This window comes from Ktedonobacteraceae bacterium (assembly GCA_035653615.1).
Lineage (GTDB): Bacteria > Chloroflexota > Ktedonobacteria > Ktedonobacterales > Ktedonobacteraceae > DASRBN01.
Map to the genome: position 1 here is coordinate 1 of DASRBN010000024.1, position 55,225 is coordinate 55,225.

47 protein-coding genes and 1 CRISPR repeat array are annotated in these 55,225 nt (G+C 54.9%); of the genes, 17 read left to right on the forward strand and 30 right to left on the reverse strand.

All coding sequences use genetic code 11. The features are described from left to right. Nucleotides 1-48 precede the first annotated feature (48 nt). Nucleotides 49-1,644: direct repeats of the CRISPR family, unit length 37 nt; unit sequence GTTTCAATCCCTAACGGGCGTCCCAGGCCATTTAGCC. A 362-nt stretch (nucleotides 1,645-2,006) separates the two neighbouring features. The 17 genes from VFA09_12430 to VFA09_12510 all read right to left on the reverse strand — a co-directional run bounded on the left by VFA09_12430 (nucleotide 2,007) and on the right by VFA09_12510 (nucleotide 23,232). Beyond that, nucleotides 2,007-4,430, reverse strand: coding sequence for a DUF262 and DUF1524 domain-containing protein (locus VFA09_12430; protein HZU68075.1), 2,424 nt, complete (start codon nucleotides 4,428-4,430; stop codon nucleotides 2,007-2,009). A 167-nt stretch (nucleotides 4,431-4,597) separates the two neighbouring features. Continuing rightward, nucleotides 4,598-5,551, reverse strand: coding sequence for a CRISPR system precrRNA processing endoribonuclease RAMP protein Cas6 (gene cas6 / locus VFA09_12435; protein ID HZU68076.1), 954 nt, complete (start codon nucleotides 5,549-5,551; stop codon nucleotides 4,598-4,600). 56 nt (nucleotides 5,552-5,607) lie between these two features. After that, complete coding sequence (gene cas5d / locus VFA09_12440; GenBank protein ID HZU68077.1) at nucleotides 5,608-6,300, reverse strand: type I-D CRISPR-associated protein Cas5/Csc1; 693 nt, start codon at nucleotides 6,298-6,300, stop codon at nucleotides 5,608-5,610. Between the two features lie 10 nt (nucleotides 6,301-6,310). Then, nucleotides 6,311-7,294, reverse strand: a complete 984-nt coding sequence (gene cas7d, locus VFA09_12445; protein ID HZU68078.1) for a type I-D CRISPR-associated protein Cas7/Csc2 — start codon at nucleotides 7,292-7,294, stop codon at nucleotides 6,311-6,313. Between the two features lie 36 nt (nucleotides 7,295-7,330). Further along, entirely contained in the window at nucleotides 7,331-10,393 is a 3,063-nt protein-coding gene (gene cas10d / locus VFA09_12450) for a type I-D CRISPR-associated protein Cas10d/Csc3 (protein HZU68079.1), read from the reverse strand. A 48-nt stretch (nucleotides 10,394-10,441) separates the two neighbouring features. Next, nucleotides 10,442-12,481 carry a type I-D CRISPR-associated helicase Cas3' gene (cas3, locus tag VFA09_12455; protein HZU68080.1) on the reverse strand — a complete coding sequence of 680 codons (2,040 nt, stop codon included), beginning with the start codon at nucleotides 12,479-12,481 and terminating at the stop codon, nucleotides 10,442-10,444. A gap of 74 nt (nucleotides 12,482-12,555) precedes the next feature. Then, nucleotides 12,556-13,629, reverse strand: a complete 1,074-nt coding sequence (locus tag VFA09_12460; GenBank protein ID HZU68081.1) for a WYL domain-containing protein — start codon at nucleotides 13,627-13,629, stop codon at nucleotides 12,556-12,558. Nucleotides 13,630-13,871: 242 nt separating this feature from the next. Beyond that, nucleotides 13,872-14,177 (reverse strand): CRISPR-associated endonuclease Cas2, encoded by a 306-nt coding sequence (gene cas2, locus VFA09_12465; protein ID HZU68082.1) that lies wholly within the window; start codon nucleotides 14,175-14,177, stop codon nucleotides 13,872-13,874. A gap of 197 nt (nucleotides 14,178-14,374) precedes the next feature. Further along, nucleotides 14,375-15,472 carry a type I-D CRISPR-associated endonuclease Cas1d gene (gene cas1d, locus VFA09_12470; protein ID HZU68083.1) on the reverse strand — a complete coding sequence of 366 codons (1,098 nt, stop codon included), beginning with the start codon at nucleotides 15,470-15,472 and terminating at the stop codon, nucleotides 14,375-14,377. Nucleotides 15,473-15,515: 43 nt separating this feature from the next. Then, nucleotides 15,516-16,133 carry a CRISPR-associated protein Cas4 gene (gene cas4, locus VFA09_12475; protein HZU68084.1) on the reverse strand — a complete coding sequence of 206 codons (618 nt, stop codon included), beginning with the start codon at nucleotides 16,131-16,133 and terminating at the stop codon, nucleotides 15,516-15,518. 51 nt (nucleotides 16,134-16,184) lie between these two features. Then, entirely contained in the window at nucleotides 16,185-18,047 is a 1,863-nt protein-coding gene (locus VFA09_12480; GenBank protein HZU68085.1) for an ATP-binding protein, read from the reverse strand. 16 nt (nucleotides 18,048-18,063) lie between these two features. Then, complete coding sequence (locus VFA09_12485) at nucleotides 18,064-19,302, reverse strand: hypothetical protein (GenBank protein HZU68086.1); 1,239 nt, start codon at nucleotides 19,300-19,302, stop codon at nucleotides 18,064-18,066. Between the two features lie 80 nt (nucleotides 19,303-19,382). Next, on the reverse strand, nucleotides 19,383-20,171 hold the full coding sequence (locus tag VFA09_12490) for an ImmA/IrrE family metallo-endopeptidase (GenBank protein HZU68087.1): 789 nt from the start codon (nucleotides 20,169-20,171) through the stop codon (nucleotides 19,383-19,385). Beyond that, nucleotides 20,137-20,523 carry a hypothetical protein gene (locus VFA09_12495; GenBank protein HZU68088.1) on the reverse strand — a complete coding sequence of 129 codons (387 nt, stop codon included), beginning with the start codon at nucleotides 20,521-20,523 and terminating at the stop codon, nucleotides 20,137-20,139. The genes VFA09_12490 and VFA09_12495 overlap by 35 nt, the downstream gene beginning before the upstream one ends. Beyond that, nucleotides 20,520-21,149 carry a hypothetical protein gene (locus tag VFA09_12500; protein HZU68089.1) on the reverse strand — a complete coding sequence of 210 codons (630 nt, stop codon included), beginning with the start codon at nucleotides 21,147-21,149 and terminating at the stop codon, nucleotides 20,520-20,522. Before VFA09_12500 ends, VFA09_12495 begins: the two co-directional genes overlap by 4 nt. Nucleotides 21,150-21,236: 87 nt before the next feature. After that, on the reverse strand, nucleotides 21,237-22,643 hold the full coding sequence (locus VFA09_12505) for a DNA methyltransferase (GenBank protein HZU68090.1): 1,407 nt from the start codon (nucleotides 22,641-22,643) through the stop codon (nucleotides 21,237-21,239). Between the two features lie 82 nt (nucleotides 22,644-22,725). Continuing rightward, nucleotides 22,726-23,232, reverse strand: coding sequence for a DinB family protein (locus VFA09_12510; GenBank protein ID HZU68091.1), 507 nt, complete (start codon nucleotides 23,230-23,232; stop codon nucleotides 22,726-22,728). Nucleotides 23,233-23,315: 83 nt separating this feature from the next. Here VFA09_12510 and VFA09_12515 point away from each other — a divergent pair, with 83 nt between their 5' ends. After that, on the forward strand, nucleotides 23,316-24,275 hold the full coding sequence (locus VFA09_12515) for a threonine/serine dehydratase (GenBank protein HZU68092.1): 960 nt from the start codon (nucleotides 23,316-23,318) through the stop codon (nucleotides 24,273-24,275). 273 nt (nucleotides 24,276-24,548) lie between these two features. Next, nucleotides 24,549-25,550, forward strand: a complete 1,002-nt coding sequence (locus VFA09_12520; GenBank protein HZU68093.1) for a transglycosylase SLT domain-containing protein — start codon at nucleotides 24,549-24,551, stop codon at nucleotides 25,548-25,550. Here the strand turns inward: VFA09_12520 and VFA09_12525 are convergent. After that, complete coding sequence (locus VFA09_12525) at nucleotides 25,529-26,107, reverse strand: glycosyltransferase family 87 protein (GenBank protein HZU68094.1); 579 nt, start codon at nucleotides 26,105-26,107, stop codon at nucleotides 25,529-25,531. The genes VFA09_12520 and VFA09_12525 overlap by 22 nt on opposite strands. Before the next feature lie 18 nt (nucleotides 26,108-26,125). Between VFA09_12525 and VFA09_12530 the strand changes: the two genes are divergently transcribed. From VFA09_12530 to VFA09_12565, 8 genes are all read left to right on the forward strand, one after another. Then, nucleotides 26,126-27,076 carry a Phenylacetic acid catabolic protein gene (locus tag VFA09_12530; GenBank protein HZU68095.1) on the forward strand — a complete coding sequence of 317 codons (951 nt, stop codon included), beginning with the start codon at nucleotides 26,126-26,128 and terminating at the stop codon, nucleotides 27,074-27,076. A gap of 3 nt (nucleotides 27,077-27,079) precedes the next feature. Continuing rightward, nucleotides 27,080-27,433, forward strand: coding sequence for a metal-sulfur cluster assembly factor (locus tag VFA09_12535; GenBank protein HZU68096.1), 354 nt, complete (start codon nucleotides 27,080-27,082; stop codon nucleotides 27,431-27,433). Next, nucleotides 27,430-27,675, forward strand: a complete 246-nt coding sequence (locus VFA09_12540) for a hypothetical protein (protein HZU68097.1) — start codon at nucleotides 27,430-27,432, stop codon at nucleotides 27,673-27,675. Before VFA09_12535 ends, VFA09_12540 begins: the two co-directional genes overlap by 4 nt. 230 nt (nucleotides 27,676-27,905) lie before the next feature. Beyond that, nucleotides 27,906-28,682, forward strand: a complete 777-nt coding sequence (locus VFA09_12545) for a Phenylacetic acid catabolic protein (GenBank protein HZU68098.1) — start codon at nucleotides 27,906-27,908, stop codon at nucleotides 28,680-28,682. 1 nt (nucleotide 28,683) lies between these two features. After that, nucleotides 28,684-28,899 (forward strand): hypothetical protein, encoded by a 216-nt coding sequence (locus VFA09_12550; protein HZU68099.1) that lies wholly within the window; start codon nucleotides 28,684-28,686, stop codon nucleotides 28,897-28,899. Continuing rightward, nucleotides 28,896-29,696 (forward strand): enoyl-CoA hydratase-related protein, encoded by an 801-nt coding sequence (locus VFA09_12555; protein ID HZU68100.1) that lies wholly within the window; start codon nucleotides 28,896-28,898, stop codon nucleotides 29,694-29,696. Before VFA09_12550 ends, VFA09_12555 begins: the two co-directional genes overlap by 4 nt. A 76-nt stretch (nucleotides 29,697-29,772) precedes the next feature. Further along, a complete protein-coding gene (locus tag VFA09_12560) occupies nucleotides 29,773-30,390 on the forward strand; it encodes an enoyl-CoA hydratase/isomerase family protein (protein HZU68101.1) in 618 nt (205 codons plus the stop codon). Between the two features lie 215 nt (nucleotides 30,391-30,605). Further along, the gene (locus VFA09_12565) at nucleotides 30,606-31,127 is read left to right on the forward strand and encodes a hypothetical protein (protein HZU68102.1); all 522 of its coding nucleotides are present in this window, start codon (nucleotides 30,606-30,608) and stop codon (nucleotides 31,125-31,127) included. Between the two features lie 83 nt (nucleotides 31,128-31,210). Here the strand turns inward: VFA09_12565 and VFA09_12570 are convergent, their stop codons facing one another. Then, the gene (locus VFA09_12570) at nucleotides 31,211-33,649 is read right to left on the reverse strand and encodes an FAD-dependent oxidoreductase (GenBank protein ID HZU68103.1); all 2,439 of its coding nucleotides are present in this window, start codon (nucleotides 33,647-33,649) and stop codon (nucleotides 31,211-31,213) included. A 25-nt stretch (nucleotides 33,650-33,674) separates the two neighbouring features. Further along, nucleotides 33,675-34,580, reverse strand: a complete 906-nt coding sequence (locus tag VFA09_12575) for a choline/ethanolamine kinase family protein (GenBank protein HZU68104.1) — start codon at nucleotides 34,578-34,580, stop codon at nucleotides 33,675-33,677. 177 nt (nucleotides 34,581-34,757) lie between these two features. Here VFA09_12575 and VFA09_12580 point away from each other — a divergent pair, with 177 nt between their 5' ends. Both VFA09_12580 and VFA09_12585 read left to right on the forward strand, forming a co-directional pair. Continuing rightward, nucleotides 34,758-36,005 (forward strand): cation:proton antiporter, encoded by a 1,248-nt coding sequence (locus tag VFA09_12580; GenBank protein HZU68105.1) that lies wholly within the window; start codon nucleotides 34,758-34,760, stop codon nucleotides 36,003-36,005. A 272-nt stretch (nucleotides 36,006-36,277) separates the two neighbouring features. Then, nucleotides 36,278-37,342 carry an LLM class flavin-dependent oxidoreductase gene (locus tag VFA09_12585; GenBank protein HZU68106.1) on the forward strand — a complete coding sequence of 355 codons (1,065 nt, stop codon included), beginning with the start codon at nucleotides 36,278-36,280 and terminating at the stop codon, nucleotides 37,340-37,342. Between the two features lie 8 nt (nucleotides 37,343-37,350). Here VFA09_12585 and VFA09_12590 read toward each other — a convergent pair whose 3' ends face one another. Both VFA09_12590 and VFA09_12595 read right to left on the reverse strand, forming a co-directional pair. Further along, the gene (locus VFA09_12590) at nucleotides 37,351-38,526 is read right to left on the reverse strand and encodes a M48 family metallopeptidase (GenBank protein ID HZU68107.1); all 1,176 of its coding nucleotides are present in this window, start codon (nucleotides 38,524-38,526) and stop codon (nucleotides 37,351-37,353) included. A gap of 80 nt (nucleotides 38,527-38,606) precedes the next feature. Beyond that, nucleotides 38,607-39,770: a permease gene (locus VFA09_12595; protein ID HZU68108.1), complete on the reverse strand. Its 1,164-nt coding sequence runs from the start codon at nucleotides 39,768-39,770 to the stop codon at nucleotides 38,607-38,609. 261 nt (nucleotides 39,771-40,031) lie between these two features. On the opposite strand from VFA09_12595, the gene VFA09_12600 reads away from it, so the two are divergent. After that, the gene (locus tag VFA09_12600; GenBank protein ID HZU68109.1) at nucleotides 40,032-40,919 is read left to right on the forward strand and encodes an NAD(P)-dependent oxidoreductase; all 888 of its coding nucleotides are present in this window, start codon (nucleotides 40,032-40,034) and stop codon (nucleotides 40,917-40,919) included. A gap of 202 nt (nucleotides 40,920-41,121) precedes the next feature. Here VFA09_12600 and VFA09_12605 read toward each other — a convergent pair whose 3' ends face one another. From VFA09_12605 to VFA09_12640, 8 genes are all read right to left on the reverse strand, one after another. Then, the gene (locus VFA09_12605) at nucleotides 41,122-42,060 is read right to left on the reverse strand and encodes a hypothetical protein (protein ID HZU68110.1); all 939 of its coding nucleotides are present in this window, start codon (nucleotides 42,058-42,060) and stop codon (nucleotides 41,122-41,124) included. Nucleotides 42,061-42,098: 38 nt separating this feature from the next. Next, nucleotides 42,099-42,959 carry a uroporphyrinogen-III C-methyltransferase gene (cobA, locus tag VFA09_12610; GenBank protein HZU68111.1) on the reverse strand — a complete coding sequence of 287 codons (861 nt, stop codon included), beginning with the start codon at nucleotides 42,957-42,959 and terminating at the stop codon, nucleotides 42,099-42,101. After that, the gene (locus tag VFA09_12615; protein HZU68112.1) at nucleotides 42,952-43,647 is read right to left on the reverse strand and encodes a bifunctional precorrin-2 dehydrogenase/sirohydrochlorin ferrochelatase; all 696 of its coding nucleotides are present in this window, start codon (nucleotides 43,645-43,647) and stop codon (nucleotides 42,952-42,954) included. Before VFA09_12615 ends, cobA begins: the two co-directional genes overlap by 8 nt. A 170-nt stretch (nucleotides 43,648-43,817) precedes the next feature. Continuing rightward, complete coding sequence (locus tag VFA09_12620; GenBank protein HZU68113.1) at nucleotides 43,818-45,635, reverse strand: NADPH-dependent assimilatory sulfite reductase hemoprotein subunit; 1,818 nt, start codon at nucleotides 45,633-45,635, stop codon at nucleotides 43,818-43,820. 390 nt (nucleotides 45,636-46,025) lie between these two features. Next, nucleotides 46,026-47,498, reverse strand: coding sequence for an FHA domain-containing protein (locus tag VFA09_12625; GenBank protein ID HZU68114.1), 1,473 nt, complete (start codon nucleotides 47,496-47,498; stop codon nucleotides 46,026-46,028). Nucleotides 47,499-47,703: 205 nt separating this feature from the next. Continuing rightward, complete coding sequence (locus VFA09_12630; protein HZU68115.1) at nucleotides 47,704-48,180, reverse strand: hypothetical protein; 477 nt, start codon at nucleotides 48,178-48,180, stop codon at nucleotides 47,704-47,706. A 2-nt stretch (nucleotides 48,181-48,182) separates the two neighbouring features. Further along, complete coding sequence (locus VFA09_12635; protein HZU68116.1) at nucleotides 48,183-49,805, reverse strand: molybdopterin-dependent oxidoreductase; 1,623 nt, start codon at nucleotides 49,803-49,805, stop codon at nucleotides 48,183-48,185. Continuing rightward, on the reverse strand, nucleotides 49,774-51,396 hold the full coding sequence (locus VFA09_12640; GenBank protein ID HZU68117.1) for a glycosyltransferase 87 family protein: 1,623 nt from the start codon (nucleotides 51,394-51,396) through the stop codon (nucleotides 49,774-49,776). The genes VFA09_12635 and VFA09_12640 overlap by 32 nt, the downstream gene beginning before the upstream one ends. A gap of 207 nt (nucleotides 51,397-51,603) precedes the next feature. Between VFA09_12640 and VFA09_12645 the strand changes: the two genes are divergently transcribed. The 4 genes from VFA09_12645 to VFA09_12660 all read left to right on the forward strand — a co-directional run bounded on the left by VFA09_12645 (nucleotide 51,604) and on the right by VFA09_12660 (nucleotide 54,937). Further along, nucleotides 51,604-52,314: a glycosyltransferase family 2 protein gene (locus VFA09_12645; protein HZU68118.1), complete on the forward strand. Its 711-nt coding sequence runs from the start codon at nucleotides 51,604-51,606 to the stop codon at nucleotides 52,312-52,314. Beyond that, nucleotides 52,307-53,023, forward strand: coding sequence for a TIGR04282 family arsenosugar biosynthesis glycosyltransferase (locus VFA09_12650; GenBank protein HZU68119.1), 717 nt, complete (start codon nucleotides 52,307-52,309; stop codon nucleotides 53,021-53,023). Before VFA09_12645 ends, VFA09_12650 begins: the two co-directional genes overlap by 8 nt. A gap of 15 nt (nucleotides 53,024-53,038) precedes the next feature. Next, nucleotides 53,039-54,043: a radical SAM protein gene (locus VFA09_12655; GenBank protein ID HZU68120.1), complete on the forward strand. Its 1,005-nt coding sequence runs from the start codon at nucleotides 53,039-53,041 to the stop codon at nucleotides 54,041-54,043. Nucleotides 54,044-54,166: 123 nt separating this feature from the next. Continuing rightward, the gene (locus VFA09_12660) at nucleotides 54,167-54,937 is read left to right on the forward strand and encodes a hypothetical protein (GenBank protein ID HZU68121.1); all 771 of its coding nucleotides are present in this window, start codon (nucleotides 54,167-54,169) and stop codon (nucleotides 54,935-54,937) included. Nucleotides 54,938-55,225: the final 288 nt, after the last annotated feature.

Genomic DNA, 55,225 nt, shown 5'->3' on the forward strand with positions numbered 1-55,225 from the left:
GCCATTTAGCCTGCTTTCTGCCTGTGGGTTAAGCAAATAGGGTATGAGGTTTCAATCCCTAACGGGCGTCCCAGGCCATTTAGCCATTTTTGCGGCGATTTTCACGCATGAACATAGAGGAAAGTTTCAATCCCTAACGGGCGTCCCAGGCCATTTAGCCCGTCAAGAAGCAAGAGGTCAACAACAAGGGCAATCGTTTCAATCCCTAACGGGCGTCCCAGGCCATTTAGCCCCTCTTGATGAAACAAGAAGCGATGAGGATAGAGAAGAGTTTCAATCCCTAACGGGCGTCCCAGGCCATTTAGCCCTACCAGGCCATCCAGCAGACCAACGCGGCCAACGGCGTTTCAATCCCTAACGGGCGTCCCAGGCCATTTAGCCATTATCGGCCTGCACAATCCAGTTCTCCAGATCGGTGTTTCAATCCCTAACGGGCGTCCCAGGCCATTTAGCCTATACGCCCATTCCACCGCCTCCGCCGGTCAGCAAATCGTTTCAATCCCTAACGGGCGTCCCAGGCCATTTAGCCCGTATCACCGGCTGCCGAGTGCTTGCCATACAGCGAGAGTTTCAATCCCTAACGGGCGTCCCAGGCCATTTAGCCGAAGCCGAAACAAGACGAAAACGGAAAGTATCTCCCTGTTTCAATCCCTAACGGGCGTCCCAGGCCATTTAGCCGAAAAGGCCGAATACGTACAGGGTGAGGGCTACTTGGTTTCAATCCCTAACGGGCGTCCCAGGCCATTTAGCCCAAGCGTGTCTTCTCCGGCAATGCGCGTATCACGATCAGTTTCAATCCCTAACGGGCGTCCCAGGCCATTTAGCCCCCATCGCTTGCCAGTTGAGCAGCCCCGGCGCGATGAGTTTCAATCCCTAACGGGCGTCCCAGGCCATTTAGCCAACGATCAATAGCGGCGCGTCCGTTCGCTACGCCTATGTTTCAATCCCTAACGGGCGTCCCAGGCCATTTAGCCTCCAACAAAAATTGGCTTCTAATGCTCCCCTTGCTTTAGTTTCAATCCCTAACGGGCGTCCCAGGCCATTTAGCCTTTCATAGCAGTAATCCCCCTTTCGCACGCGCGCGCCGTTTCAATCCCTAACGGGCGTCCCAGGCCATTTAGCCCTGGAGATGAAAACTGTGATCTGTTTGAGCGAGAAGGAGTTTCAATCCCTAACGGGCGTCCCAGGCCATTTAGCCTCATCTTCGCTGCCAGCGCCGCCATCGACGTACTCAGTTTCAATCCCTAACGGGCGTCCCAGGCCATTTAGCCATAAACTCCGCTCACGACGGAAACAGGGCTTTTAATGGTTTCAATCCCTAACGGGCGTCCCAGGCCATTTAGCCCTCGTACCTGGCTTGTGCCTGTGCAGCAGATGGAGTGCGTTTCAATCCCTAACGGGCGTCCCAGGCCATTTAGCCTCGGCAAGGATAATCTCACTTCCGATATAGGGCACCGCAGTTTCAATCCCTAACGGGCGTCCCAGGCCATTTAGCCCTCATCATGTGGTTTTGGATACACAAACAATTCGGAGTTTCAATCCCTAACGGGCGTCCCAGGCCATTTAGCCGGCGAGAGAGCGGCCCTGGGAACTTGAGAATGGTTCTGGTTTCAATCCCTAACGGGCGTCCCAGGCCATTTAGCCACCTACCCCCGTAGTATAGCATAACAAGCCGATCCATGCAAGCGTTTGCGAGAGACTCGATTTTTGGGCTATTTTTGGGTCAAAAAAAGAGGGCATTTTTGGGGTGTTTTGCCCTGAAGTCGCTTCTGGCGGGCTGCGAGAGATCGTGCTCGGCGATCCCGTCACTGCGACTCTCGCGGCAGAGCTTATAATATAAGGGGTAGAGCATTTCCTCCCATCAGGATTGCATTCCTGGTGTTTGCAAGAGCAAAGATTTTTGCTTGCGTTCCCGCTCATTGCGCCAATGGCGTTGGCCATTTCGTAGCCAGGCTGCGCGAACAGACCTATTGCCGGTCGTTCGATTAGAGTAGGATTCGGAGTAGTCATGCATAGACCGCTTCCCAATGCTTCTCAAAGGATTGACGTACCAGGTCCATTACGTCATCGAGTTGTTCGGCTGAAGAGATATTTACCTCCACATCACCATTGCCATGATGACCTATGTTTGTTACGTCCCTACAATAGCCCCAGGGATCCGAAATTTCGCTGAACTTCATGTTCAAGAACAGGCGCAGCTGGCTCTTTTGCGGCTCGATATCCACAAAGTTCGTGTTTATCTTATATGCGATATACAACTTCCTGAACTCCTCACGCACCCCTGGATCAAGGTTCAGGATACGTTTGCGTAACCGCTCGAATAAATCTCGCATATCCCCTTGTAGAAATAGATAGCTCTCCACACTATAGCTAGTGCTGCCACCGGCATCTTCCTTCTCGAAGTCTATCAATATACCGGGTATAGTTGTCGCGGTTGGGAGTGGATAATCGGCTGTGCTTCCCACACCTGACGGCATTTCATCTTTGCGCTGTTTTTCCCGCGCCCACTCGCCTGCCCAATGCCAGGAAAGAGCATACCAGGCCCTCTTACCATCACCATAGGGTATCCATTCGTTCTTAACAAGACGGTAAAGATAGAAGCGTTTTTCCGAACGACGAATAATCTTGAAACCAGCTGGAATGAAGCCGGCCAGAGGAAGTTGTGTCGGCCCGGTTACCTCTAAAGGTATCTGCTGCATGAGCATATTATACTGGCTAATCTGTTCGGGCGATAATTTCGGCATAGGCCATATAATTATTGCCATGCCCGCCAGTACCTGTGCCCGTTTCTCAATTTCTTCTGCGTTCCAATGATCTACTAGCGCCAGGCTCTTGTTTAGTTGTAGGGGACTACGAGCAAATCCGCCATCTATCGTGCGCTTCTCTTGAAACGACCGGTCGCTCAATTCAGAATTATACCCGGTAAGCGTCAGATTTCCGATGGTATGCAGGTATTTGTCATGCACCTCTTTCCAGTTGCTGCCTAGCTCCTGTTGCCATTGAGTAGAAAGGCGCTGATTCTGTGGCATAACATGTTCGATGGTATACTCGTCAACGTTTACCCGCTCCTTGCGTTTATAATTCTCGAGTTTGTCAAGGAGATAATGACGGTTGCGAAAGTTATACATATCTTTCACTACAAAGGCAGCGCGAAACTCTTCGTCGCGTGGGAAGCGAGCACCCGCTCCTTTCTGGAGAAAAGTTGCCTGTACGCTTTCAAGGTAGTGCTCTTTGTCGATCTCCTTAGAAAGAGTTGCGAATACTTTGTTAAGACCATGGGTAGGTATGCCACAGACAAGCCGTCGAAAAATATAGCTCTCGATTAGCTTGAGAATAGCTATAAAATCTGTTCTTGAGAGCCGGTGATTTTCATAGTCGTCGTAGACCTCTAGCAGAAAAGGATAGGCAACATACACCTCCAATGTGTTGATATCATTCAAGACCTGCCGGATCTCAGCATCTTTTTCCCGCAAAAACGCCATTCTGGTGAAGTATCTTGAGTAGCGGTAGATATCCGCAACAATTTCTCTTATGGGGATATTGCTTTTGCCCTGATGATACACCTTAAAGGTCGCATACACCTTATCCATGTTAGGAATCTCACCTGAGCCGGACTTAATAGTCAGATAATCACGCATGAAGCGGTTAAAGAGCGCCACATCTTGAATTTGTCCTGACTGCGCGTGACCAAAACTCTGTTCCATAGGATACCAGTACGTCTTATAGAGCTTGACCTGCTCTTCATGATCCAATCCCATCAATACATAATTGCGGATCAGGTCTGCTTGTGATAAGTCCATACCGGTAGAGTTGAGGCTCTCAAAGATGAGCTGGGGATTGTCTTGTTGTTCCAAAGCAATATCTACGATGATCAGCTTACTGATACCCCTATATAGGGTAACCGGGTCGATTCCACTCTGGCGTATCTGATCCCTAAAGAATTGGTAATTCTCTTTAATGCGAGCCGAAACAGGAGATGGCTCTTCCCCACCTTCAAGCAGGTAGGTCAGCGTTTCCTTATCACTCTGAGTCAGCAATAACTTGTAATGAGCATCTCCGCTTTCTTCCGCGTTAAAGAGGTAATAGTTACAGATCTTTTTTCTTGTTATTTCAACAGAGCCTTTGTTGCCAGATTCATCAAGCGCTTCGCTCAGAGCGATGAGCAGCAAAGATAATGTGGTCAGCCGCTGCTGCCCATCTATTACCAGCAATTGAGTTATTGAGCTGATATGGTAGATACCTTTTTCCACATACACAATGGATCCAAGAAAGTGTGCTGATATCTTCTCATCTTGTGCGACCCTGAGCACATCATTCCAGAGTTGCTGGCAATCAGAAATCCTCCAGCTATACGTCCGCTGGTATATAGGGATAATGAACTGTTTTGTCCCTTGAAGGAACTTGAGTAGATTTGTAGCTGTAGCTTTCATCTGTCTCCCCCGAACCAGAGTTTCTTTTCGATTCCGCTGAGGTTGGCCGGCATTGAGTATAGACCCCTCTATCTACACTGTTCTCAGCTATTGAATGAGGTGCGCATAGTATAGCAGAGAATAGATTGAAGAAAAAGAGGGAATCTCGTAGTCTCCCTTATTTGAATCTACACCAGCCGCGAGCGGCCCATACCCATGGCCGGCTTATACCCGATGCCCGTATAAAAAGCCAGCAGCATGAGCAAAAACAGTTGCCGGCGTACCGGAAGCGCATCTTCCTCGGTCAGGTCGTCATCCGTGCCGCGCAGGTGATATGTGCAGGTTCCTACGAATCCTTCCTGTGGATGATTGACCAGGTGGACGAGGTGCGTTTTCAGCTCATAATCCTTGATGATAATGCCCTCCTCGTTGATGTAACGTTCGATCTGCTCTGTTTGCACCAGACCTGCTAAATGGGGCGGAGCCAGGTCCTGCCAGCGGCGGATCAATCCCCAGAAGACATACTGCGGCAGTGGAAGGCAGGCATAATGTTTTCCATATCCGGTTTCCCTGGTAGTACTCCTATTGAATGTGGTCAGGGAGTCGAATTGCAGCGTGAGCGCTTCAGGATTTCCCAGCCGGGCAGTCCTTGCCTCTTCCACGAGGTTAGCAAATGTTGTAAAGCCTGTCCAGCCCGATGGATCATCATTGCCGGAGATCACCTCTTCCAGCAGGAATTGCTGCTTGCCGATCTGCATGAAAGGCAGTTTCTTTGTTCCTGACTCGGCCATATTGAAATGCAGCAGCGAATTGTAAAACAGGGGGAATAACTCGCCCAGCAGCAGGGTGATACGAATGGTATAGGTTTTCTGCGGGTCCAACGGCAAATGGACGTTTTCCCGCTCGGCAAGCCGCATTTTGTCCGGCGGAACCGGAAATTGCACGCTGGAGCAGGTGAAGAGCCGCCGTTTATTGCCGCCATGCAGCATGTCCGCGACATCCGGGGCCGCCCTGCGAATCCAGTCCAGCCACGCGGCATGCACCAGTTCGCCCGAAAAAGGCATCAGCGTCCCCTTCTCAAGCGGTCGCAGCTTGAGCAGCAGGGCGTAGAGCTTGGAGGGAGATGACGATATTCTATCCATGAATATGATCCTTCTATCAATCAAACCGGGTGGCTATTGCCGCCACCCGGTTCCATTCACGCTGACTGCCGGTGACGATGATCTGGCTGGTAACTCATGCCCGCGGGCAGACGAACGATAGGCGCGTTTTTCTCCTCGCCGCATTTCAGTTCGTAGTAGCTGCCGGTAAAATGCGCGTTTGTAATCAGGCTGGCCGGAGCCATTGCCACGATATTGCAGTGTTCGGGCAGCTGCCCCAGGTCGAGTGGGTTGAGTGCGCCATTGGCGCGATAATCGCCCTGTTTGAGTTCCGCATAGCCCTCGCATGTAACTTCTACGTGTGCCTTCGCCATCCACTTGCCCAGGCGAATCCAGCGCGGCAAACGCGGTTGTGACTCACTCAGCACAAAAAACTCAAAGGTACTCTCCGGCGCAAGCTCTTTCGCTCGCCCAAACACGACCTGGTTTGTACTCACCTGGGGCGTGAAACTATAGTAGCGCACATTCGCCATTTTGAAGGTGTTGAACGAGAAGGTAGTGCGCAAGGGGTGGGCCGGTGTCACATACACCCCTTGCTCGTTCATCACCTGCAGGTCTTCCTGGTAGCGCGGCACCTGTACAGGATGCGCGTAGGGAGGCCTGACCAGGCCAAGCGCGTATGTCAGCCCGTAGTTATGCAGGTACTTTTCCGTCTCGTAGAGACGACCCATCTCACGCGAGGCATAGAAAAGGTAGTCATGCAGCTTCAGGCGACAAACGGTGATGAACATGGGATACCTCCTACTTCCTGGCCTTCTCCTTCGAATCAACGCCATAGCTCTTCGCGTACTGCATGGTCTCGGTGTTCGCCTGCGCCAGCACGCGGCGCAACTGCGATTCGTCGCTGGCAATCTGCGTAATCTCTTGCAACAGGCGATTCAGGCGCTCGCCCATAACGAGATTGGCTACCACTCCATCCTCCGCCAGCAGATCAGGAATGACGGCCTGGGTAGAGGACAACACATCGGTCAGCGCAAGCGGCGTGCGCTTCAACTGATCCGGCGTCAGCGCGTCGTAAACGGCCTGCGTCAAGTGCAGATTGGAGAAAATTTCTCCATCGGCGAAGATTACGGCCATCATATGGTTTTCAACTGTGCCGGTACGTGTATTCTGCGCGCCATAACGCTTCGTGCGCAGAATATTGTTCAGCACATAGATAAACTCGGCCTCGGTCGGGTCCTTGATCGTCACTACTGATGGGAAGTACACCTGCGGCAGCACGTAATCCTGCTCGCCCAGCGCCGTCTTCATCTTACCACCCTCGCTCATCGTGCCATTTTCAAAAGGCGCGTTGAAGGTGAATTGCTGGTGCGACATATCATAACCGGTGATCGAGAAAGCCGAATCGACCAGCACCTTGGAGCGTTCCGACCCCTCGCTGCCGATAGCAAAACCGTAGTAGATGCAGTCAGGGCAGCGTTTGCAGAACTTGTCCGAGTTGTATTCGCAGCTTTCGACCAGCCCATAGCGGCGCAGCAGTTCGCGGCCCGTCAGGCGCTCAGGCGTCGATTGCTTGCGCTTGAAAAGGACGATGCGCGTCGCCTGGTCCTGGCTTTCGGCTTTCCGACCCTTGCTGACGCGGCTGATGTTCAGTTCGCCATCTGTCTGGAACAGCGCGAACGAGTTTGTCTCGCGCACAATCACGATATGCGCGTATTTGCCCATCGGCAGGCGCGGAATCTCACTATGAAAAACGTCCAGCGATTCGAGTGTGTTTAAGAACATGGGTAATTTCTCCTTCTTTCTTTGTACTTGATGATGCTACACGACAGCAGCCTCGGCTTCGGATTCCTCTTCCTCATCCTCAATGCGCTTCTGGTGAATCAGGTGCATGTAATAGGCCTCGCAGCCATCCTTGAACTGGTTGATACGACTGCGCAGGACGCCACGTTCGCCCTGGCAATACTCCTTGAAGACAGCATTGTAGAAGTATTGCACGAAAGCGCGAATAGCAGGCTCCTCCTTCTCGGTGATCTCCTTCCCATAAAACATCGCGCGGCCTGCTGCCTGCCGGCTACGCACGCGGTCAAGCCAGTTCTTGAGTTCGCCTTGAATCTGCCAGAGTAGATCGGCCTCCTCAATGTCAAGCGGGCTGTTAATAATTGCTTTGGCGACAATATCCACCGGTTTGAGAACGGAATGAGATTTCCATCCGCCCTGGTAGAAAACGGTGTAGAGGTCTACACATTTTTCGATTTTGCTCACATCTGCCTCCAATATCTCTGTATAGATGTGCAAGTAGCGTTCTGCATCTTCGACACGGAACGAATCGCGGTTATCGCGCCGTTCCTGCTCGTGCAAGTAGCTGAACAACAATAACGGGTCGGTATCGAGGTCGCGGGCAATGGCGCTGAGATGCTGCCATTCGGGCTTGCCTCCCTTCGCATACGTATCCAGGTTGACGGTGTACAGGCTTGCCAGCAGCTTGAGCCGCGATTCAAGCCGGTTAACACGCAGGCGTTTACCTTTGAGCAGACGGTCAAGGTAGGGATGCGGCGCGTCGAATATGACCGTCTCGCGAAAATCGCGACCGGATGAGAAGAGCGGCAGGGTCATCTCCGAGATCACGACTTTAGCACCGGTGATGAGCGGCAGCGCCAGCGCCAGGAACGCGGGCATCGCCCAGGCCGCCGAGTCCGTGTCATCGCTGGTCGCCTTCACACCAAACAAGCACATGCCGGGATAGCGTGATGGCTCATATTTGATGTACATGCGGTCGGAAGCCTTTGCCTGTACCGGTGCTGCTGATTCGCTTTCGTCCTCCTGCTCCAATTCGCTGTCATTTTCAACCAGTGCCGGGCGCAATTGGGCCGGTGGGGGTGCCTCAGCTTCCGCTGACTGGAAAGCATCGAGTTCCAGCAGCCTGGCCACGGTCAGATCATGGCCATTCAGTTCGCGCCGGATGGTGAAGAAGTTGATGCTCTGGAGCTGGTCGAGCACACCCTGTACAAGCGCGCCTGTTTCCGCCGTGAAGAAGAAATTGGGATAGACAGCCAGATATTTGGGCCGCAACCCCTCGAACTTCGAGCCGGTCAGCCGCAGCGTACCGCGCTGTAAGTTCTGTCGCAGCATCAATTCGAGCGAACAGATCGCGCAGACGCCGCCCGCGTTCTTCCCAGCATAGAGCGCGAGCTTGTTCTTGTAGACCCAGGGCTGGAACAACACCGCGTTATCCGATTGTTCATCGGTTGGGAAGGCGCTGTTGCAGAGCGTACAGATCAGTTCTTTGCCGCTCTTCTTTTTAGCACCAGCATACCGCTCCAACTCGGCAGCAAAATCGGGCAAGGCACTACCGGCAAGTACTGCTTTTGGCAATTCGACAATGCTGTTCAGGTAAGTGACAAGATGCGGCAAGTATTTTGGCGGCATCGCCTTGCGCAGCGGCTCCCCTGCCATCTCAATCACCATACGCAGGATCGACCGGAACACCGCCTCCAGATCGTTTTCACTCAAGCCAGGATGATCGTGGATATAGCAAAGACCGAGCCAGAACCAGCGATACTCTGTACCACCCTTGTTGGGAATGGCCTTCGATTGTTCCCAATAAGATGCCAGCCCCAGTTGCTCAACTACGACTTTCTCAACCGATGCGCGCAAAGCTTCCTGCTTCTTGTCGAGCCTGCCCAGCAGCGACAAGAAAACGATCGAGAGGAAACGGCTCATCATACCCGCGCGCACATCAGGTCTGAGATTCAAATCGATATCCGCCGGAATCTCCCCTCGTGCCTGCATCTGGCGCAACTTCTCCAGCGGACCCGCTGTGATATCGCCGCGCGTGATGTTGACGGTGAAGCGTGCCAGCAACTCAGCGTAGTCTTCGAGCGAGAGAAAGTCGAAGTAATAGTCGGGATGCTTCACGATGCCCTTGTTGTCGAACTTGAAACCCGGCGCTCCATTCTTGATCCTGGGCGCGCATATCTCTCGCAGTCGATTCTGTGCCACCTCCACAATCTGCTCCCTGCTAATGGCCAGGGATAACTTCTTGCGCGTGATGTACACGACGCCATCCGAGAAGAACAGGTAGGGCCAGATGCCGCCGCGCCTCCCATCATCCGTGTAGAGACTGACAAGGCTATCGTTGATGACATTGCTGAGCAGACCGCGCACCTCGCGCAGTTGATGATAGCTAAAGACCAGTTCGCCGTCGCTCAACTCTCCCAGGATACGATTCAGCTTACGCGCGTCATCTGACGAGAGAATCGCCGAGGGCATGGGTACCAGGTAAGCGATGCAGTCGGAATAGGTGCAGAGACTGCGCAATTCCAGAATGCGACGTTCCGGCAGCCGCAGATGCCACCCGTAGGTAATCAGGTGCGTCCCCCACTGCTCCTGTGTATTGACGACGAGGTAGGCGATATCCTCCAGGTAGGCGCGCCAGTCAGGGAAAAAGGCATCCGCGCCGCACTGCTCTAATTCGCCGGCAATCACTCCCTTCGCTTCCTCGATTGCCGCGCGCGTGCGTGTTTCGAGGTCGCGAATATTGAGAATCTTGTTGACATCGTGCATCAGGTAGGCCAGGATATACACCCGGCGCTCGATAGCCGAATAGGGCGCAATCGCAAGGTCTTCCGCCTCCAGAATATTGAGCAGGCGCAGCGCGGGAAAGATGCCGTTCAGCTGGTGACTCAGCATACTCTGATCATCTTTTTCCTCAAATGTGCGCTTCGTTCGCTCATCATACATATCATCCCTGGCGTGATCGCCGCCCTTGGCCGATTTATCGCTGTAATGCACGATCAGCTGTGGAACCATTGTTTCTACAAACGCGCGCGTCACCTCGTCGCCAGGATCGACGGCGCGCAACAGAAAATCACGAATAAACATTGAACATAACCCCTGCCTTTCACTACATCGATTTCAGAGAAAAATTGTTTACATGCCCTTGTTTTTCTGCCACGAGAATAGCGAGTCCAACAGCAACGCCTCCTGCCCGAAGGCGACGGAATATCTCTCGCCGGTCACATCCTGCACGCACTGGATCGGGAAAAGCGCGGGCAGGTTCAACTTTCGTTTGAGTTCCGCCCGTGGCATGGCGCTGAACACACACACGAGCTTTTTGGCCTTGAGCGATTTGTTGACGCGATCCCGCCAGGTAAACGCCGGTTCCTGGATGAAGAAACCGTTTAGTTCGAGCGCCTGGTGCATGATCTGCGGCTGGCCGCCCAGGTCTATATTCAAACCCAGCACGAGGCGCTGGCTCTCAGGGATATACCGGTGTATCTTCAGATAGAGCAATGATTCGCGGAAATCGCGCTCGTAGACCTGCTCCTGGCCCAACTGTATACGCCTCCTGACCTCGCTCATAAACTCCGCTTCGGTCATGGATTCGATTTCCGTATTGGCAACCAGGAAAAAGAGATCGTATGTTTTGAGATGATCATCCACGTCCCAGACGGCACAGGAAAGCGGACTCTGGCCGCGGAAGCTGCTCAACTCGGCCACGATTTCAGGAGCATTTTTTTGTAAGTACGAGAATTGTTTGAGCTTCTTGGGCATGATCGGCTGCTCGGGCGAACCATAGAGCCGCTCGTATTCATCCGTCAGGGCGGCCACGAATTCGTCGTTGGCATCCTTCCTGCCCTCGCTTTGTAGGGCTGCCAGCACCTGCGCGGCCTGCATCACACCCCAGCGCCGCGTGTAGCCCGAAAATTCCGCCTCCAACGGGAAAGCTGAGCGCACCGCCATGTTGAAGCTTTCGCGGTCAACCTCACTCTCCGCCTGTAGTTTGCTCTGCAATCGTTCCAGCACAAAGCGCGGAACCAGCGCGAACGCGCGATACGCATCAAAGTCCGCGTGCCGCCCCAGGCGCCCAAAACGCTGCAAGAACGAGCCAGCATTAGACGCCTCGAAGATGAGATAGTTGATGCGAAAATCGACACCGATATCGACGGTCGATGTCCCGACCAGGATTTGCTTTTTAAGGGCTTCGCGCCGGTCGTCTCGATACGTCAATCCTGTATTTTCTCCAACGGTAATGCCATTCTGCTTCTCAAAGAAATCGTAGAGGCGCGCATATAAACGGCGCGCGGTCGCTACCGAATATACCAGGATGGCCGCTTTGGATTTTGGATACTGGTGAAAGAACGCCAATATCTCCTCCAGGTGTTCCTCGACCCATACCTCGATAGGTCTCTCCTGGCTCAGTTCATGCAGTTCCAGTTCGCAAGGCTGCAAGATGCGGCGATATCCATCCTTGTCTGTTGAGCTATATGTACCCTCGACCGTTCTCACACGCAATCCACTATTTTGCAGCAAAGTATTCATAAGCTTATTGGGGGTGGCCGAGAGGAAGACGAATTTCTTGCGCAACTCCGGCCTCTCCTGGTAATTGACCGCCAGGTAGCCGAGCATATTCATCACATTGATAATCTGCGGCACGCCAAAGACGTGAAACTCATCGAAGATAAAGTAATCAAAGTTCGCGGAGAGCAGCGTGGGCAGTTCTTTGCGCAAATAATCCCACCCATATTGATGGCTCATAATCAGGTGAACGAGGTCAGGATTGGTCAGCAGGATCGGGTTGCGCCTCAACAAACCCCTCACCGCATGAAGTCGCGCAGCGATATCGCGCTCCTGCATAATGCGCGTGATCTCCTGGCCATACATCAAGGCATTGCGCGGCAGGGTAATACCCAATCGCTCTTCATAATGTGGAAGCGCAACGAACTGATCCTGGATCAATTCGTTGGTGGGATACATGGCGATGGCCGCTTTCCTATCCCGGAAGACCGGCAAATACGCCGCCAGGCTCTTGCCATCACCCGTCATGGCCACATTGAAGATGACATCGACTTCAGAGTCTCGAAATGCTTCCCATGTTTCGACCTGGTGCTTCAACAAATGTATATCGCCAATCTGAGCGCCAGCATATTCTTCGGAATAGACAGGTAGAATTTTCAAATCCAACTTCATACTATGTCCCTTCCATGGTTCATATACCTTTATTTATACCTGTGCCATTGCGGAAAGCGGAAAGTTAGAAAAAATTACTGCTCTTCATACATCCTATACATACTTCCCGCGCTCTCCCGCATCATTGCCACCAGTTCCGGCGGCTCCAGCGCCCGCACCTGCTCGCCGTAGCCTGATAGCAGGCGCCTGGCCCACCAGAGCGAGCGCGCGGTTCCCTCCACAATTGCCCCGCCGTCGTTCTCTAACATCGTGACTTGCTGGTCGCGCAGGCGGGCGCTCAGGCTGCCATGGCGGGCCAGCATGGGTGAGACCCAGTAGCGTATCCTCACACCGGGGCGGCGGCGATTCCCCGGCAAAAAGCGATCCTTGTCGAGAGAGAGCGAGCCGGGCTGGATGCGATCCACACGATAATCCAGAAAGGTATTCAGGTCGCGCACGTAGGCCGTGAAGTACCAGTGACCATCGCGATATTCGAGCTCGTATGGCTCTACTCGTTCATGTGTTACCGTTTCCCCCGCCAGCGGAGTGTAGGCAAACGAAACATACGCGCCATCTTCCAGCGCCTGGTCTAACGCCAGGATGATCTCGGTATGCCGGCTGTAATCCACGACCGGCGATAATGGCAGTTGCACCGGGTGCGCGCGGCGCTTGCGCTTCTGTTGCACCAGCCGGCGGCTTTTCTCGCTGAATAGCCACTCCCAGCGCCTCAACAAATGCTGCACGGCCCCGGCATACGGCGTGCCGGGCGAAAATCCCTCCTGCAGGGCCGCGAAAGCTCGCGCCTCCTCCTCGCTGATATCTATCGCGAACAGCGAACGTTCCAGGCCAAAGGTACCCTTTTCACGGTCATAGCTGATCGCCATGAAGCCCCGCTGCTGCTGACCGGCGCACCATTCGTCCAATCCCTCACTATCCGGTTCCGGCAATTCCTCGACATAGCAGCCGGTAAGCGTTGCCAGGTCACGGTACAGCGCCGGGACGGGCGTCTCTCCATAGAACGAGGAAAGCTTTTTGATGATCTCCTCTTTTGACAGGCGCTGCGGCCAGTAGGTGTGAAACAATACGGCCAGCAGCACTGTGCGCCATGCCTTGTCCCTGCTTGCGCGTTTACCTCTCGCGAACCGCTCGCTCGAAGCCTCCCTGTCCATATTGCGACCTTTCCAGAAGAGCAGGTGAAGTGTTCACCTTGAAATTTGCCGGAAGCTATTCTTTCAAGACTGCATCTCTTTGAGCTATTTCCCTTACCCCTGTGACATCTCAAGCATACCATAAACACTGCAACAAAATCTGTTTTTAGCAACTGAATTTGCATATACTGTTTTTTCGTGCTGAAATACACAAGGGATAGACTAGCCCTTTTTAGCTATCGCGCCTGGGGGCGGATATTCACCTACACCACAAACAACAGCTCTTCCTCCGGCGGCGGGCCACCAACCGTTTCAACGCGCGCTACACAGTTCGCGCACAAGGGATAAAAGCGCACGCTGTCCTCCTGTGGAACCAGGTGTTCCGCCAGCTTTGAACGCAGCAGGATGAGCTGCTTTTTGGTCAGGAAGCACTCGAACAGCGAGTATTGCGTCCACTTGCCAAAGCCCAGCAGGGTTTTATGAATGCGCGTGCGCCGGCGGTCGTCTGGAATATCGTAGGCGACGACGTAGCAGGTCACATCATCGCTCACTTTTGCGCTGTTTTTCATGTTGATTTCCTCTCCCGATCTCCATCGTTGAGCGGTGCCGATAATGAACTTTGCCAATCCAAAACGCTCATACAAGCGGCCCCAACCGTGTCATTCTTCGCTGCGCTCAGAATGACACGGTTGGAGTGGCTCGGATCGCCGATTTGGTCGTGAAACTTCATAATCGGCGGCGAGCGCGATCCATCGACCCCGACGGATTATCTGACCACGAATGGTGGATATTCGTTGATTTCGCCGGTCAGAAATTTGGCCACGAGCCGCGTCTGCAATTCGATGCAGCGCCGGTAGGTTACCTGGTAGCCGAAGATGGGATGCTGGATTTCTTCGCGCATGCGCTCCTCAAACTGCGTGAAGAAGATCTTGCGCTTCTCGTCCTTGAGGCGGTACGCGCCTAATTCAACCACGAAGTCGTTTGCTGTCAACATGCGCTTGTTGAGCAGGCTCAGCACCACGGAATCGACGATGATCGGGCGAAATTCTTCCATGATATCCAGCGCCAGGGCGGGACGGCCATAGAAGGAACTGTGCAGGTAGCCAACGAAATGATCGAAGCCGACCAGTTGGACGGCGCTGGCAACCTGGTTAGTGAGCATGGCATAGCCGAAACTGAGCAGCGCGTTCACCGGATCGGTGGGCGGGCGCTTGATACGCTTCTCGAAAGGCCATTGCTCCGGGTCCGACAGCAGCTTGCCGAAACACTGGAAATAGGCCGCGCTGCCCGCCCCTTCCATGCCAAGGATCGATTCGAGAGGCGTTCCCTCGACCCGATTGTCGCCAGTAGCCAGCGCGCGAGTTGAGGTCGCCGTATCTACCGGTAACGCGTGCAGTTGAGAAAGCAGACCGGCAATCTGGTCGATGGCCTGGCTCATTTCGCTATCGGACTGGCGACGATTGTAGCGTTGCAGCATCGTGCGTTGATTCGAGAGCTTGCCGATCACAAAGCGTCGCGCCAGCTCGCAGCGCCGCGCCATATCGTTATGCGCGCGGTACTGCGCCATACGCAAAATCGCGTTCTTTGAGAGCGACGGTGAAAGGCGGCCCTTGAATTTACCAAAATGGGTCAGGAAGTTGATCTCGATGTTGTGGTCCAGCAATAAGTGGAGCGCCGAGGCCGTTAATGTCACCTCGCCCATTACCACGACATCATCGATTTTCACCAGCGGAATGCGTTCATTGCGGGCAGGCGCAGGGGCCATGCCGTCTTTCCCGCGCCTCTCAGGAATCTGTACCAGCAGGCAATCTTCGGTATCGCGGCGCACCAGGGCGCGGTTTTCTGTCAGGTAGAGTGTTGGCATGTGCGTATTCCTTTCTTTTCTTTTTGTGGCTTTTTGGCTGGAATTACGAGCGGGTTCTCGCTTGCAACATCCTGACTTCCTCCGGCATGCAGAGGGGCTGGAGACTGCATTTGGGGCAGCGCGCAGTCAGCGGGCCGTCGAGCGGCGGTGGCACTGTCTCCTGGGTCGAGAGCGCGAAAGCGCGCGCGATTGTATTGAGGGTTTGCTGGCGCAGTTCTGGCGTGAAGTCGATCTGCACGCGCCGCCGCGAGCCGATGTAGTAGATGTAGCCGTGAGAAATTGGCGCTTTGCCCGCCTGCCTTTCCTCGAGGCACAGCGCCTGAGCGCAGAGTTGTATTGAGTCGTTGAGCCATTGCCCCTGCCGTCCATGTTTGTATTCAACCGGAACCAGCATGCCATCTTGTTCCTCGATCACGTCGGCAAAGCCGGAGAGGTGCAGCGATTCGCTGAACAGGTATAGATGCGTCGTCTGTATTTCGCCCTCGCGCGTGGTTTCTTTCCCATGCTGGTGTACGTGCTCGTGCTGCAACGTGCCTTCGAGCACGTATTCGTTGACCAGCATATCGCACTGGACATACTCGTAGTAAAAACGGCGCGGGCAGTATTGCAGGGTATTGAGAGACGAGATCGAGACAGAATCAGGCGCCATCCGGGTGGTCATAAGGAAACCTCCGTTGTTTAGAATAGTGAAATTGAATAAGATTTCTGCTTATCACTCCACCATGCGCAGCTTGCATGGTGTTGGATCGATATTGAGCAGCAAGGGGCGGGCGAAGCTGCTCATGGCGACGATGGCCTGGCCGGGCGCCAGGTTGGGAAGCCGCATCCAGAGCGAATCATCGACGACGCCGAGCGAGCGTTTCAGGCGGCTGATGACGTTGGCATCGCTGATCTTGTGCAGGATGTAATTGTTGATCAATCCAAGCACCTCGTCGGGCAGGTGCTGCGGCAACTGCGTGACGAAGGCGAGGCCAAGCCAGCGTTTGCGACCGCGCCGGGCAATACGCGCGACCTGCTGGTAGAGAACGGGCATCTGCGCGATGCGCTCCCGTGAAAGAAATTCGTGCGCTTCCTCGATAATCACCATCGTGCGCGGCAGAGCCTTGCCCTCGTTTTTTTCGGCCTCGACATAGTTTTCATCCTGGGCCTCGAGCAGGCCGCGCAGGAACTCGGCGATCACCAGGTTGTTGACTACCGGCATATCCGTATCGCTCAGGTCGATAATACTTACTTTGCCTGGTTTCGTGAGGTCTCTATAGTTGAGCGCCTGCGCCCTGTCATTGTCAAAAATCTTCAGGCGCATGATCTGGCCTATCTTTCCCTGCACAACGCGCCAGCTCGACGCGTGGTCAATCCCCGTGGCCGTCTCTTTTTTAAGGACCGTATTCACCTGGTCTTTGTAACGCTGGAAATCCGCACTCTGAAAACGAAATTCAGGCCCGCCCGAATCTGCCGATTTCTTATCACCGGCAGCGATTTCCGCGCAGGCGCGTACCACATCGTACATATGCTCGATCTTCATGCGCGGATAGCCCGTCTCCATCTCGTCTACTTCGTACACGCGCTGCTTTTCAGCGTCATTGGATGGGAATATTCGCAGCGTCCACAGGATACGCTTTGCGATATCATAGGCTTTTTGATAGCGCTGCTGCTGGGCCTCGTTCAATTCGAGCATTCCCATCACCAGGTAGGGCGAGAGCCGGGAAAATTGCAGCGAGAACGCTGTTATGCGATTTTTGTCCGGGCAGGTCGTTTCGCGTCCGATCAGGTGATAAACGGCTACATTCTGCACGCCACGCGGCGCTTTTCCACGCTTCTCAAGCGCGGTGAGCATGGTATGATCCTGCGTCGGTTGGTAAATCTCGGTATATTCGCCCTCGGTATCGATCAGAATCGTAGCGATTCCGGCCTGCTGGAAGCTGCTGACGAGCGAGGAAACGGTGGTCGATTTGCCGCCGCCGGTCGTTCCCAGGATGCCGAGGTGGCGCGGCAAGACCGATTTCTTATCAGAGGGAATGGCGGCTGTGATCTGCTCGTAGCCAACCGGCACACCAAGCGGTATGTCACCGTCCAGTCGCAGCGTGCGCGATGTCTCGTCCATATCCAGCACGAAGACGGGGCTATTGGGCAATGGGCGTAGTCGCGGCGGAATCAATACGCCATCCAGCTCCTCACCAAGCAGCTCAACCTGCACGCGACCATGATAGCGCGGCATGAAGATACCCCCACGCACCGCCGTTGTAATCATGATCGGCGCGTCACCACGCAGCCCATCCGGCTCGGCAAATGGCCCCTTGACGACGATGCCCAGGTACGTGCGTTTATCGGTAACGCTGCGAATGCGTATCAACGCCTGCGAGGGCGCCTTGGGAATATCATCCCTCGGCAATAGAATAGTGATGGTGTTATCCTCGCTTGATGGCAGGTCGAACATCGTGCGCCCTATCGCGGTGCTGTATTCGGGCGGTTCATTGTATGCCCCACCGGCCTCTGCGCTATCCGCGCGCAGTTGCTCAAATACTTCATCAGGAAGCGGCAGGTGCATCCTGGTGCCGGAATTGTGGTTATCCATCATGAGGAGTGCCTCCTTCTTATCTCGTCTCGCGCTCTCCAAGGTAGCGGAATGGCTCGCCGGCCTCGGCATAGGCCTGCTGGATCATGCTTTGAAATGTACCTGCGCCAAAGGTGGAGCGGCAGATCATATCCGCCAGGTCGATCAGCATTGGAAAGCCGCGATGTTCTTGCAGCACGCTATCGGCCATTACAATCAGGGCCGCCAGGTGCGCGCAATCGCGATGCGCGTAAAACATGCGCACCGGCGCCTGGGCCGATGCCCTGTACACGCCGATCACGATTTGCGGCCCCAGTTCCTCCACGAACTCCCGCACACGCGCCTTCAGCCCTGTCTGCACGGGCAGGTTCCCGCTCGCGATATCGCGCATCGATTGCAGCGGCGTGTCGACCAGCGCGAATTCAAGCGGGTCGAGCGCATCGCCCAGCGTAAGCCAGACACGATCAGCGGGCGCGCTTACCACAAACACCCAGCGTTTATGCTCCATCAGCAGTCCGCGCCACATCTTCATACTGTATTCCAGCAGCGGCATCTGTTTGTTGATGACCAGCCCTCCTCCGGTCAGCAATTCATAAGGCACAGGATGTCCGTGGCCCATACGCCATACCGCCTGCGATTTATGCAGCAGGATAGCGCGTTCCGCGTAAATCATGATGCCGCGCTGGGTGAAATCGCTGAGCCGGTCGCGCGTGCTTTGTGTCGCGTCGGTGCTGTCGCGCTTCCTGCGCTGTTCGAGCAAAGCGATGGCTTCATTAATCGGATCAACGCCGCCCATACGCAGGTCGCGGCGATACAGGCGATGCAACCAGGTACCCGCGTCCCCCTGGTACGAGACAAGCGAAACGCCTATCTGCGCCAGCGTAATCGGCAGCGTATCGTGAATCGTACTCGTCCCATCGCACGCCTCGACGCCGCCATTGAAGAGTAGCCCACGGTGAATCTGCTCGATGGTTGATACATCGACCTTGTAACACCCGGCATTTTCAGGCGCCTGTGGATGTTTGAAGGCCTTCGGGAACAGCTCCGAGCGGATTCGTTCGCGAATTCTTCCACCCTGCTTTACCGCGTCCGCGACCTCGCGCTCGAGTTTCGCGTACATATCCGCGAGATCTTCTCCCAGTCGCCAGGTATCGATATCGAGCGTTTGATCCACCGATTCCCCGAAGGCCGCCTGGAACTCGTCGCCTCTCATTGCCAGGGCATGATCCTGACCGGCATCATCCGGCGGATGTTTGTCAGCTGCCTGGTCGTTTTGCATCGCAATCTTCTTCTTCTTACCCTACCCCATGCTCTCTCTATACTACATTCCCGACTCCTGTGTTTATTTTGACACAAATATTAGAAAATTTCATCCCCTGTTGCAAAAAGCCAGTCATGCACACCCGATTCTCCTAGTTGTGCAAGGATATAACGGGCATAAGCATCCGCAATCGCCGCCGGTAAACCATATGTGCCCAGTAACTGCTGCGTTAAAAAGGACAGCCGCCTGTTAAAACCACGCGGAGCTGCCGGCGTACCCATCATCTCCTGCAAGGATGAGGCGGGCGCGAGCAATTCCAGGGCAAGACGGTCGGCGCGATTCTCGACATCAAGTACAATCGACTCCGGCAGGCCATCGTCTGGCCGCTCCATGAAATGACTCATTGTGCCCAGCGAAACATTGCTGAGAACGGCGTGGACGCGTTCCGATATCGTGGGCGGGCGGTCGCCATTCAACACGGGCAGAATGGAAGGCCCAAGAATCATGACCGCCCGCCGGCGCGGAGCCTGGTAATCGAGCAAGAAATGCGCCAGTTCGTGCGCCAGGGTGAAACGCTGCTCATCTTCGGAGTCGCCGGCATCGTAAAAAATAGTCCCTTTATCTCTATCGGCCAGCAGGCACCCGTGCAGGCGGCGATTATGCCCTGGCATGGAATAGGCAATGCCCACTTTCTGTGTCCATTCCAGCACATCGGCAACGCGCAATCCGGGAACACCGTATAGCTCAAGCGGCATCGTCAGCGTGATCGCCATTTTGATATCGCAGGGATAGCCGGGCGCTTCTCCCGCGAGCGCCCAGAATTCCTGCGCCGTATTCTCGATGAGAAAAGCGCTATTCATCACCTGGCCCGGCCTCATCTTCTTCATTGTCATCTTCATAATCGCGCGCGGCCAGCAATGCTGGCAGCGTAGCATTCTGCCTGGAACTGAGCGCCTCTCGCGACTCGGCAGCGCGGATCAGCAGCGCCAGTTGTATCGCATCGGCACCAATATAGCTGGCGATGCGCTCAACGTCCTGGCGAAAATGAGGAGCCGGTCGCGGGCGCTCGCAGAGAGCCAGCTTTGGCAGCGCCTCAATATCGCATCCCAACTTAGCCGCGAGCTGCTGATCATCCAGCCCCTCCTGCTCTGAATAGAGAGCAAGCGGCCCGGCCAGCAAATTGGGGCGTCCTTGTGCAAGCAATGCCAGGCGCTCGAGAGATGGATGTTTGGAATTCATGAAAGTTTCCCTCCTGTACGTTGAAGCTCTTGTTTGACGTGGCGGCGTAATCGCTTCGTGATGCGATTTTTTGCCAGTTGAACCTGTTTGAGACGCTCATCTTCGGGCTGGTCACTGAGTCCCAATGCGCGAGCATATGGCTCTGGCGAGCGAATCCCATTCATGAGCAGGGTCACGATTCGACGTTCGATGGCATCGGGAAATGCCTGGCTGATGATCTGCATAAGCGCTTCCGCCTCCAACAGCCCCTCTACCATATCCGCGATTCCCAGGCTACCGGCAATGTCCTGCTCTTGAAAACTGGGATCGAAGATGGATACCTGGCGCTTTGTGGTACGATGTTCTTTGGCCCGCGCATTGAGGAAATCACGATAGGCGGCCATAACCAGGTAACTATGCAAACCGGCACGCGCCGGATCATAGCTTTCCGGCTTATCATGATAATCCAGTAGCGCCTGGCCGACGGCCTCTTCAACAAGCGCGGAATCCGCATAGCTGCCCGCGCGCCTGCCTACATCCTGCACGAGTGAAGCATAGAATGCCTCGGCAAGCTGCGCAAAGGCAACCGGGTCATCCCTGGCGAGAATTCGTTGGTGAAAGTCATATTCTTGTGCTGTTGCTTTCATGTTACTAGTGACTCCTTGTCGCTATGATTATTCTGCTATATGTTGTTCCCATAGCAGAGCCGGCTTTGGACAAAACGACGAAAAATTTCATCTTTTCTTGAACACCAGCACATACTCTTCGGGATAGGCGCGCACATCGCTTTGCGCGGTCGAGGAGAAACGCCCGGACTTTTTATCGCGCGTACTCACCAGCACGCGCGCAGGCACCTTGCGTACAATCCTGCGTTCCAGGTCCAGTCCAACCTGGGCGGCCATCTCACAGAGTCCCTGCGCGGTCGGAATAGTAATACCACGGCGATAAGAATCGCCAACAACCAGCACCAGGTACTTGCCAGGAATAGTGACCCGCGCCATCTCGCCCATGGCAAGAGACATATCTTGAAAATAGTGTTGCAGGGCGCGCACCTCGCGATGCACCGTCTGCGTCAACGATCCGCTTGCCAGCAGTGACAGTTCGGCCAGCGCCGCATCGACACTGGTCGAACCGGTTTGCAGCAAGGTAAACTGTTTCGACGACGCGCGATGAGAAACGCCTTTCGAGCCAATCCATGCTTCCTCTCCAGCAGGAACAATACCATATCGCTCGAACCAGAGCTGCGTGAGCTGGTGAATCTCTTTGTATTCGTAGCAGGTAGCATAGGGCGGGCTGGTAACAAGCAGGTCAAGCGAGGCATCAGGCAAGCTAAGTTGCCGCACATCTTCATGCGCAATACGGCAGCGATCTCCTATTGCAACCGGGTCGAGTCCGCGTTGCTCGATATCCTGCCAGTAGAGGCGATTGCGCTTCAGCATATCGCGTACCTGCCTGCGAAACTCATCGGCGGGGTCGCCCAGCACTTTATGAACATCTTTCTGTGCCTTGGTGCTGCCACTGAGCCAGGTGGAACAGCGCCGCAAAATATTGGAAAAGCCGCACAGGAAGAACGCGCGCGCGTCGCCCTCGCTATACAAAAGAATGCGTTGCAGAATAGCCGCGAGGCTCTCGCGATACGGCAATGGAAACCAGTAGGTGAGGCGTTCTTCTGCGCTGGCATGAGCGCTATCAATAGCCTTGATCGCCTCGATTTCAGAATCTGTCAAATGCCGCCTGCCAATGCGAGGAACCCCGTCAAGCTGAGCCTCAAGCGCTGTCCAGGCCGTCAAAAGGTTAGAAGGAACAAGCGGGCGACATTTAGCGCGGCTGATGAGCAGGGCAACCGCGTTGATATCCGCGCCCCAGAAACGCCTGCCAGCGCGCAGGGCCTCGATTCCGGTCGTCCCTGAACCAACAAACGGGTCGCCGACAAGCTCGCCAGGAGCAGAATAGGCTTCGATGAGCCGTCGCACGAGTTGCGGAATGAATTTGGCGGGATAGCGATGATAGCCATGCGGCCCCCACAAGGTCTCCTCGCGCGTCAAATGCGCGAAAGACCAGTCTTCTTCTGAGGGATCTTCTTGATTGTCAAATAAGGGATAGCTCTCTCCGGTAAGATACACTTTTTGCGCCATAGCCATGCACTCACCCCTTTTTTATGCATAGTGTACAAAAGCTCAGGCGCATTGGCAAGATATCAATTGACAGCGGATGAGTTTCTGCTTACCCCACCGCCGCCATATCTGCCCGCATCTGCTCCAGGTGGGCAATCAGATGCCCGGTCACAAATTCCTCGATGAACCAGTCGAGGGATTTCTCGCCATAGCGCACATGCACACCCGTCAATTGCAGGTCGCTATCCTTCAAATTGTCCAATACTTCTTGCAGGCGCGCATAGGCGGGGGGCAACAGGGTTTTGATCTGTTGCAGGCTATCGTGGCTATGCTCTTCGATGGCGCGCAGGCGGCCCTCGTGTTGCATCGTGCGCCCAAAATTCTGCCCTGGATGGGCTACCAGCTTCTCGATCTCGTTGGCCCAGTAGGGCATGAATTCAACAATATGCGCCAGGTTTTGCATGATCGACCATTCGTTTTCCGCCGGCGCTTGATAGAGTTTTGTCGAGTCTAATTGGGCCAGTGGGCCGTCAATAAGCCGATTGAGTTCGTCGTAGGAATGCTGCACGCTGAGGCGAATGGCCTCTACCTGTGGATTGGCTGGTGATGTAGTCATGTCTTTGCCCCTTTACTTACAGGTTGTTTTCTTCCATTATGCTATAGAAATCGGCAAACAACAACCGCAAAGGAGTTTCCACGATGTATATTCCCACCTTTACTGATGTCCTGCTGGCGCAACGCCGCATTCGCCCCTATTTGCCGCGCACACCCTTGCACAGCTACCCGGCCATGAATGCCCTGCTCAACGCCGGGGTCTATATCAAGCATGAGAACTATCAACCGGTCGGAGCATTCAAGGTGCGCGGTGGAATCAACCTCATCTCGCAACTGACGCCCGAAGAGCGCGAACGAGGCGTGATCGCGGCCTCTACCGGCAACCACGGGCAATCGGTTGCCTATGCCGCGCGGCTATTCGATGTCCAGGCGCGTATTGTCGTGCCCGAAAAGGCGAATCCCGGCAAGGTGGCCGCGATGCAGGGCATGGGAGCCGAAGTCATCTTCTACGGCGCGACTTTCGACGAGGCCAAACAGCATTGCGAGGCGCTGGCGCGGGAATATGGCTATCGCTACATTCACTCCGGCGACGAACCGATGCTGATTGCCGGTGTTGCCACGGAAGTGCTGGAGATGCTGGAAGATGAGCCGGAATTAGAGGTAATCATCGTACCCATCGGCGGTGGTAGTGGCGCTGCCGGAGCCTGTATCGCGGCACAGGCCATCAATCCGGCCATTCGCGTGATAGGCGTGCAATCGGAAGCATCTCCGGCGGCCTACGAATCGTGGCGGCAGCGCCGCCTGGTGAATGCGCCCAATCGCACATTGGCCGAGGGCCTGGCAACGGGCACACCTTTTGAGCTACCCCAGCAGATCATGCAGCAATTGCTGCACGAATTCTTGCTGGTGACAGAAAATGAGATCATGCAGGCAATGGTCTGGATGATCGAGCGGGCGCACACGCTAGCCGAAGGCGCGGGAGCCGCGTCTCTGGCAGCCGCCTACAAGCTGCGCGAAGAACTGCAAGGCAAAAAAATCGGCCTGGTCTGTTCCGGTGGCAACACCTCGCTGGAACACCTGAGGAAAGCCCTGGGAGTGCTGTAGGGACAGGGACAGGCCGCTGTCCCTATAGGTCGCCCTCCATCCAGCTTTGCACCACATCCCAAAAGCACAACCGTGGTTAAGAAATGGTTGAGTTTTTGGGATTTTGGTACTATTTTTCACCCCTTACTGTTCCAAAATTTGACGAACCACAGTCTATTCCTGTAGAGTCATCAGAAAGCTATGACGAAAACTGTAGTAGACAAGACTAGTAAGAGGTAGGATATGCCGCAATTCCGCCCATTTGCACCATTTCCGGAAACAAATGGAGTTGGCTTGATAGAAAAGCCAGAGGAAGAAAACATTCCAGCTTACCCGACCGTTAGTCCCAGAGAGAGCGACTTCAAAGGTCCCACCCCTATCACTACCATTAGATGGGATGAGGGCGACCACAAGGGTTCCACCCCCACCACTGCTCCTCTCCCGCCCCTACTGAATTTGTTCCCAGGACAAGTTGCAGAAACCGGTACTCGCACTACCGAAGATCTCAAACCTGTTTCAGATACAGCCCCGTCAACCGGCCCAATATCTCTTACGAGCGCTTTGAAGGCCACGATGCCGGCTGATAAAGCCGCTCAAAAGCGCATCGTGATTATCCCTGGCACAATGAAAAGCAGGGTGTCCAATGCGACTGATGCGCCGGCAAAACGTAAGAATTCGCGGCTCCGCAATGGCATCATCCTGGCCGTGATGGGAGTTATCCTGGTCACCACGCTGCTGTCATTGACTCCCCTGGCTTCCGGTCAGGGCGCGACTCCACCGCTGATCCGCTTCGGAATCTGGGTGCAATCGCAGGTGGCGAACTGGCAGATTATTTCTCACGACAACACGCCGCCTGTTGCTCAAGATAATCCTCCTCAGATACAAGCTCCCCCTCAGATGCAATTGCCGAAGAGCCAGTATATTGCCATCGCGCAACAGGACGCGATAAACGCGGGCATCTCCCCCGATTATTTTGTGCGGCAGATCAACCAGGAGAGCGGTTTTAATCCCAACGCCTATTCCCCCTCCGGGGCCGAGGGCATCGCCCAGTTCATGCCTGCGACAGCCAGGGGACTCGGTATCGATCCCTGGGATCCTATCCAGGCATTGCGCGCTGCCGCCAACGTAATGGCCGGTTATGACCATCGATATGGCGGCAATTACGCCATGGCCCTGGCCGCCTACAATGCAGGTTCAGGCACCGTTCAATGGGCCGTTCAGAACTGCGGCTCGAACTGGATGAGCTGCCTGCCCGCGCAGACACAAAATTATATCTATGTCATCATGGGGATATGAATCAGTAGTGCGTCAAGATTATTGAAAGGGATATAGCCCAGGAAGATAGTTCCAAAGCAGGTGAGAAGCAAAATCCAATTGCGCCCGCGAAAGAAGACAACGAGTAACAGGATGGGATAGATTTTTGTCAGTGTTGCCATACCAATCAAAAATCCGGTCAGGACCTGCCCTTTGCGTCCATCCGTGCCAAAGATGGTCGCGCTCAACGCCACCAGCACCGTAAATAGAATAACCAGTACATCAAGATGGCCCTCAATGGCGAATTCAACAATCGGAAGCGGGCACCATGCATAGATAACGACCCGCCGTGCATCCAGCCCTTTCTTTGCAAGCAGCCATGCCAGCGCCCCGCAGGTTACCATGTCACATAGAACGAACAACGCTTTTAGCCCCAACAGGTTGGTTGAGGAAAGCAAGTATCCCACCACAAAAAATAGCTCGGCTCCTGGCGGATATTTGGTAGGCGTATTGCGGAAGCTTTCAACTTGACAATCCTCCTTGCTATACCATACAATTTGATATATCCATATGGAGATATGAGAGTCACCGATGTGCATCTCAAAAGGAGCGTCACCATGACTACGACCGCCCTACGCAGCGAAGAGGACGTACTGAATCGCATCCACAAGCAGCAGTTGATCGAGTCCATCGACCAGATGAGTCCTGTCTACCTGGAAGGAATGAAGCGCATTCTTACCGTCTCCGCCGATACGGAATTGATCAGCGCACCCGCATATTACCACGCCGCCGTGCATGCCCCATCCCTTAACACCTTTGGTACCGCCGTCTCAATTATACAGGATGAATTGGGACACGCGCACATCGCCTACCGGTTAATGCGCGATCTAGGGGTGGACACCGAAGCATTGATCTTTGAGCGCGACCCCCGTAATTTCAAGTACCCATATGCATTTGACGTTCCGCTGGATAGCTGGGTGGAACTGGTCGTCGCCAACGCCTTCTACGACCGCGCCGGCTATACCCTGCTCGGCGATGTCTATCAAAGTACCACTTTTGGCCCCTGGAAGCGCGCGCTGGTGAAGGTAGACAAGGAAGAGACGTTCCACCTGCGCCATGGCGAGCAGGGCATGCGCAGGATCAACCAGGACCGCGCCGGACACGAGGAGCTGCAAAAGGCTGTGGACTGGATGTTCCTGCTGACCGTCGAATGGTTCGGCCTGCCCGACGACCTCAAGAAGCATAGTGAGCAACTCGATTACGGCTTCAAGGGCCATAGCAACGACGAATTGCGCCAGATCTGGATGTCTACCGCCGTACCGCTGTGCAACGAACTGCAACTGAAGGTTCCCGCGCACTACGACGAAGAGCAGAAAAAATATGTCATCGATTGTCCGTTCCCGGCACATTTCGATGCGAAGGCCAAGCACTGGCTGCTCGAAGATGGTCCCTGCACCTGGGACGACGTGATGAAACGCTGGAAGGCGCGCGGCCCCAAGAACGAGGAATTTGTCGGCATGGTGCAGCGCGGCAAACGCGAGATGCTGCGCCTGTTGGAGCAGGATTGAATCATGGCGACTACGTATCCATCACTTGAAACCCACCCGCAAAACGATACGTCATGTCCCGCCCTGTGGGACGCGCTACGCGATGTAGAGGACCCGGAGATCCCCATCAGCGTGGTCGATATGGGCCTGATTGTCGATATAAAGCAGCAAGACGGCATTGTTGCCCTTAAGCTGACCTTTACAGCAATGGGATGCCCGGCGATGGACTTCATTATGGACGATATTCGCACGCGCCTGCTGCGCGAACCGGGCGTGCGTGAAGTGCGTATCGAGACCGTCTGGGACCCCGTCTGGACCAAGGCGCGACTCAGCGAAGAGGGAATAGATATCCTGAGAACGTGGGGGATTGCGACATGAATACAACAACGACCGAAACGGCGCCATCTCCGGCGACCAGGCGCCAGGCATTAAACGAAACACAGGTCTGGCAAGTCTACGCGCGCCGCAAATACGATGAGCCACTGCACGAAATCGGCAACGTAATGGCCGATGACGTAGAACTGGCCAAAGTCTACGCGCGCAGTATTTACGACGAGTTCAGCTGGATCGAGATGGTGCTTGTACCGCGCAATTGCATTGTTACCGTGATCGAATCGTGATCGATTGTAAGGGCCTCAGCCATGTCATTCTGAGCGAGAGCGAAGAATCCGGGTGCGACGAGGCACAATCGGGAAGCAACTGCTGGTCGTGTCATTCTGAGCGAGAGCGAAGAATCCGGGTGCGACGAGGCAGAGATTCTTCGCTCTCGCTCAGAATGACATGGCCAGGCATCTCGGATTACCGATCTTGATTGTAAAAACCCATTATCGGCCAAAAGGAACAAAAACATATGTCCAACACACGCATAGACAACGCGGCGCTATTCGCCATCCTATCATCCCTGGCCGACAACAAACAGGCCATCGGGCGGCGCTATGCCTACTGGTGCAACGGCGCTCCGGCATTGGAAGCTGCCGTCGCCGCCGCCGCCATGACACAGGACGAATTGGGGCACGCGCGCACGCTCTATCCACTGCTCGAAGACTTCAAGCAGGCCGAAGCCGATCCCGCCCAGATCGAGCCAATGACGCGCACGCTCAACTACCACCTTGCCTATCTCGACCACGACTTCTCGGGCTGGGCCGACTTCGTCGCCACCAACTTCCTGCTGGATAACGCGCTCACAACGTTCTTTGAGTCCGCCGAGAACTCGACATACGAGCCGCTACGCCAGCGTTCGCGTAAAATCGTGCAGGAAGAGCGCCTGCACCAGATGCACGCCGAGGGCTGGGTGCGCCGCCTGGCGAAAACCGGGGGCGCTGTACGGGCGGCGCTCGCCAACTCGCTCGCGCGCCTGTGGGATGAGACGCTGTGCTGGTTCGGCCCCAACGACGATCCCAATATGCAGCAACTCTACCATGAGGGGATTATCGACGCGACCCCCGATGAGTTGCGCAGTCGCTACCTGCAAAAGATCATGCCCACGTTAAGCGGCCTGGAAATGGACGTACCCGTTTCCTTCGACGCGACAACCAAACGCTGGGAACCCAACCGGCCACTACCCTGGCAGGAATGGGATGCTACAAGCAGGCGGCTGCCCGCGCAGGATACCGCGAAGGTGAGTTGAGATGGGATATAATACAAACAACCTGGATGGGGCTGCGAAAAAGGCCGTGGTAGTCTGCCCTTTTTGCGGCTCAACTGATACCGAGCTATTCTCGCTGTTCGGCCAGCAATTGCTGACTGTACAATATTATTGTAACACGTGTCATACCCCTTTTGAATGTATCAAGGATGATGACATCCTGGACGCCTATGCAAGAGGAAAGGAAGAGCGATCATGACAACAACAACTGAACGAACGCTGGTCAATTATACGGTAACCGATGGCATTGCCATTATCGAGTTGACGAACCCGCCCGCCAACACCTACAGCTACGAGATGATGCGCCAGCTGGACGAGGCTATTTTGCAGGCGCGTTTTGATGAAAATGTGCATGTATTGTTGCTGCGCGGGGCAGGCGAAAAGTTCTTCTGCGCCGGCGCTGAAATCTCCATGCTGAACTCAGTATCCCCAACCTTCAAATACTATTTCTGCCTGCACGCCAACGAGACGTTGCTGCGGCTGGAGCAGACGCCCAAGCTGGTCATCGCCGCGCTCAACGGGCATACGGTTGGCGGCGGCCTGGAGATCGCGCTGGCCTGCGATATTCGCATCGCGCGCCGCGATGCCGGAAAGGTTGGCCTGCCGGAGATCAATCTTGGTGTGCTTCCCGGCACCGGTGGCACGCAGCGCCTGGCACGCGCCCTGCCCAAGAACAAGGCCATCGAAATGATGACCGAGGGCAAGCTGATCAGCTTTGAGGAAGCCCAGGAACTCGGCCTCATCAACTACATCTACGATTCCGAGGGCTACTGGGACAAAGTCATGGAGTACGCGCGCGGCTTCTGCCCACCCAATAAAGCATCGAAGACCGTCGGTCGCATCAAGCGATCCGTGCAATCCGGAGCCGAGGTTTCGCTTTCCGAAGCCCTGGCCATCGAGCGCGAGTTGCAACAGCTCTGCTTCCAGAGCGAGGATGCCAAAGAGGGTCTCGCGGCCTATACCGGGAAACGCCAGGGGAAGTTCGCGGGTAAGTAGTTTTGCTGATCGACGCTTATCATGACCCTGAGGAGCGTGATAAGCGTCGATCACAAAATACCAGTAGGTAGTATGTATGCCCGACTTGCATATTCGTCGTCACAACAACATACTCTGGCTGATTCTTGACCGGCCCCCGCTCAACATTCTCTCTATCGAGATGCTGGATCACCTGACGGCGGCCATGCGGCAGGCCATCAAGAACGCGCCGGGGTTAATCGTCATCACGGGGGCGGGCGAGCGTGCTTTCTGCGCCGGGGTTGATATACACGATCACCTGTACGGGCGCGAAAAAGAGATGCTGCGCGCCGTGTACGATAATTGCGCGGCCTTTGAAGAATTGCGTGCGCAACATATTCCTACCGTGGCGCTGGTAAAAGGTCACGCGCTCGGCGGGGGTTGCGAATTAGCCGCTCTATGTGATACCGTGATTGCCCGCGAAGACGCGACTTTCGGCCTGCCGGAGATCAAACTTGGCGTCTTTCCACCGGTGGCTGCCGCCTATTTCCCCTCATTGATCGGTCGCGTTGCCACAATGCGCCTGATGCTGACGGGCGAGACCCTTTCTGCTGACGAGGCATTGCGCCTTGGCCTTGCCCATCAAGTCCTCTCCTCGCGCCGCTTCCTTCCCGATGCTGAAGAACTCCTTACCATGCTGGCAACCCCGAACATGAACGGGCTGGTACGTTCATAGTTTGTAGAAACAGGAGCCAGGGCAACCGCAAGAATGCGAGCGGGAACTTTTCTCTCCTGGCAAACGTTCAGAAAGTAGTTTCAATCACTCAACGGATTGAGAAAAGGACCTGGCGCCTGCCGCTCTTATGAGCGACCGGAAGCACCCAAACCTGAAAAGGTCAAACGCAAATACACCTGGAAATAAGGACGATAGCGAGGTAAGGAGTTACTCTAATGCGTACATTGCAGATATCGAAACGGAAATCGTTGCTTATGGTTGTTTCGCTCGTCATAGTAATGACGTTCATCCTCTCGGCCTGTGGCGCCACGGCAGGGGCGGGATCAGGGTCCGGCTCAAGCGGGAGCTCGCCAACGCCAACCCCTACCGCCAGTGGCACGGGCGGCACAGCTGATGGATGCCCCAGCAGCGCCACCGTGAGTTCTAAGCCAAAACCCAATGTCACAGTAAATCTCAAGGATATGAATTCCACGGTGACCGCGCATGTTGCCGATATCATCGAAGTCGATCTGCCGTTCGGGCAGATGTGGCAAGGCCCGGCCACTGTACCGAGCAATTTGACGCTGCAACAGCCCGCCGGATACGCACAGTCGGCCAGCAAGGTCTGCGTCTGGCAATTCACCGCTCAGAACGCCGGCACTGCCCAATTAATATTCGCCGGCAGGGCCATCTGTAAGAAAGGCCAGGCCTGCCCGCAATACGTGATGCAGGTGCCATTTACAATAGATGTGAAGTAAGACTCATCCGGCTTTGGGGACAATACGAAGCGGCCTGGTGGCGAACGCGCTGTCAGGCCGCTTCGTATTCTTCCTGAACTTGCTCAGGCCTTGATCTTCGCGTTTTTCGGGTCATACAACGGCTCTTTCATCACCGTTGCCCCGTATCTCACTCCGAACAACTGCACTTCTACCCTGGTTCCCGCCGACGCGTACTCGACGGGCAAATAGCCATAGGCGATACTTTCCCTGATAGTATAGCCATAGCCGGCGCTCGTCACGCGTCCCAGCACCCGCTCTCCATCGACCTCTAAAAATGGCTCGCCTCCCAGGGCCACGGCTCTGGGATCGTCAAGCACCAGGCAGCACAGCTTGCGTGTCACACCCTGCGCCTTGATGCGTTCTAAAGCCGCTCTGCCGAGGAAATCGCCTTTCGCCAGCTTGACGGCGAAACCAAGCCCCGCCTCATAAGGGTTGTATTCCGAATGAATATCGGTGCTCCAGTAGCGATAGCCCTTCTCCAGGCGCAGCGATTCGATGGCGCGGTAGCCCGCCGCGACGATGCCCAATGGTTGCCCGGCCTCCCAGAGCGTATCCCAGAGTTTGAGGCCATATTCCATAGGAGCGTAGATTTCCCAGCCGAGTTCGCCCACGTAGGTAACGCGCAGAGCCAGGGCCGGAATATCGCCTATCGCCACCTGCCGGGCCGTCAGATAGGGAAAGCCTTCATTGGAGAAATCGTCTTCACTGACCTGCTGAATCAGGTCGCGCGCTCGCGGTCCCCACACGCCAATGCAGCAGCGGCTGGAAGTAATATCGTTGACATATACCGAGCCATCAGCAGGCATCTGGCTGCGAATCCAGGCGAGATCGTGGTTGCCAAAAGCGGTGCCGGTAATGATCTGGAAACGGTCAGGAGCCAGGCGCGTGACGGTCAGATCGCACTCTATGCCGCCGTGTTTGTTCAGCATCGAGGTGTAGGTGATGGCTCCCACCGGCTGATCCACCTGGTTACCGGTAATATATTGCAGGAAGGCCAGCGATCCGGGGCCGATTACCTCTATTTTGCTGAAAGAGGTCTCGTCGAATAGCGCGACACGCTCGCGTGTTGCCACGTGTTCCGCGCCAATAGCAGGCGACCAGTAGCGAGCGGCCCACCCATAGGGCACGGGCCAGTTCTCGCCTTCAGCAAGGCGTTCGTTGGGCGCGAACCAGTTGGGCCGTTCCCAACCGACTTTCTCGCCAAAGACCGCGCCCAATTCCTCAAGCCGGTTGTAGACAGGACTGAGACGCAGCTTGCGCGCGCTGCCGCGTTCCTGGGCGGGATAGCTGATATCGTAATAGGTGCTGTACACCTCGCGAACGCGGGTCGCGATGTAGCGGCGGCTGGCGGTATAGGCTCCAAAACGACGCCAATCCATGTGCCAGAGATCAAGGCCCGGCTCGCTATCAACAATCCACCCGGCAATCATCTTGCCGACTCCCCCGGCCCCCGAAACGCCATGCGCGCAAAAACCACAGGCCGCCCACAAACCGCGCACTTCTGGCGACTCGCCGAGAATAAATTCTCCATCCGGCGTAAACGATTCCAGGCCGTTTACTCGCCTCGCCAGTTCCACATGCTTTAAAGCAGGAATGCGCTCGACACAGCCCTTCATCAAGCTGGCGAAACGCGGTGGGTCGAACTCGAGGATGGTCGGATTGGGAGTACCGGGAATGGCATCGACAGCGAGCGCTGCCGGATTGCGTTCGTAGCCGCCCAGTACCAGACTCTGCCCGTCCTGCCGGAAATAGACCAGTTTGTCGGGGTCGCGCAAATTGGGGATGGTAGTGTCTCCGGCCAGTTCGGGCAGCGGAGCGGTCATGACGTACTGGTGCTGCATGGGAATAAGCGGAATGGCGATGCCGGCCATGCGTCCGATGCGCGGCGACCAGATGCCGGCGGCAATCACCACAATCTCGCTGCGAACGCGACCGCGCGAAGTCTGAACGGCCTGCACGCGCCCATTCACTACCTCGATTCCGGTCACGCGGGTATCCGCGTAGAAGCTAGCTCCACGCTGCCGGGCAATATTCGCCATCGCCTGGGCCAGCACAGGCGCCTTCGCGGAGCCATCGCTAGGAAGATAAAGAGCGCCCTCGACTCCTTCCAGACTCATCAGTGGAAACAATCTTTTCGCTTCACCCGGACTAATCAACTCGGCTTCCAGGCCAACACTTTTCGCGAATCCGACCTGTCGTCGGAGTTCTTCCATACGTTCTTTAGAGGATGCCAGGCGCAGGCTGCCCACCGAGAAATAACCGGGATTGCCATCGACCGCGAGTTGCTTGTAAAGCGAAACGCTATAGACCAGCATTTTTGTCAGGCTGACGGAAGAGCGCAGTTGACCCACAAGCCCTGGCGCGTGCGAAGTGGTGCCACCAATCAGCGGCCCCTGTTCAAGCACAACGATGTCACGCCATCCCAGTTCCGTGAGGTGATACGCAATACTCGAACCCGCGATGCCGCTGCCAATAATGACTACGCTGGCCTGCTCGTGCATAAAGAAGTCTCCTGTGATGAATATGTCAATCTCCATCTCCTACATCGCGCAGCCATTCTTCAAACGGCGACGTTTCGACGTTATGCAGGAAACGGTTGAGGTGATGATAGGCGTATGCTTTGTAATCAAAGTCCAGCTCGGAAATGCCCAGTTGCAAAAATCCCCAGAACGATTCGCGCAAATCCGAAGCGAGGCGCATGAGGTGCAGATGAGCCAGGTCCACGGGACGCACTTCACCAAAGTATGAGCGCAGCAGTAGCTCGCATTGTTCCTCGTTCAACGACTGGTTGACGGAAAAGTTGCCCAGGTCGAAGAACATATCCCCCATCGCCGCGTATTCCCAATCGAGTATCCAGATACGCTGCCCATCATCGATAAAATTGCTGGCCAGCAGGTCATTATGGCATGGCTTCGGCTCAAAGGTGCTCCCTGGCGCCTGTTCAATGCGTGCCATCAACGCGAAAACCTGGGGCAGCATGTCTGGAAACGAGACGCCATATTCGAGCGCCAGCTTATGGTAGTTACGCACGGTCTCGAAAGGCGAGAACGTGCCAGGGAAAGCAGGCCCGGCATGGTAGCGTTTCATGGCATCGACGATGCGACGCAGCACCGGGGGTCGGGCCGCGGCTTCCGGCGTCAGGACATCGCCATCAATGAAGCGTGTTACCAGCACCTCTTCAGACGCGAGAAAATGAACTACTGGCGCTCCGACACCAAGTGAAGCAGCAATCGCCGTAGAGACGCTCTCACGCTCGCGGTCGATGCCAAGCAGGTGCGTCCCTTTGCCACCGATGCGCAGCACAAACGTTTCACCGCCGGTATCCACGCGATAATTCTGGTTCGTGATGCCGCCCGGCAGCGGAGTTACCTGGATATCTGAAGCATTCCAGCCCGGCACCTGGCTTATAATGCGCTTAAGGCGTGAATCCATACAGTCCTTTCCTGGAAAGGCGAATCAAACCTGGTAAATTTTGACAACCCAAATCCGGTTTTTGTTACGATATCATGAGATTACACGCTGCATGAGGTTGCGTCAAGCGGCTGGATTGTCCATAATTTCTCCATATGATATAGCTGGAACCGTACTTCCCATGGCTCAAGGAGTCTTATGACGAATATCAGTTCAATTGTGCGCTTACTGGAACTGCTCTTGCTCATCGCCTTAATTGTGATACTGGTGACGAGAAGATTGCGCATTCCTTATACGCTCGGGCTTGTAGTCGTGGGACTGGCTGCCAGTCTCTCTGGTTTTTTCCCAGGTGTTCACCTGATGCCAGACCTGGTACTGTTCGTTTTCCTTCCTGCGCTCCTTTTCGAGGGTTCCTGGTCGATAGAAACAAAACACCTGCGCCAGAACTGGTTCCATATCTTCTTACTGGTAGGTCCTGGACTGCTGATTTCTGTAATCTTGATAGCGCTACCGCTGCACTTTTTCGGTGGCATCAATTGGTTAACGGCCCTTTTGCTGGGCGCCATTCTTTCGCCGACCGATCCCGTTGCTGTATTGGGATTGCTGCGCCAGTCGAAAGTTGACGCGAACCTCTCGTCGATCATCGAGGGAGAGAGCCTTTTGAACGATGGAGTTGCCGGGGCGCTCTACTCGATCTTTCTCGCGCTCATCCTGCTTTCAATGCAAGGTCAGTCGCTGGCAGGCTTCCAGCCCTGGCTCAACAGCTTCTTGCTGTTCCTGCTCGAAGCCGGTGGTGGCACGCTTATCGGCCTGGCCGGTGGATTTATCGTGAGCCGGCTGGTGAGGTTGATCGATGAACCGCTGATAGAGACGACAATTACCATTGTGACTGCCTATGGAATCTACCTGCTGGCCGATACGCTGCATACTTCAGGTATCCTGGCAGTTATTTTTGCCGCTCTATTGTTGGGCAGTTATGGGCGGCGTACCGGCATGGCGGAGCGCACGATAGAGGCGGTCGATAATTTCTGGAGCGTGATCGCTTTTATTGCGAATGCGCTGGTCTTCCTGCTGGTAGGCGCCGAACTCAATCCCACAAGGTTTCTTTCAAGTACATCATTGCTGCCATTGCTCGTCACGGCGGGTATAACGGTTGTGGCAGTCTTGCTATCGCGCCTGATCGTCGTCTTGATGCTGCCATCGGTAACACAACCGCTCATTCCTGAGACCTTGTGGAGCTTTCTGCCCACCTCGTGGCGCGTCGTCATCTTCTGGAGCGGCCTGCGGGGCGCTCTATCGCTGGCCCTGGTGCTGGCATTGCCCTTAAATATACCCTCATACGATATCCTGGTAACCTCGACGTATGCCGTCGTGTTATTCACCTTGCTGGTGCAGGGTTTCACCTTGCGCTTCGTTTTGAAAGGGCTGCCTTCGGTGTCGAAATAATGATTGATTAGATGAAGCCGCGGATGTAGTGGAGTTTCCTACATCCTGTCAACAGGCTCATTCAGGCTTTCAGGCTTAAAAAAAGATCATCCTATCCTGGTTGTGATATACTTGGCACTAACTGTGGATGACTTGCGCAAGCTGCTTTGATCTGGAGGATAAAGTCATCTCAATTTTCCATGATGTATTGCCACCCGGCGCAGGTGCGAACAATTCTCATAAACAAAGTTGCCGCGATACTCATACCTACCACGGAAGGATATTTCAAAAACATGACGACAGACTCAGCATCTTCCAACGCACGAGCCTATAGCAATCGCATCGGGCTGACGGCCGATTCTCCGAATTTTCCGGCAGATTGGAATTCGGTGATGGAAAAGGTGCGTATTGCCGATGAACTGGGCTACGATTCGATCTGGCTCGGCGAGTCCTGGGGCTACGAACTCTTTACCTCGATGGCCGACCTGGTGCGTGTTACGAAACGCATCAAAATCGGGGCCGGTATCGCCAATATTTACTCACGCACGCCCGCGCTGATCGCCAGCACGATTGCCACACTGGACGAGCGTTCCGGCGGTCGCATGATCCTTGGACTCGGCCCATCGGGAGCCAATGTGATCGAACACTGGCATGGCGTGCCATTCCAGAAGCCGGTGCAACGCACGCGCGAATATGTGGAGATCATTCGCATGATCCTGCGCGGCGAAAAACTGGTCTACCATGGCGAAATCTTCAATCTTGAGCGCGGTTTCAAGCTGCGTTTCACGCCTCCGCGCACGAACATTCCTATTTATATCGCGGCCATGGGGCCGAAAAATGTGGTGCAGTCGGGCGAGATTGCCGATGGCGTCCTGCCCGTCTACTGGCCCGCGAGCAAATGGGGCGCCTTGCGCGCCCAGCTTGACGAGGGAGCGCGTATCGCGGGCCGGCCACCGCACAGCGCCGCCATTGCCCCATATATCACTACTGTGATCATGAGCGAGCAAGCTGATGAAAATGAGCGCGCGACGGCTCGTACTATCGTTGCCTCACCTCTGGCCTACTATATCGGCAGGATGGGCGTCTATTACGCGCAAATGCTGGCGCGCAACGGTTTTGGAGCCGAGGTCGAAACCGTTCAAAAGGCCTGGGAGCAGGGCATGAAAAGCGCCATAGCTGCCGTTCCTGACAACCTGCTGGACGCCACCTCTATTGTTGGCACCCCGCGGGAGATTGTCACCAAACTGGATGTATGGGTGGCAGCAGGCGTGGATGAGCCAATTTTGAGTATGCCCGCTGGCACACCGGATGAGGCGGGAGAGAAATTGGCGGGGCTAATGCAGGCGCTGAAGGGGTAGGGGCCGATTTATCGGCCTCGCTTCCCACGCGCTTCAAACTCGTCCGCGTGCTTCAAACGTTTGCCTACTGATGGATGGTCGTGGAACAGGAATTCGATGATAGGCGATGGCTCGACGTCGGACAGGTTCTGGTTGGCCAGGCGCTTCATTGCTCCCTTGAATGCCTCTACCATACCGGTCGATTGCAGCGCATACTCGTCGGCCTGGTACTCAATTAAGCGGCTAATAGCGTTTCCTAGCGGCATAATGATCAGGCCATACGCGCCGAGCAGCGCCAGCAGCAGCGGTATCGTGGAAGCATCGGCCAGCGCGGGATAGTAATGCCGGGTATCGACCGCCCAGTGCAATATCAGATTCACGATGTACAGGCCGCCCAATGTCAATATCGATTGGCTGATAATGAGCTTCCAGATATCGCGATGCACGTGATGACCTAATTCGTGCGCCAGCACAACCTCGATCTCGTCCGGCGTATAGCGGTCCAGCATTGTATCGCCGATCACGATACGGCGCGTGTTGCCTAATCCCATCAAGGCGGCATTTGCGGCCGTCGTCTTGCTGCTCATATGCATGGTGAAGACGCCGCGCACGCGTGTATGGGCGCGTTCGGCCAGCGCCAGCAAGCGCTTCGACAGGTCGCCTTCAGGCAAGGGAGTAAATTTGTAGAACAGGGGCAAAATCAGTACCGGCGCGAGATTTGCCATAATCACTGTGAAGAACAGCATCACGATAGCGACCCATAACCACCAGCTAGCAGGCTGGAAAGCCAGCAGCACGTAGACCAGCTCGATTGCCAGCCCTTCCAGTACTAAGCCGAGCAGCAATCCCTTGAGCAAATCGCCCAGCCAGCCGCTCAACTTCATCGTTGAAAGCCCGTAACGGTGTGGCAAAACGAAGCCATTGTAATATGCCAGGGGAGCAGTAAGTATCTCGTAGCCCAGCATCAGGATCAGGAAGTAGGCCAGCACCTGCCAGGGGAACCAGCCCGCAACCGGCTGCCATCCTAAAGGCTGCAACAGGTCGCGCAGCCAGCTATTCAGGTTGGTGGCAAGTAAAATGATAACTCCTGCCGCACCTATCGCCATATTCACAAGCGAGAGACGGCGTCGTATCCGCGCGTATTCTTTGGCTTTTTGTTGCCGTCCCGCGTCGATTTCGATGTGTTGTTCTATTTGAATGTCCATGATTGTATTTTCCCGGTATGAAATGTGAAGAGCATGATTTGTTTGCATTTTACCACAACCGGGCCGCTGAAAAGGAATCTCTAACTCATTTCATGATGCATCATCTCATGCCCTGGTCGATTCATCATGCGCAGCATCGGTACGCCGCCGCTGCGAATAAAGCGGATGATCAGCACAGCTGCCAGGATAAGAAAGAAGATGTTCAAGAACGTTGTGTAGTTCCATTGTATCCCTTCGGTGATCGCGACAATATTGCGGTTCTGTGGTACGATGCCCAATGCTCCAAAAAGGAACTCCACAACATATCCGGCAGCGGCCATCGTCACATAGAACGTGACCAGAATATAGGCCATCACCTTCCAGCCGTAATATTTGCGATAAATGTCCAGGATGGGTAGGATGATCAAGTCCGCGAAGATGAAGCTTACCACGCCACCAAAACTAATGCCGCCGCGCCACAAAACGGCCGCCAGCGGCACGTTGCCGACGGAACAGACGAAGCTGATGATGGCGACGAGCGGCCCAACCAGCGGGCCTTCAATTTTCGCGATGGTTGGATCGTTGGAGAAGAAAAACGCGCGCCAGAAAGAATCCGGCACCCAGGCGGCTAAAGCACCGGCAATCAGCAGCCCAATCACAATATCCACCCACACAGAGGCCCAATCCATGACGAAATAGCTGCTCACGGCGGTAAAGCCCTTGCCGCTGAACAACTTTGAGAAAAAAGAGCCGCCGGACACGCTCATATCCATTGTCGCATGTCCCTCCATCCTACCCACCAGATTTTTCTCCGCTTGCGCCTTTGCTGCCTGCACAAGCTGTGGTCTTAGGGTCAAACGGAAGATGATCGAGATAAGAATCACCATGAGGATGCCGCCGATAAATTCCGCCAGCGCGAATTGCCAGCCCATTAATACGATTAAAATGATGCCAAGCTCAATAACAAGGTTGGTAGAGGCAAGTTCGAATGCCATCGACGCGGTGAAACTCGCCCCCTTTTGAAAGATGGAACGCGCCAGGGCGACGGCGGCATAGGAGCAGGAGCTTGAGGCAATGCCAAACAACGTGGCAAAGGTAAGGCACTTCGGCCCGTCGCAGCCAAGCGTCTTAGCCATTGCCTGGTGCGAAACAAGCGCCTGGATAATACCTGAGAGGGTAAAGCCAAGAATTAAAGGCCATAAGATTTCCCAGAACATGCTGAATGACATAAATAGGGCCTGGATGATGCCGTTGAGTATCTGCATAGAGGCTCCATTTCATTATTGACTCGCGAATTTGTTTTTGCTCAACATTATGATCTTCGTAAGACCCATACCCCCCTGGTAGGGGTATATGTTTAGATTGTAGGAGATATTGTCAAGAGGTTACTTACTTCTCATCTATCCGGCATTTCAGGGTACTATCGAATGAACGATATGGCTGGCATCTCAGACTCCTATTGTATAATGTCGTTATTGCTTTTGCAGCATAAGATGAGCCTGAAATATAAAGAAGGAGATTAAAGCATGAGCGAACAGATTGGTTTTATCGGATTAGGGAACATGGGTCAGCCCATGGCCCGCAACCTCTTGAAGGCCGGTTTTGAGCTGCGTGTCTATAACCGCAACCCGGCTAAAGCGGAGCCCCTGGTTGCGCAAGGAGCGCGGCAGGTTTCCCGGCCAGGTGAAGTCGTGGAGCCGGGTGGGATTGTGATTACAATGGTCGCCAATGATGCTGCTTTAGAGCAGGTTGTGCTGGGGGAGAGCGGATTGTTAGAACGACTGGGTTCAAATGGCATCCATCTCTCAATGAGTACCATATCGCCTGCTACAGCGCGAAAACTCGCGGAGCTGCATGCTAAGCACGGAAGTATATATGTCGCGGCGCCAGTTTTTGGCAGGCCGGAAGCGGCAGCGGCCCAGCAATTGTGGATCAACATCTCCGGCCCGCAAGCAGCGAAGGAACGAGCACAGCCCGTGCTGAAGGCGCTTGGGCAGGGCATCTTTGACTTTGGTGAAGACCCCGGGGCCGCCAACGTGGTGAAGCTGGCCGGCAATTTCCTGGTTGCCGCTGCTATGGAAGCAATGGCCGAAGCCCTGACGCTTGCCGAAAAGAATGGTATCGACCGTTCTCAGGTAATCGAGATGTTTGGGCAGACCATTTTCAACAGCCCCATTTATCGCAATTATGGGAAAGCCATCGCGCAAAAGCGTTATACACCGGCCGGTTTCTACCTGTCGCTGGGCCTGAAGGATGTCAGCCTCGTTTTACAAACGGCCAACGAAGCGCGGATGCCGATGCCATTTGGGAGTCTCCTGCATGATCGCTTTATGTCCTCCATCGCTAAGGGGCGAGGCGAGATGGATTGGTCGGCCCTGGCGCTAGGGGTTTCGGAAGATGCCGGTTTATCGTAGCTACCTTCCAGCATTCCCAGGCGGTCTTACACATGTAGGTTTTTAGCAAGCGGTCCAGATCAGTAGGGGTGGGACCCAGCTCGGAAGAGCTCAAAGCGAGTCCCAGCATTCCCAGGGCGGAGCAAGCGCCCCCTCCCCTACTGGTATCCGCACCATTTCGAAAGACCTGCACATGTCAAATTCCTGCCGTTATCCTATGCCCTTACAGCACGTGCGTCTCAAACAGCCGCCACTCGGGATCAAAATCGAAAGCAGCAAGCGCTCGCTCGCCTGCGGGGCCGCGGCGCAGCATGACGCGGGAATTTTTGCCATCCACCAGAATCCAGCAGTTGTGATCGACATCGTAGCGGCAATCTTGCAGCCAGGTGGTGCCGGAATTGATCTCCTGGATAACTCTTCCGCCATCTTTGTCGATGTTGACCAGCAGCGCACGGCCCCGCACCGTATCCGCGACGGTAAAGTGATTCTCGTCCAGCACGCGCACGGCATGAGGATGGTCCAGACCCTCCAATATGGTCTGCCACTCGCCGGTTTCGCGGTCGATGGCAATCACCATCCCCTGGTGGAAAAGCGAGGCCAGGAAGCGGCCGTCGGGCAGTTCCGCGGCTGAATTGATGTGCGTGGTCTGGCTCAACGTCCCATACTGGATAGCGCGATGGTCGGCGCTTTTATCGATCTTGCGGCGGCGACCACCGGGTGTGAACTCGAAGCCGTGGTCGGTCGCCCACCAGCTCCACAGCGTCTCGCCATCGCGGTTGAATTCAAGCAGCAGGTCCAGGCCGGTGCTGGCAACCAGGTAGCCACGGCGCGTGCGCGATATCGAGTGCAGCGCGTTGAACTGCGGCAAACTGACTACATTCTGGCGCAGGCCAAGGTTGGAGTCAACTTCATGCACGCTGCCAAAAGCGGTGACGAAAACACCCCTGTCCGAATCAACCATACCCGCCGCCAGCTTCAGATCAACCGTTTTTTGCGTGCAGCCCATGTCCTCGATCAGGCACAATAGCCCGCCAGGGTCTTCTTCCGGCTTCTGATAACTGCCTAAAACGGTGAGCGGGCACGAAGTATTCGAGCTTGTTTCGGTCCAATGCTTTTTGAGGACCGAATGTTTCGTTGAAATACAACTGAGTAGCAACCTCATCTGTTATCCCTTGAAACCTTTCTTCCAACAGGTGTCTTTTACACCGTTACTTTGCCAGTATCCGCGCGCATCGCCTCGTACCAGGCGAGAGCTTCATGCAATGAGACGACCGCGCCGATGACCACGACTGCCGGGGAAGTGATACCGGCTCTGATGGCGCGGTCGGCAATTGTTTCCAGCGTCCCCGTCACCACGCGCTGCTCAGGCACAGTGCCTTCCTGGATAACTGCCGCGGGGGTATCGGGATGGAGACCGCCGTTTCGCAGGCGTTCGACGATATGTGCTAGCGTGGCGACCCCCATCAGGATGACCAGTGTGCCATCCAGCTTTGCCAGCGCTTCCCAATCCACGCGCGAGAAGGTATGCGCGGCATCTTCGTGCCCGGTCACAATCGTTACCGAGGACGCGAGGTGGCGATGCGTGACCGGTATGCCCGCGTAGGCGGGTACAGCAATGGCCGAACTGACACCGGGCACAACCTCAAACGGGATACCGGCCTGCGCCAACGCCAGCGCCTCTTCACCGCCGCGCCCGAAGACGAACGGGTCGCCACCTTTCAATCGCACCACTATCTGACCCTGCTGCGCATACTGAATAAGTAGCGCATTTATCTGCTCCTGTTTCATACAGTGGTGGCCGGCCCTCTTGCCGACGTAGACGCGCTCCGCCCGCGGATGCGCCTCTTCAAGTAGTTGCGGGCTGGCCAGGCTATCATAAATCACCACATCGGCCACACGCAGGCAGCGCAACCCCTTGACGGTGATCAGATCAGGATCAGCGGGTCCCGCGCCGACGAGGTAGACTTTGCCGGGCTTGCGGGCCGATAAATCGGCCCCCGTCGCTGTATTAATTTGGATAAGTTCATCACTGGTGGACTCGATCAACCGTTCCTTACGCATATGCTCGCTCCTCTTCAAGCCCTGCCGCCAATGTCTTCGCCGGAACCTCAATGCCATATTGTTGCAAAAGAGACGAAGTGATAGCCGTCGCCTGCGCAACATCTCCTTCAACGAGTTCCTTCAACACCTCTGAAGTGTGGTAGTCATTGAAGAATTCATCGCGCTGCTCATACGAGACGCCATGCTGCCGCAAGTATGCGCGAGCCAGGGCCGCTAATTGCAGGTAGGTGCCATAGGCGGGTGGAAAGATTTCTTCCAGGTCGTGGCGAATGCGCTTAGCAAGGCTGGGGTTGGTGCCCTCAGTTGAGACGGCGATTGTCAGCGGTTCGCGGCGCAGGATCGAGGGCAGGATGAACGAGCAATAGGCAGGAACGTCTACGATATTGACCAGTTGCCCGCGTTCCTGCGTCTCATTCCAGATGTCCTGGATGAGCTGCGGATCGTTGGTCGCCGCAACGACGACCAAGGCCCCGGCCAGGTCGCCCGGCTCGTAGGCTTTATAGCGCAACGTAACACGCTTATGTTCGGCCTGCTTCAACAATTCCTCGCAGAATTGAGGAGCTATTACGCGTACTTCAGCGCCACTGGCGCTAAGCCCGGCGGCTTTTTCGGCGGCCACCCGGTCGCCACCAATGACAATGGCCAAACGGCCACGAACATCGAGCATTACAGGATAGTAGTTCGGCATTTATATTTACTCCTGGCGTGGGGCCGATAAATCGGCGATGCCCGCGATAAATCGGGGCCTACAGCACCGTAGGGGCCGATTTATCGTGCCCACCGCCGATTGATCGGCCCACCATCGATTCATCGTGCCCATCGCCGATTGATCGTGCCCACGGCATCACCATAAATTTTTCAGTCACCTGCAATCGGCTGCGCCAACGCCCTGGCCGGTACGTGTTCTTTGACGTGGTCATTGTGGGAATGTCCATTGCTGGCCGGAAGTTGCTCGCCTATCTTTGCCCGCAGGTAATCGATGCCGACGCGGTAGCAAAAATCGCCGAAAGCTTCACCCGGCAGGCGTTCATCGCGCCATAAAACCAGGAGAGGACGAATGGTTGGCGCTAAATCGTGCGTGCGTACTGAGGGCGCGTACAGGATGTTCAGGCGCGTGTTGAGCAGGTCGCCGCCGATGTACACGTTGTAGACATCCTTGGTGCGACCCACAAAGCCGATATCGCCCATAAAGGGGCGCGCGCAGCCGTTCGGGCAGCCCGTCATGCGCATACTCAGGGGCTCACCGGCCAGCCCCAACGCCTGCAAGTCCGCCTCAATTTCCCGTACCACCGCCGGCAATGCGCGCTCGGCCTCGGCCAGCGCCAATCCGCAGGTCGGCAATGCCGGGCAGGCCAGCGCCAGGCGGCGCGTGCCCACTTCAGCCGGGTTCATCGCTATGCCATATTCAGCGAGCAATGACGTGATGGGAACGCGTTGGGCCTCGGATATATCAGTCAACAGTATGTTCTGTTGAGCAGTCAGGTGAACGCCGGGACGAAATTCGGAGATAACATGGCGCAGGCCGGTGCGCAGTTGCATGGTTTCATCATCTTGAATGCGACCATTCTCAACATACAGGCCCAGGAACCAGCGTCCATCGCCCTGTTCGTGCCAGCCAAGATGATCCTCTATATCATGCCAGCTTAGCTCGCGTGGGTCCTGTACCTTGCGGCCCAGCCTGCCTTCAAGTTCCTCGCGGAACCAGGCGATGCCGCGCTCCTCAACCACATATTTCATACGCGCGTGCTTGCGGTTCTGCCGGTCACCATAATCGCGCTGGATGGTCACAATCGTCTCCGCCACTTCCAGCACTTCATCGACGGTGGCAAAGCAGAGAGGTGTAGCGAGCCGCGGATAGGTCTCGGTTTTGCCGTGCGTCATACCCATGCCGCCGCCGACCAGGACGGTGAAGCCAATTAATTGATCCTGTTCGATACAGGCGACAAGACCAATATCCTGGGTATAGACATCGATACAGTTATCGCCGGGAAAGGCAACGCCGATCTTGAATTTGCGCGGTAAATAGGTGGGGCCATAAATTGGCTCGACTACTTCATCCGCGGGTTGCTCTACCGTCTTTACCTGCTCGCCATCGACCCAGATTTCATGATAAGCACGACTGTGGGGAGCCAGGTGCATGGCAATGCGATGAGCCATCTCTGCTACTTGTTTATGGGCGCCATCATGAATAGGAGCGGGACAGGCCATGACGTTGCGGTTCACATCGCCACAGGCGGACATGGTGGATAGTAACGCCTCATTAATCGCGTGGATGGTGGCATGCACGTCTCTTTTCAGGACGCCATGCAACTGGAAGCTCTGGCGCGTGGTGATGCGCAGCGTACCGTTGCCATAGCGTCCGGCAAGTTCGTCTTCTACCAGGTACTGTTCAGCCGTCAGCACGCCACCGGGAATACGCGAGCGTACCATGAGCTGGTAGGCTTTATCCTCGCCGGGCTTGCGCGCGTGGCGGAAGTCGCGGTCTTCTTGCTGGTAAATGCCGTGGAACTTGATGAGCTGCACCTGGGCCTCGGTGAAACGCGGGCTATCCTGGGCAAGTTCTTCAGCTATCTGCCCCCGCAGATAGTTGCTCTCGCGCTTGATATGCTCAACTTTGCTTCCCTCGCCAGGACCCAGTTCGAGCAAATTCTTTGGCTTCTCTTCTTGATCAGACATTCCCGTTCCTCTCCTTGAAATGAAAGAACAGCGTCACTGCCTTCTCAGCTAATGTAGGGGAAAATGACAAAAAATACCCAGGCAAAGGATGAAAACCAGGCTTCGTTGCCTTCCCCCTATGGCATAGCCTGTTGCATCACTCCTCTTAGTAGTAAAGCACCAGGGATGTAAGAACAATGCATCACCACGCGCATGGCCAGGGCAACATGTTGACGCAGTTATGTTAAGGCATATTGTTGATGATGTTGATCAACAATATTAACTATATCCTTTACTACTATACAGTCAAAGGCAGGGAATGTCAAGTCTTTAGATGGGGTTTTGTTTCTGGCAGAAGAGAAGAAGCCCTCACCGGTTGGTGAGGGCTTCTTCCGAATACAGGTGGTTTGATTAAGCCTTCTTAAAGGTGCAGGACACTTTACCGAATTGGAGTGTATCGCCATCTTTGATAGGAGTGGGCTTATCGGGTTCCAGGCGCTTGCCGTTGACGCGCGTAGAGTTGGTGCTATTCAAGTCGGTGAGCGTGTAGGTGCTGCCGATATGCTCAAGCGTGGCGTGAATGCGCGAGACGGTATCAGACCCTTGCATAGTACTCAGGTCTACCTCTGGATCGAGGCCGCCGATATCGTGGTCGGCGCGTCCCACCATGGCGCGTTCGCCGGAAAGTCTTATCTCTTTCCCGTCGCTAAAGGTCAGGACACCCCATACGGCATTGGGATCGAATGCTGATTGGTTAGCCGGTTTTGGCACAATAGGTTTGCGAGCCGGTATGGTCTGCGATGACGGCGAGACATCCGTCTGTATTGTGGTCGGAGCCGGTTGCACCGGTTGTGGTTGCACCGGAGGCGTATAGACCGGAACAGAGGGCTTTCTGGGCGGCTGCGGCGCGGGCGGTATCTCCGGTTTAGCTGATCCCGGTATCATCGTAATCGTTGGCTTCGGCATTACCGGTGGCTCCTGCGGCGTAGGTGGCACGTATGGCTGCGGTTGTGCCGGTGGCTGCGGCGCTGGCTTAGGCGGTTGCGCCGGAGGGGTATAAACGGGCACAGGCGGTTTCTGCTGAGTTGGTGGCTGTTGCTGAGCTGGCGGAGTATATGCCGGAATGGTTGGCGCCGGCGCAGGGGTCGAAGGCAAAATGGTCGCCTGTGAAGGCGAACTCGCCTGGAACGTCGAGGCGCCGCACTTCGGGCAGAAAGCCAGTCCGGGCTTGATCTCCGCCTTACAATTTGGACACAGCGTCTTTAGTGACTTCCCACACCCGCTACAGAATGTATCTCCTTCCTCATAAGGGGTGTTGCAGCTGGGGCAGCGCAGCTTAGCAGATGTGGCAGGCAAGGCATTGACCACGTTGGAGGCGGGTGGAACATACTGCGGCACCTGGGGAGGTGGCAGGTACTGTGGTGGAGGTGGCGCCCACTGCTGCTGAAGCATGGGCATGATTTGCACCGGGACAGGTCCTAAGCGTACATTTGGGTACTGTTGATGTATCAGGCTGTCCACGGCGTTGAGTACCTGGTTGCCCAGGCTGGCCTGGCGAATGGCGCCCGCGCCCGCGGTAATCATCAGCGGCCACAGGACGGGGGCAGCGACCAGGCCAACCGCGCCCACGGCGGCTTTATCTATCCATTTTTGCTGCCCGATCATCGCCACGACGCCGCCCGAAGTGCGCTGGAGAATTACGCTCAAAGCTGCCTGAAGACCGATCAGGGCCTCCAGGTCGCCGCCTTTCTTCAACTGTACCATTACCTGGTTTCCACCGCCGATCTGCTGCACCTGGTAGCCCTGGATGCGGTACATATTTTCAAGATCATTGGCGAGCCGTTCAATATCTATTTCTTCGCTATTGTAAAACCTGGCATCCATTCTTCTCTCTCCTTCAGACTTGTTTTGCTTGCTTTATGATACATTTTTCAAGCCGCTTATATGATTGCCGCGAGCATCTGGTAACGTACACAGCAAACCGTCACAGCATTAACAATTCTTCGCCTTCATTTACGATTGTCGACGCTTAAGGTTGGAGGAATATTTGTCCCACGTGAAGAGTATATCATGTGATCGATGCCGCTGCTTAAAGATACACTGTCCGTTCGCGTTTAAAATCGTAGAGCGCAACTATCTTGCGTTGCGCTCTATGACAGAGGGCGATTGCCTCGCGTCGAGCGTCATCCAGGCACGTATAAATGCAGGTAATATCGAGGTAGCAATAGTTTGTTTGTGGGTTGATCCAGGTGCCGAGCCAACAATTTTTCTCCTTGAAAAAGTCGGCGTTCTTATGAATGAATGCCGTCACTTCTCCGGCAAGATTCGCATCCGGTGGCAAGATCACCGTCCGATCAGGATATTTCGGTAGTCCCCACGCTTCGACAAACGAGAGGAATTGATACGTATCCGGGCTGGAGGTCGTTCCACCGTGTTCCAGCGTGGCAATACAGACCTCCAGCACATAGCGTTCAAAGTAATAGTGTTCCAGGAACTGGTGAGATTCCTCGCGCCACTCCAGAGCGGAGCAAGAGTCGCCCCTACTATACTGGCTCGATTTCAACATATTCAACCTACCTGTACAGTTACGAAGTGATAGCCGGTTCCACCGCCGGGTACGGTGCCTGTTTTCTTGCTCGTTTGAACCGCTCCGGTGCCGTCGGTCGAACGCGCAACGAGCTTGTAGCGGCCTGGAAGCAGCGGCGTCCACTCCCAGGTCCATAGCACCCACGTGTCCTGGGAAAGCGGCGGGTCAAGCTTCGCTGAATTCCATGATGTACCACCATCGACACTGACCTCTACCTTTGAGATGCCCCGATTCCCCGCGAAGGCGATGCCGCCGATTTGAATACGGGAACTGAATGGGATATGGCCAAAGGGACGGTCAATGCGCGTGATGGTGTGCAATGGCCCATTGTACCATCCCTGATCTGAGTAGAGGCCGCCCACGAAATGATCGGTTAATTCGACACGTGTGAGCCACTTCGGATTTTCCTCGCCATAGCGGCCAGGGATCAAGACACGCAGCGGATAGCCATGGCGCATTGGCAGCTCCACGCCGTTCATACGCCAGGCCAGAATCGGATCGACGGCGAGTACTTCGTCGAGTGGCAGGCTCACGGTATAGCCATCGACGCCATAAAAGGCGATATAACGGGCGCCAGGTTGCGCGCCGCCATGTTTTTCCAGCAATGTTTGCAGCCTTATACCCTGCCAGATAGCGGTGCTGATGAGATGCCCGCCGACACCGCTCGCGATACATTCAAGCGTGATGGCCCGCGAGACGGAGGGCAGGCTCTGGATTTCCTCGTATGTGTATGTTCCAGCCTGCCCGACAAGCCCTCCTACTTCCAACCGCCAGATAGTGATATCAACTGTGGGGTCGATGGCATTCTGGGTGACAACGTAGTGCTCATTGCTAGGAGTAATGGGAGCGGTGAAACCATTTATAGGAAATGTTTCCGAACCATCATAGGCAGCATAATTATTCAGATATGCCTTCACTATTGCCCCCGCGCCTGCTGCCGCACCAATACCCAGGGCTGCTACGCCTGCACGGGCAAGAAATTGCCGCCGCCCGCGTGATATCGCTGTATTATTGTCAAACTGTTGTTCAGGCAACAGAATGTAACAGATGAGACAAAGGGCAAGGCTATAGATGCTGAAATCGGCCAGCAGGCCAATCGCCGTAACCACCCTGGCCCATTCTAAAGGTAAACCAATAAAGCTTTGTGCAATCTCGCCCCAGAATAGAATGATACCAACTGCAGTCATCGCAAGCGCCAGAAACGCAGCTGCCAGCCATGCACGCCGCGAGGGTCGGTTATTTGACGCCGGTACTCTCGCATGTACAAATGCGGCGTAGGGCAGTCCAAACGCTGTTCCGAGAGCGATCATACCCAGCAAGGTCAGACCGAGCGGGATGGTTTTAGAATGTGGGCTGAATTCCAGCAGAAGATTGACGAATTGGTAAACGGTCAGTTGCTTAAGGACGTGATCGCCTAAAAGCTCTACAGGCGTTGGCACGCCGGCAGCTAGACGTAATATGCCCATCAATATTACAGCCAGCAAAGATGCTATCAAACCGGCCGCTAATGCTGCAAGACTCGAAGCCAGCAAGTATTTTATACTATGTGGCCTGTCCAGGGGCTGTTTTTCATCAATGCCCTTTTTGTGTTGAATGGTTCGCACGTTGTAGTCCTTTCATTATCAGCCACCAGCGCCTGTCTAGATTCGCAACCGCGATCATGGCGGCAACAGCCAGCCCTATCACTACCGGCCAGTAGACGAATTTATAATAAGGAGTCCAATCGGGCACCGGGTGAGGGCGTCCAGGTATGCCCTTAAAAAAGTAGCCATAGATGGAACTGAGCGTAAAAAACCAAACTACGATAATTGCCAACCTTCTACCCACCAGCATTTTATGCTTCCAGAGCGGGCCGATCAGCACCGGCACCCAGAGCAGGAGCGTGGTGGCGTACCAGGAAAATACATGGGACGAAATCGAGAGAATAATCCCGAACAGTAGGAAAGTAGCGGCTTCCATGCTGATACGATCAGATAAACGCAATACAAAAACGAGCAGCGATACAGCATCTACGAGCAGAATACCGGTAATATGTTCGAGAGAAATGATGGATGCAAGAGGCAGGTGGTAGCGCGCGCCCCACCAGCTCACAAATTGTTGTACGATGCCGGCATTTTCTCCCTGCTGGTTGGCATAGGTGGCAAAATAGCCCATCACCTGTCCATGACCCAGGATAAAATAGGGCAGGTAGCCGAGTACAATCGTGACACAACAGGTAATGAAGATGGGGGAATGGTAGCGCATGAGGCCGCGAATGATTTGCCAGAATATTTGCCGGGGATGATTCGGGGCCGGTTTATCGGCCTTTTGCCGCGTCGTTTCATCAAAGCCCCCGCGGATTACCGATAGGGATGGTGCGAGGGCGACGAGTAACAGAATGGGATAAATTTTGGTGAGCGTTGCCACGCCGATCAGGAAACCGGTCAGCAGCCGCCCGCGCAAGCTGGTATTGGTCGCGGCGAGTACAGCCAGAATGGTGAACGTCAGGGTAATCACATCAACATGCCCCTCGACGGCAAATTCGATGATCGGCAACGGGCACCAGGCATAGAGTAGCACGCGGCGCTGATCTAGCCCCTTGCGACCGAGCAAGATAACTAGCGCGATACAGGTGACCATATCAAACACAAGAAAAATGCCCTTGAGGAAGAATAAGTTCGGTCCCCTCAGCAGGTAACTCAGCAGGAAGATTGCTTGTGCGCCGGGTGGATAAATGGTGGGCGAGGTGCGAAAACGGCTGTTGGCGAAGAGTATGGAGTTGTGCAACGGCGCCAGGACTTTCGCAACGGGAGCATAGACATAGGGACTGTAGCCGTGCAGCGTTACCAGCGCATCCCACAGATAACGCCAGGAGTCATGAGATAGCCCCGGTGGTAAGCGCAGTAGCATAGCGCGAAATACAAGCGCAGCTACAAGGATAGTGCCGATTTCGACCCGGTGCCAGCGTCCCGTCACTGGCCTGGTTAGCAGCACGAAAATGCACGCTGCTAAATATGGAACATAGCTGAGTATTTCGACATGCAGAAATGGTAAGACATCATAATCATTGGACGGTGCCGCACCAATCAGCAAAATATAGATGATGACCGAGAGTAAAAATAACGCACAGAATACCAGCAGGCGCCACCAGGGATAAACAAGCATCACAGCCCTGGCCTTTATCTGTACGCCTCTCTGCTCGTACAATATTCGCATGAATCAACCTGAGCCTTTCCAGTCTTTCATACCTTCTGCACGAAGATGGACAGTACATATTTACAAAGCTGGACAGTGCTTCGCCGGGCGGTGAAATGTCCAGCTTTGTAAATATCCCTCCCTTTTCCCCGTGATAGGGAACATAGACATGGGCAAACAAGTATATCCTCTTGTTGGTCTTAGAGTTAGAAGGAGAAAAGAGCGTGTATGATGACCGATAAGATTGCTATTGTCATACCGGCGCTGAATGAAGAAGATGCCCTGCTCCAATTGCTGGCAGAGTTCCCCAGGGATTTCGCCTCGTGGGTGATCGTAGTGGACAATGGCAGCACAGACGCGACCGCCGCCGTAGCGCGAAGCGCGGGGGCGATTGTTGCCTGCGAACCGGTACGTGGCTATGGGAGAGCATGCTTGAAAGGCTTCAAGACGGCGTGCAGCCTGGGGGCTGAGATCGTTATTTTCATGGATGGGGATGGCAGCGACGACCCTGCTGATCTACCCAGGATGCTGGCACCGGTCAGTAATTTTCAGGCGGATTTTGTCATCGGCTCGCGCACCGGCAAATACTCTGAACGAGGCGCGGTGCCTCTCCAGGCTCGAATAGGCAACTGGCTGGTGAGCCGCATGATCCAGATATTGTACGGCGTGCGTCTTCACGATATCGGATCTTTTCGCGTATTGCGCTGCTCAATGCTCGCTGCTCTAGCTATGAGCGAGATGACCTTTGGCTGGCCTGTCGAAATGCTGGTCAAGGCTGCGCGTGCGCGTTATCGAATTGTAGAATTGCCCATTCACTACCGTCGCCGCAGTCATGGCCGCTCGAAAGTTGCCGGGACGATCACCGGCAGTATCAAGACGGGATATTTTATGCTAAGCACTACGCTGCGCTACGCAAGAATGAGAGATATCTATGCCTGATACCGCACTTGTAATCATGGCTCGTTATCCGCAGGTCAGTACAACAAAAACACGCTTAGCTCGCGCGATTGGTAATGAAGCAGCCATCCTGCTGTACAAGGCATTTCTTACCGACCTAGCTTATAAATTTGCGGGACACAATGCCGACCTCTACTGGGCATATACGCCATCCAGGGTAGATTACGCCGATTTTATGGCATCCCTGGCGCCATCGCTCGCGCAATACATGCATTATTTTGCCCAGCAGGGAGCCGATCTTGGTGAGCGCCTGTTAGATGCCTTTCAACACATGTACGAGTTGGGCTATAAACGCACCATCGTCATCGGTTCGGATTCGCCACATATTCAACAGGATATTCTTGCGGCAGCATGCCAGGAACTCAATGAAGCTGATGTTGTGCTGGGCCCGGCGGATGACGGCGGCTACTATTTGATTGCCATGTGCCAACCATATGATGTCTTTCGCGGCATCCTCATGAGTACGAGCAGGGTGGCGCGGATGACCATCGAGCTGGCACGGAGCCAGGGTCTGAAGGTCTCAACGCTGGAAACACTCTTTGATATTGATGAATTGCCAGACCTGGAGCGCCTGGAACAATTGCTGAGAGCCGATAGTTCGCCTGCTCCGGCAACCGCTGTCCTGTTATCAAAAGGTATTCACAAGGGATTAACGGGCGACCATAAGGATCTGACATGGGTAGGTTTTTGAGAAATAGGAGTTTGTATGACAACGACAACCGAAGTTAAGCTGCCGCGTTCGATCTATATTGAGCCGACCAGCCGCTGCAATGAGTTGTGCCAGCAATGCCCGCGTACATTGCTCTCGCGGGAAGATGATCGCGACCTGAGCTTCGACGATTTCCGCTCTATCGTCGATCAGTTCCCGGTTTTAGAGCGCGTTGTCTTGCACGGCCTTGGCGAACCGCTACTCAACAAAGATCTAGCGCGTATGATCAGTTATCTCAAAGCGCGCGGAACCTACGTGCTTTTCAACTCCAACGGCATTGCTCTAACTGCTAAACGCGGCCAGCAATTGATCGATGCCGGACTGGACGAGTATCGCCTCTCGATGGATGGCGCGACACGCGAAACCTATGCTCGTGTGCGTGGTGTAGATGCTTTCGATAAAATCTGGCGCAACATCCGCGCTTTCATTACTATGCAAAATGAACAAAATGCTGGCAAACCTGCGGTCTCGCTCTGGTTCACGGCCATGAAAGAGAACCTGCACGAACTACCGAGCTTGATCGACCTGGCGTACGAGAATGGTATACGCGAGGTCTACATGCAGCGTCTCGTCTACTTCGAGCACGGACTGGCCAGTTCCAGACAGGCCTTATTTCGTCGCGCCACGCGCGAAGAACTGGATTTGATTCGACACTGCGAGCAGGCATGCAAGGAACGGGGTATCGCTTTCAACGCCGCAGGCTCTGCCACACCGGTCGAGAGCCTCATACGGGATTTTGGGGATCGTCCCTGGTCTGGCTGCCGGCGTCCCTATACGCTGACCTACATTACGTCGAGCGGGAACGTCCTCTCATGCTGTTTCGCTCCATTCGGCCACAGAAGCGCCAGGGAGTACAAAGAGGAGCGCGTACTGGGCAACATTTTCCAGGAGCCAATCGAGGCCATCTGGCACGGCGAACGCTACCGGGCATTCCGCGAAGCTTTCGAGAGCGACCACCCGGCGAGACATTGCTCGCAGTGCGGGTTGAACTGGAGCTACTAGCTATTTTCCTCTTTCCATCCTCCAAAAAAGAATACCTACATGACCGAACTTGACAGAAAACGCTGTCACTTGTATAATGTTCTAGAACAAACTTTCGAATCGATAGCAGGATAGGAGCTAGAGATGAGCGAATATACCAACGGAAACGGACGTGAAGAGCAGCGCAGTCGCGCATTCAACCCGAACGAGCATGTCATTCAACTGAAGAGTAAAAACGGCAGTTCCGATTACCTGCCCGTGCAGTGGCGCTTAGTCTGGTTCCGCGAGCAATGCCCGGAAGGAACCATCGAAACTGAATTAGTACATCTCGACCTCGACCGCGAAACCGAGGAAGAGGGGTATGCCTGGAACAGCGAGACGCGCCGCAGTGAAAAAATCACGAAACGTGCAACTGGTATCGCTGTTTTCCGGGCTACGGTGAAAGATGGCAAGGGTGGGGTCGCAACCGGCACGAAATCCGAGAAAGCGGCTAGCTTCCCCGATTTCATCGAGAAGGCTGAAACCGGCGCGATTGGCCGTGCTCTCGCCGCGCTCGGTTATGGCACGCAGTTCGCGCCAGAGCTGAATGAGGAGCATCGTATCGTAGACGCCCCCGTAGAGCGGTCCTCGTATACACCGGCAACATATGAAAATAGCGGCTACGGCAATGGCAATGCGCGCAAGCCCCTGTCTTCGGTCAGACCAGCTGCGCTAAACGGCAACGGGGATACTGAAGAGAAAGCCACCAGCGCCAGCGCAACCGCTACGGAGCAGCAGCTGGCGAGTATCCGCAAATTATGCCAGCACCTGGGCAAGCCCGAACCCGAAGACCCGGAAAATATGAGCTATCTCAGCGCCAAAGAGTTGATTTCTCAGCTGAGCGCCGAGTACAGGCAGAGTCGGAAGGCTTCGTAGCGGTTTCAATGTTTCAATCCCCAAACGAGTTCAGGAAAGAGGCTGGCTCCTGCCGCTTCCCGCGTGGGAACAATATAGTAGGTGAACCATAAAAGGTCAAAGTATAAATGCATTAGGGAGTAAACGCAATGACTTTAGCAGAGCTTGACAGGGCTTGTGAATTATTGCAGAGAAAGGCTTGCCCTAAGAGATAAGATAGGCATAACAAAACTCAACTTATCTCAAGGAGAAGCCTCTCATGTATTGTATCGCACGTCGCTGTGTCCTTCCTTCTCTGACGACAGAGCA

Bases quoted from the DNA above. Each gene is read 5' to 3' on its own strand.
- VFA09_12530 (HZU68095.1), top strand. From the start codon at position 26,126: ATGACTACGACCGCCCTACGCAGCGAAGAGGACGTACTGAATCGCATC.
- cas7d (HZU68078.1), bottom strand. From the start codon at position 7,294: ATGTTCTTAAACACACTCGAATCGCTGGACGTTTTTCATAGTGAGATT.
- cas3 (HZU68080.1), bottom strand. From the start codon at position 12,481: ATGAAGTTGGATTTGAAAATTCTACCTGTCTATTCCGAAGAATATGCT.
- VFA09_12600 (HZU68109.1), top strand. From the start codon at position 40,032: ATGAGCGAACAGATTGGTTTTATCGGATTAGGGAACATGGGTCAGCCC.
- VFA09_12570 (HZU68103.1), bottom strand. From the start codon at position 33,649: ATGCACGAGCAGGCCAGCGTAGTCATTATTGGCAGCGGCATCGCGGGT.
- VFA09_12640 (HZU68117.1), bottom strand. From the start codon at position 51,396: ATGCGAATATTGTACGAGCAGAGAGGCGTACAGATAAAGGCCAGGGCT.
- VFA09_12505 (HZU68090.1), bottom strand. From the start codon at position 22,643: ATGGCTATGGCGCAAAAAGTGTATCTTACCGGAGAGAGCTATCCCTTA.
- cobA (HZU68111.1), bottom strand. From the start codon at position 42,959: ATGCGTAAGGAACGGTTGATCGAGTCCACCAGTGATGAACTTATCCAA.
- cas4 (HZU68084.1), bottom strand. From the start codon at position 16,133: ATGACCACCCGGATGGCGCCTGATTCTGTCTCGATCTCGTCTCTCAAT.
- cas10d (HZU68079.1), bottom strand. From the start codon at position 10,393: ATGTTTATTCGTGATTTTCTGTTGCGCGCCGTCGATCCTGGCGACGAG.
- VFA09_12575 (HZU68104.1), bottom strand. From the start codon at position 34,580: ATGGATTCACGCCTTAAGCGCATTATAAGCCAGGTGCCGGGCTGGAAT.
- cas6 (HZU68076.1), bottom strand. From the start codon at position 5,551: ATGGATAGAATATCGTCATCTCCCTCCAAGCTCTACGCCCTGCTGCTC.
- VFA09_12605 (HZU68110.1), bottom strand. From the start codon at position 42,060: ATGAGGTTGCTACTCAGTTGTATTTCAACGAAACATTCGGTCCTCAAA.
- VFA09_12485 (HZU68086.1), bottom strand. From the start codon at position 19,302: ATGCAAAACGACCAGGCAGCTGACAAACATCCGCCGGATGATGCCGGT.
- VFA09_12660 (HZU68121.1), top strand. From the start codon at position 54,167: ATGAGCGAATATACCAACGGAAACGGACGTGAAGAGCAGCGCAGTCGC.
- VFA09_12645 (HZU68118.1), top strand. From the start codon at position 51,604: ATGATGACCGATAAGATTGCTATTGTCATACCGGCGCTGAATGAAGAA.
- VFA09_12655 (HZU68120.1), top strand. From the start codon at position 53,039: ATGACAACGACAACCGAAGTTAAGCTGCCGCGTTCGATCTATATTGAG.
- VFA09_12495 (HZU68088.1), bottom strand. From the start codon at position 20,523: ATGAATTCCAAACATCCATCTCTCGAGCGCCTGGCATTGCTTGCACAA.
- VFA09_12525 (HZU68094.1), bottom strand. From the start codon at position 26,107: ATGCACATCGGTGACTCTCATATCTCCATATGGATATATCAAATTGTA.
- VFA09_12555 (HZU68100.1), top strand. From the start codon at position 28,896: ATGACAACAACAACTGAACGAACGCTGGTCAATTATACGGTAACCGAT.
- VFA09_12430 (HZU68075.1), bottom strand. From the start codon at position 4,430: ATGAAAGCTACAGCTACAAATCTACTCAAGTTCCTTCAAGGGACAAAA.
- VFA09_12540 (HZU68097.1), top strand. From the start codon at position 27,430: ATGAATACAACAACGACCGAAACGGCGCCATCTCCGGCGACCAGGCGC.
- VFA09_12560 (HZU68101.1), top strand. From the start codon at position 29,773: ATGCCCGACTTGCATATTCGTCGTCACAACAACATACTCTGGCTGATT.
- VFA09_12595 (HZU68108.1), bottom strand. From the start codon at position 39,770: ATGCAGATACTCAACGGCATCATCCAGGCCCTATTTATGTCATTCAGC.
- VFA09_12535 (HZU68096.1), top strand. From the start codon at position 27,080: ATGGCGACTACGTATCCATCACTTGAAACCCACCCGCAAAACGATACG.
- VFA09_12615 (HZU68112.1), bottom strand. From the start codon at position 43,647: ATGCCGAACTACTATCCTGTAATGCTCGATGTTCGTGGCCGTTTGGCC.
- VFA09_12620 (HZU68113.1), bottom strand. From the start codon at position 45,635: ATGTCTGATCAAGAAGAGAAGCCAAAGAATTTGCTCGAACTGGGTCCT.
- VFA09_12630 (HZU68115.1), bottom strand. From the start codon at position 48,180: ATGTTGAAATCGAGCCAGTATAGTAGGGGCGACTCTTGCTCCGCTCTG.
- VFA09_12650 (HZU68119.1), top strand. From the start codon at position 52,307: ATGCCTGATACCGCACTTGTAATCATGGCTCGTTATCCGCAGGTCAGT.
- VFA09_12590 (HZU68107.1), bottom strand. From the start codon at position 38,526: ATGGACATTCAAATAGAACAACACATCGAAATCGACGCGGGACGGCAA.
- VFA09_12490 (HZU68087.1), bottom strand. From the start codon at position 20,171: ATGAAGAAGATGAGGCCGGGCCAGGTGATGAATAGCGCTTTTCTCATC.
- VFA09_12480 (HZU68085.1), bottom strand. From the start codon at position 18,047: ATGATGGATAACCACAATTCCGGCACCAGGATGCACCTGCCGCTTCCT.
- VFA09_12545 (HZU68098.1), top strand. From the start codon at position 27,906: ATGTCCAACACACGCATAGACAACGCGGCGCTATTCGCCATCCTATCA.
- VFA09_12625 (HZU68114.1), bottom strand. From the start codon at position 47,498: ATGGATGCCAGGTTTTACAATAGCGAAGAAATAGATATTGAACGGCTC.
- cas1d (HZU68083.1), bottom strand. From the start codon at position 15,472: ATGCCAACACTCTACCTGACAGAAAACCGCGCCCTGGTGCGCCGCGAT.
- VFA09_12515 (HZU68092.1), top strand. From the start codon at position 23,316: ATGTATATTCCCACCTTTACTGATGTCCTGCTGGCGCAACGCCGCATT.
- VFA09_12500 (HZU68089.1), bottom strand. From the start codon at position 21,149: ATGAAAGCAACAGCACAAGAATATGACTTTCACCAACGAATTCTCGCC.
- VFA09_12510 (HZU68091.1), bottom strand. From the start codon at position 23,232: ATGACTACATCACCAGCCAATCCACAGGTAGAGGCCATTCGCCTCAGC.
- VFA09_12580 (HZU68105.1), top strand. From the start codon at position 34,758: ATGACGAATATCAGTTCAATTGTGCGCTTACTGGAACTGCTCTTGCTC.
- cas5d (HZU68077.1), bottom strand. From the start codon at position 6,300: ATGTTCATCACCGTTTGTCGCCTGAAGCTGCATGACTACCTTTTCTAT.
- VFA09_12550 (HZU68099.1), top strand. From the start codon at position 28,684: ATGGGATATAATACAAACAACCTGGATGGGGCTGCGAAAAAGGCCGTG.
- VFA09_12585 (HZU68106.1), top strand. From the start codon at position 36,278: ATGACGACAGACTCAGCATCTTCCAACGCACGAGCCTATAGCAATCGC.
- VFA09_12460 (HZU68081.1), bottom strand. From the start codon at position 13,629: ATGGACAGGGAGGCTTCGAGCGAGCGGTTCGCGAGAGGTAAACGCGCA.
- cas2 (HZU68082.1), bottom strand. From the start codon at position 14,177: ATGAAAAACAGCGCAAAAGTGAGCGATGATGTGACCTGCTACGTCGTC.
- VFA09_12565 (HZU68102.1), top strand. From the start codon at position 30,606: ATGCGTACATTGCAGATATCGAAACGGAAATCGTTGCTTATGGTTGTT.